The organism is Streptomyces sp. NPDC054813, assembly GCF_053611365.1.
Window position 1 is genome coordinate 211,882 of sequence record NZ_JBSHAF010000014.1, and the last position, 48,396, is coordinate 260,277.

The following is a 48,396-nucleotide window of genomic DNA, read 5'->3' on the forward strand; positions in this document are numbered from 1 at the left end:
GCAGCCGCCCCCCACCAAGCCGGCGCCGCGTGGGTGGCGCCGGCCGCACCACTCCGCGCGGCTCGCTGCCCACCCCGCGCCGCGCTCACCGGGTCACCACCCCGCCCCCCGCGGGGCCCGCCGCGCCCCCGGAGGCGCGCCACCAGTCGGCCGGTCCGCTGGCGCACGGTCAGTCGCCCACCAGCCCTGGGGTCAAGGGCTACGAGGACAAGACCGACCGCGCCCGCGAGAACTTCCTCAACGCCTCCGAGGAAATCGACACCGCGAGCAAGAACGGTCAGCTCCAGGGCGTCCGGGACAGCCTCGTCGGTCTGGCCGGCCAGCTGGACGACCTGGCGAAGATCCGCAAGGACGCCTATCAGCAGAAGGAGAACTCGACCCAGACGGTCGAGGCCTACCACCGGCTGATCACCCAGCTGATCGACCTCTCGCAGGACATGGCGCAGGCCTCCAGCAACCCGGAGATGATCCAGCGCACCCGCGCCTTGGCGGCGTTCTCCACCGCCAAGGAGTACGCGTCGGTGCAGCGAGCGGTCATCGCCGCGGCCCTGCCCGCCAACAACCAGAACTTCGGCAACCTCTCCGAGAACGACCGCCTGTACGGCGAGTCGGCCCAGGAGAGCGAGACCTCCGAACTGACGATCTTCCGGAAGATCTACGCGGGCAACGCGGCCGAGCTGCTCAAGCCGGTCGACGAGAACAACCCGACGATCGAGTCCGCCAACACCTACGCCAAGCGCGCGCTGGGCGCCCAGAACGGTCTGAACGAGCTGTCCAAGCGCTCGTACCTCGACTGGGTGGACGACAGCTCGACCAAGATCGACCAGATGAAGAAGATCGAGCACACGCTGCTCGAGGACATGGAGCAGAAGGCCCGCGAGCTGCGGTCCTCCTCCGAGCAGGAAGCGATCATCTCCGGTGCGCTGATCCTGCTCGTCCTCGGCGTGTCGCTGGTCGGCGCCTTCATCGTGGCCCGCTCCATGATCCGCTCGCTGCGCCGCCTCCAGGAGACCGCCACCAAGGTCGCCCAGGACCGGCTGCCCGAGCTGGTCAAGCAGCTGTCCGAGTCCGACCCGCAGGACGTCGACACGTCCGTGGAGTCGGTCGGTGTGCACTCCCGGGACGAGATCGGCCAGGTGGCCGCGGCCTTCGACGACGTGCACCGCGAGGCGGTCCGCCTCGCCGCCGAGCAGGCCCTGCTGCGGGGCAACGTCAACGCGATGTTCACCAACCTCTCGCGCCGCTCCCAGGGCCTCATCCAGCGCCAGCTCTCGCTCATCTCCGAACTGGAGTCCCGCGAGGCCGACCCGGACCAGCTGTCCTCCCTCTTCAAGCTCGACCACCTCGCGACGCGTATGCGCCGTAACGGTGAGAACCTCCTCGTCCTCGCCGGTGAAGAGCCCGGCCGCCGCTGGACCCGCCCGGTCCCGCTGGTCGACGTGCTCCGCGCCGCCGCGTCCGAGGTGGAGCAGTACGAGCGCATCGAGCTGGCCGCCGTACCCACCACCGAAGTGGCCGGCCGTGTCGTCAACGACCTCGTGCACCTGCTCGCCGAGCTCCTCGAGAACGCCACCTCGTTCTCCTCGCCGCAGACCAAGGTCAAGGTCACCGGTCACGCGCTGCCCGACGGCCGCGTCCTGATCGAGATCCACGACACCGGTATCGGCCTCTCCCCCGAGGACCTCGCCGCGATCAACGAGCGGCTCGCCTCGCCGCCCACCGTGGACGTCTCGGTCTCCCGCCGCATGGGTCTGTTCGTGGTCGGTCGGCTGTCCCAGCGCCACGGCATCCGCATCCAGCTGCGTCCCTCCGACTCCGGTGGTACGACCGCGCTGGTCATGCTTCCCGTCGACGTCGCCCAGGGCGGCAAGAAGCCCGCTCCCGGCAAGCCCGGCGTCCCGGCGTCGTCCGGCGGTCCGGCCGCCGCGCAGGCAGCGGCCGGTGCGGCCGCTGCCCGGCGTGGCGGCGGCCAGGGCGGTGCCGGTGGTTCGCTCGGTGCGGGTGCCCCCGCCCCGGCCCTCGGCGGCGGCGGTGCCGGTGCCGGTGCCCGCGGTGGTGCCCTCGGTTCCGGCGGCCCCTCCGGCGGCGGACTGCTCGGCGCCGGTGCGGCTCCGCGCGGCCAGGTCGGCGCGGGCCAGGGTCCCCGGGCCGCGCTGCCCGGCGCGGGCCCGAACGGCGGCCGGCCCGGCGCGCCGGGCGGTGCCCGCGGCCAGCAGGGTCCGGCGGCTCCCCCGCAGGGCCGGCCCAACGGCGGCGGCGCCTTCGGCGACCAGGACGCCTTCGGCAACCGGGGCCCGGTCCCTCCGCAGCGCTCCGCCTCCCCCTCCGACCAGGGCCGTCAGCCCCAGCTGCCGCCACGCGGTGGCCCGCGGGCCGAGCTGCCCGGCGGCAACCCGCAGCAGGGCAGGCCCAGCTGGAGCGACGACAACGCCCAGCCGCCGCTCTCCCGGGCCGCGATGGACACCCCGCGCGGCCACGACGAGCAGGACCCGGCCCACACCGCGCCGATGCCCCGCATCGACGACCGGCAGGACCTGGGCGCCACCTCGCAGATGCCGGCGATCCCGCAGGGGCCGTCGTCCACCGGCTCGTACCCCCGCCCGGGCATGAACGGACCGCAGGACACGGGATCCTTCCCCCGCCCGAACGTGAACGGCCAGCAGGACACCGGCTCCTACCCCCGCCCCGGCGCGAACGGACCGCAGGACACGGGATCCTTCCCCCGTCCCAACGTGAACGGCCAGCAGGACACCGGCTCCTACCCCCGCCCCGGCGCGAACGGACCGCAGGACACGGGATCCTTCCCCCGCCCCAACGTGAACGGCCAGCAGGACTCGGGGCAGTTCGTCCGCTCCGACGTCTTCGGCAGGCAGGCCGGGCCGCAGGGCGGCTCCCAGAACACCGGCCAGTTCGCCGCCCCGCAGGGCTACGACAACGGCTCCACCGGCCAGTTCGCCGCCCCGTCCTACGACAACGGCTCGACCGGCCAGCACTCCCTGCCGGGCCACCAGAACGGCTACGCGGGCAACGGCCAGAACGGCAACGGTCAGCACGGCACGGGCCAGTTCGAGCGTCCGGGGACCAACGGCCGCGGTATGGACTTCGGCGCGGTACAGCGTCCACCGGTCCCGCCGGCCCGTCAGGAGCCCGAGGCGCTGCCGCCGGCCAGCGGTCCCGGTGACGGTCGTACCCCGCTGTACGACACGCTGGAGACCAACTGGTTCCACGGCGGTCAGCAGGAACAGCAGCACCAGCAGAGCAACGGCCACGGAAACGGCTCGGCGCCGATCCCGCCCGTTCCTGCCCAGCCGCCGGCCCCGGCCGCCGCGGCCCCCCAGCGTCCCGCGCAGGCAGCCTGGCGCACCTCCCCGAACGACGACCTCGTCCGGCAGGCGGAGCGTGTACGGCAGCCGGCGGCGGGCGGTGTCACCACCTCCGGTCTGCCGCGCCGGGTGCCCAGGGCGAACCTCGTCCCGGGCACGGCTCAGCAGCAACAGCACCACACCGGTCCGCAGGTCTCGCGTGCGCCTGATGACGTCCGCGGCCGGCTGACCAATCTCCGTCGGGGTATCGCGCAGGGACGGCAGGCCGGCACCGGCCCGCAGACCGGCAGCTTCCCGAGCCCCACTCACCAGCAGGAGCGTTAGTTGAGTCCGATGAGCCAGGCGGCACAGAACCTGAACTGGTTGATCACCAACTTCGTGGACAACACCCCCGGGGTGTCCCACACCGTCGTCGTGTCCGCCGACGGTCTCCTTCTGGCGATGTCCGAAGGCTTCCCCCGTGACCGTGCCGACCAGCTGGCGGCCGTCGCGTCCGGACTCACCTCGCTGACGGCCGGGGCGTCCCGGATCTTCGAGGGCGGCGACGTCGCACAGACGGTCGTCGAGATGGAGCGCGGCTTTCTTTTCCTGATGTCCGTCTCGGACGGGTCGTCCCTCGCGGTCCTGGCCCACCCCGAGTGCGACATCGGCCTCGTCGGCTACGAGATGGCGCTCCTGGTCGACCGCGCGGGCGCGGTGCTCACGCCCGACCTGCGCGCCGAACTGCAAGGCAGTCTGCTCCACTGACAGCCCGGATCCAACCCAGCTCACCAAATCACCGTCCGGCCGCCACAATCCCCCCACCGGCCACGTCCGACGGCACGACTGACCGACTTGCTGTCCCGCCCGGAGGAACGATGACCCCGCCCACCGCCTCTCATGATCCGTACGCGGAGCCGTACGGGGACGAGGGCGACCAGCCGCTGGTACGTCCTTACGCGATGACCGGCGGCCGGACCCGGCCGCGCTATCAGCTCGCCATCGAGGCGCTGATCAGCACGACGGCCGACCCGGCAGCGCTCATGGGGCTGCTCCCGGAGCACCAGCGCATCTGCCACCTGTGCCGTGAGGTGAAGTCGGTCGCCGAGGTCTCGGCGCTGCTCGCCATGCCGCTCGGTGTGGCCCGGATCCTGGTGGCCGACCTCGCCGAGGCCGGCCTGGTCGCCATCCACCAGCCGGGCGGCGACGAGAACAACGGTGGCGCACCTGACGTGACGCTGCTCGAAAGGGTGCTCAGTGGACTTCGCAAGCTCTGACGGAGGTCGGGCCACCACCTCCGCGAAGATCGTGGTGGCGGGCGGCTTCGGCGTCGGCAAGACCACGTTCGTGGGAGCGGTCTCCGAGATCAACCCGCTGCGCACGGAGGCCGTGATGACGTCCGCCTCGGCGGGCATCGACGACCTGACCCACACCGGGGACAAGACCACCACCACGGTGGCCATGGACTTCGGACGTATCACGCTCGACCAGGACCTGATCCTGTACCTGTTCGGCACGCCGGGCCAGGACCGTTTCTGGTTCATGTGGGACGACCTGGTACGCGGCGCCATCGGGGCCGTCGTACTGGTGGACACCCGCCGCCTCGCCGACTGCTTCCCGGCGGTGGACTATTTCGAGAACAGCGGTCTGCCGTTCGTCATAGCGCTCAACGGCTTCGACGGACACCAGCCCTACACGCCCGAAGAGGTCCGCGAGGCGCTGCAGATCGGCCCTGACGCGCCGATCATCACCACGGACGCCCGGCACCGTGCGGATGCCAAGAGCGCGCTGATCACACTGGTGGAGCACGCTCTCATGGCACGGCTGCGGTAACACCCAAGTCGTTCGTCGTGTACGCCAGTTGTCGTACGGAAACCGGAGCCGACTGTGGCCTTTGACACGGTCGGCTCCGGTGTTCATAACGTTTCGGCAGAGGAATCCAGTGGTATCGCCACGCGTCGCGGTCGCGCGGTACCGCTGCGCTCACAACAGCCCCGCCTTTTGGCGGGGCTCGCTCTTTATGACCGTTTTATCTGGGCCCTACAAGACCGCACTCCACCGCTTTCCGCTGTTTGGAAGTGCGCAGGCCCCCATGCTGGAATGCCTGAACTGCCCAATAGTCAAAGACGTACTGAGTAGTGGTCTGAGACACACCGGGCTCTGAGAGACTGCGGCACGACGATAGGTGCCCGCCGCCGAGAGGTTGTTGGTCGAGTGAGGCGAAGCAAGAACGGTCCCGAGCCGTCGGCACGGGGCAACTTCACCCCGCCGCCGCGCGCTGCGGCGCCCACCCCTGTGCCAGCCGCGGAACCACCGGCCGCGCCCGCGAAGAGCGGCGGCCGTTTCTCCCCGCGGAACTGGCGAGTGCCGACCAGGCTGAACGCGATTCTGCTCATACCCGTGGTCGTCGGTCTGGTCATGGGCGGCTTCCAGGTGAAGAGCTCCATCGACACCTGGAACGAGGCCCGGGACGCGGAGAACACCGCGCGCCTGGTCCGCGCCTCCCTCAGCTACGCCGACGCCCTCTACAACGAGCGTGACACCACCGCGGCGCCGCTGCTCCTGGACAAGGACAAGGCCACCGTCACGGCGGCGCGCGCGGCGACCGACAAGGCCGCCGACGCCTTCGACGCGGCCGCGCAGAACATGCCGCAGAAGGCCGGCCTGGAGCGCCGCCTGAAGCTGTTCCGCGAGGCCGAGCCCAAACTCACAAACCTGCGTGCCGCGGCGTACACCACCAGGCTCACCGGTGTGCAGACCGAAGAGGGTTACACCCTGGTCGCCCACCCGCTGATGGAGTTCGCCAACGAGCTCGGTCTGGGCACCGGAAACATCACCTCCTACGGCCGTACCGTCTACGCCATCTCGCTCACCAAGGCGGCCCTGTCGCTGGAGCGCTCGATCGGCATGCACCTGCTGATCAAGCCCGGCCCGGACGCCGGCAACCTGGCCAGCCAGCGGGTCGCCCTCTCGTCGTACGCCTATCTCGAGGGCATCGCCGTCGAGGAGTACATCGGCGGTGGCACCGAGGCGGACGCGCAGAAGCTGAACGACCTCCAGAAGAAGATCAAGTCCGACGGCGCGGCACTGGTCCAGCAGGCCAAGGCCAAGGACCCGAACTACGTGGCCCCGCCGTCCAAGGACAACGCGATGGTCTCGGCGCTGGCGACGCTGCAGGACACCGATACCAGCACCCGCCAGGCACTGGCCTCCCAGGGCGTCACCGCCGAGAACTGGTGGACGGTCAACACCCTCAAGTACCAGGCCTACCGCACGATCGAGTCGGACATGGCCGACAAGGCGGTGAGCGAGGCCTCCGGCATCGCCGACGACGCGAAGACCTCCGCGTTCATCACCGGTGCCGCGGTCGTGGTCGCCCTGCTCGCGGCGTTCATCCTGGCCGGCATGGTGGCCCGCCAGATGTCCCGCTCGATGCGCCAGCTGCGCAACGCCGCCTTCGGCATCGCCGAGCAGCGCCTGCCGATGCTGGTCGACCAGCTCTCCCGCACCGACCCCGGCCGGGTCGACACCCGGGTGGCGCCGATCCCGATCACCACGACCGACGAGATCGGCGAAGTCGCCCGCGCCTTCGACCAGGTCCACCGCGAGGCCGTCCGGCTCGCCGCCGAGCAGGCCCTGCTGCGGGGCAACATCAACGCGATCTTCACCAACCTGTCGCGCCGCAACCAGTCGCTGATCGAGGGCCAGCTGACCCTGATCACCGACCTGGAGAACAACGAGGCCGACCCGGACCAGCTGGAGAACCTCTTCCGCCTGGACCACCTCGCGACGCGTATGCGCCGCAACGGCGAGAACCTCCTGGTCCTCGCCGGCGAGGAGCCCGGCCGCCGCTGGGACCAGCCGGTCCCGCTGGTCGACGTGCTGCGCGCCGCCTCCTCCGAGGTGGAGCAGTACGAGCGCGTCGAGCTCTCCGGCGTCCCGGAGGCCGAGATCCACGGCCGCGCGGTCACCGACCTCGTGCACCTGCTGGCCGAGCTGCTGGAGAACGCGACGACGTTCTCCTCCCCGCAGACCAAGGTCCGCGTCACCGCGACCCGTCTCCCCGACGGCCGCATCATGATCGAGATCCACGACAAGGGCATCGGCCTCACCGCCGAGGACTTCGCGGACATCAACCACAAGCTGGCCAACCCGCCGACCGTGGACGCCGCGATCTCCCAGCGCATGGGCCTCTTCGTGGTCGGCCGGCTCTCCGACCGGCACGGCATCCGGGTCCAGCTGCGGCCCTCCGGCGAGCAGGCCGGCACCACCTCGCTGGTCATGCTGCCGGACGCGATCACGCACGGCGGTGGCGGCGAACAGCCGCTGGACCACGACGAGTTCACGGTCTCGCAGATCATCCCGGAGCAGCAGTTCCAGGCTGAGAACTTCAGCCAGCAGCCGCAGCTCCAGCCGATGCGTACGGCGGCCGAGCTGGGCTTCGACGACAGCCGCTACGTGGAGGTCCCCGACGACATCCGCGACCTGGACCCCGTCGGCCGCTCCCTGTTGCGTGAGGAGCGCCGTGCGGCCCTGGAGGCCCAGGCGCAGCCCGGGCAGGCGGCACAGCTCCCGCAGAACCCTCAGGAGACCGCGGAGATCCCGGCTTACGCCGACGAGTTCGACCGGGGCCGGCAGGGCTACGACAGCAACGGTACGGGCTTCCAGGAGCAGCCCACGGGCTTCGACGCCGGGCAGCAGTACCAGGAGCAGTCGCAGGGCGCGTACGACGAGCAGTACTACGCGCCGAACGGCGGCCTGCCGCGGAACGACACGTTCTCGGCCGACCCCTTCGCCACCAACGGCGGCTACCCGGAGCCCGCGTATCCGGAACCGGTCCAGGAGGAGCCCGCGGCCGCCCAGGCCGCCGCCTCCGAGTCGTTCCCGGCGTTCGGGGAGCAGCAGCCCTACCAGGACGACTGGCCGCAGCAGGGGCAGCAGCAGGACAGCTACCAGAACGGTTACCCGGCCCAGTACGCTCCGGAAGCGGAGTCGGCGCAGGCCGGTGACGTGGACGAGCGGAACCGCGTAGGCTTCGACCGTCCGGGAGCGGCCCCTTCCGGGGGTCACCGGCTGACCGAGGCCGGGCTGCCCCGCCGGGGATCCGGCGGTCCGGGCGGCCCGAACGGCGCGGCCCCCGTGCAGCAGGCTCCGGCCGCGGCTTCGGCTCCGACGGCTCCGCGAGCCTCGGCTCCGGAGTCCAACGGCGACAGCAGCTGGCGTTCGGCGAACGACGATCGCTGGCAGCAGGCGTCGCAGCTGCGCAAGCCCAAGGCGGGCGGGGTCACGTCCTCCGGCCTGCCGAGGCGGGTCCCCAAGGCCAACCTGGTCGAGGGAGCCGCCGAGAACACCCCTCAGGGAGGCCCACAGGTCTCCCGCGCCCCGGAGGACGTCCGGGGCAGGCTGAGCAACCTGCGCAGGGGCGTCCAGCGCGGACGCAACGCAGGCAGTGAAACGAACGGCCAGGGCTTCGGTCCTGACAGCACCTACAACCAGGAGCGTTAGTGTGAGCCCGATGAGCCAGGCGGCACAGAACCTGAACTGGTTGATCACCAACTTCGTGGACAACACCCCGGGGGTGTCCCACACGGTGGTGGTCTCCGCCGACGGACTCCTTCTGGCGATGTCCGAAGGCTTCCCCCGCGACCGCGCCGACCAGCTCGCGGCCGTCGCCTCCGGTCTGACGTCTCTGACGGCAGGCGCCTCCCGGATTTTCGAGGGCGGCAGCGTGAATCAGACGGTTGTGGAGATGGAGCGGGGATTCCTGTTCATCATGTCCGTTTCCGATGGGTCGTCCTTGGCCGTTCTGGCCCACCCGGAGGCCGACATCGGCCTGATTGGTTACGAGATGGCCCTTTTGGTGGACCGTGCGGGCACGGTTCTTACCCCGGATCTGCGCCAGGAACTCCAAGGAAGCCTTCTCAACTAACAGTCAGACGGTGCGTTTTGGCGTCCCGGGGCCGTAAGGTTTCGGGACGCGGCTCCATAGGGAACGGTGCCCGGCACGGTCGGAGGAGGAGAGAAAGTGGCAACACCCCCAGGCGGTTCGAATAACGGCAACTGGTCGTACGGTCCTGCGCAGGGCCAGGGCGACGGTTCCGCGAACCGGTACAACTTCCCCTCCGCCCCGAGCCACCGGCAGCCGTACGCACCGCAGGGCCCCGGCCCGTCGCCGTACGACCAGCCGCCGGCGCCGCGCATCCAGCCGGTACAGCCGCAGCGCCGTCCCGAGCCGGCGCCCGCCGGGGCGTCGAACAACCCCTTGGTGCGTCCGTACGCCATGACCGGCGGGCGGACCCGCCCGCGGTACCAGCTCGCCATCGAGGCACTGGTGCACACCACCGCGCAGCCGCACCAGATGCAGGGCCAGCTGCCCGAGCATCAGCGGATCTGCAACCTCTGCCGGGAGATCAAGTCGGTGGCCGAAGTCTCGGCCCTCCTGTCGATCCCTCTCGGCGTGGCCAGGATCCTCGTCGCCGACTTGGCGGAGGCGGGCCTGGTCGCCATCCATCAGCCCGGCGGCGACGAGAGCGCCGGCGGCCAGCCAGACGTGACACTGCTCGAAAGGGTGCTCAGTGGACTTCGCAAGCTCTAGCGGCGGTCCTTCCCGCTCCACCACTTCCGCGAAGATCGTGGTGGCGGGCGGCTTCGGCGTGGGCAAGACCACGTTCGTCGGTGCCGTCTCGGAGATCAACCCGCTGCGCACAGAGGCCGTGATGACGTCCGCGTCGGCCGGCATCGACGACCTCACCCACACCGGGGACAAGACGACCACCACGGTCGCCATGGACTTCGGCCGCATCACGCTCGACCAGGACCTGATCCTGTACCTGTTCGGCACGCCGGGCCAGGACCGTTTCTGGTTCATGTGGGACGACCTGGTACGCGGCGCCATCGGCGCCATCGTCCTCGTGGACACCCGCCGCCTCGCCGACTGCTTCCCCGCGGTGGACTACTTCGAGAACAGCGGTCTGCCGTTCGTCGTCGCCCTCAACGGCTTCGACGGCAGCCAGCCGTACAACCCCGAAGAGGTTCGCGAGGCGCTCCAGATCGGCCCCGACACCCCGATCATCACGACGGACGCCCGCCACCGCGCGGACGCCAAGTCGGCCCTGATCACCCTGGTCGAACACGCCCTGATGGCCCGCCTGCGCTAGCGGTTGTCTCTCCGAGGGGCCCCTTCCGTCCGGAACGGGCCCCTTTGTCATGCCCGGTCGTGTGCCGCTTCGTCAGACCCCGCTCTTCGGGTCCCTCTTCGTCGTACTGCGCCCGTCGTACCCCGCCGGCGCGCCGGCGTGCGCCGGACCCGCGCCCGCAGCGCCGTGGGGCCGCTCCTGCGGCCCGACAGAGCCTCCGGGAGAGGGAGCCGGGCCCGGCGGCCGCAGGCGGCCCACGGGTCGCTCAGGGGCGAGCCGGCCGCCCGGCAGGTCCGGCAAGGTTCGGCAAGGTTCGGCAAGGTTCGGCACCGTAGTCGGTGACGCCACGGGAGCACGACCACGGCCCCGCCCTCCCGAAGGAGGAGCGGGGCCGTGGTCGACGCTGTGCCGAGAGCTCAGTGCCAGCTGTGCGGGGCGCGGAAGCCGTTCTCGCGTTCCAGGCGGCGCCAGCCGGCCTTCGCGCGGCCTCGGTGGGTCTGCTCGGTGTCGGCGGTCGGCCGGGCGGCCGCGCGGGCCAGGAGGACCGCCGTTATGGCGGCGACTTCCTCCGGGTCGGCGTTGCCCTTCTCCACGCGAATGTCAGGGACGTTCATGGATTCAGTCTCCGTGAGAGAGGTTTCCGCAGGATTACTGCGGGGGGTTGCCGTGCTTACGTGACGGCAGGTCGGCGTGCTTGGTGTGCAGCATCGCCAGCGACTTGGCGAGCACCTCGCGGGTCTCGGCCGGGTCGATGACGTCGTCGACCAGGCCGCGCTCGGCCGCGTAGTAGGGGTGCATGAGCTCGGCCTTGTACTCCTTGACCATCTTCTGCCGCATGGCCTCGGGGTCCTCGGCGGAGGCGATCTGCCGACGGAAGATCACGTTGGCCGCACCCTCGGCGCCCATGACCGCGATCTCGTTGGTCGGCCAGGCGTACGTCAGGTCGGCACCGATCGACTGGGAGTCCATGACGATGTAGGCACCTCCGTACGCCTTACGCAGGATCAGGGAGATCCGGGGCACGGTCGCGTTGCAGTAGGCGTAGAGGAGCTTCGCGCCGTGGCGGATGATCCCGCCGTGTTCCTGGTCGACACCGGGGAGGAAGCCCGGTACGTCCAGGAAAGTGACGATCGGAACATTGAAAGCGTCACACATCTGGACAAAGCGCGCAGCTTTTTCACTCGCCTCGATGTCCAGGACGCCTGCCAGCACCTGCGGTTGGTTGGCGATGATGCCCACGACCTGGCCGTCGATCCGGGCCAGCGCGCAGATGATGTTCCGCGCCCAGCGCTCGTGGACCTCCAGGTAGTCGCCGTCGTCGACGATCTCCTCGATCACCTTGGTCATGTCGTACGGCCGGTTGCCGTCGGCCGGGACCAGGTCCAGGAGGACGTCGCTGCGGCGGTCCACCGGGTCCGTGGAGTCGACCCGGGGCGGGTTCTCGCGGTTGTTCTGCGGGAGCAGGGAGAGGAGGTAGCGGACCTCCGCGATGCAGGTCTCCTCGTCGTCGTACGCGAAGTGGCAGACGCCGGAGGTCTCGGCGTGCACGTCGGCACCGCCGAGGCCGTTCTGGGTGATCTCCTCGCCGGTGACCGCCTTGACGACGTCCGGGCCGGTGATGAACATCTGCGAGGTCTCGCGGACCATGAAGACGAAGTCGGTGAGGGCGGGACTGTAGGCCGCGCCGCCCGCGCACGGGCCGAGCATCACGGAGATCTGCGGGATGACACCGGACGCCTTGGTGTTGCGCTGGAAGATGCCGCCGTAGCCGGCGAGCGCGGAGACGCCTTCCTGGATACGGGCGCCGGCGCCGTCGTTCAGGGAGACCAGCGGGGCGCCGGCCGCGATGGCCATGTCCATGATCTTGTGGATCTTGGTGGCGTGGGCCTCGCCCAGCGCGCCGCCGAAGATCCGGAAGTCATGGGCGTAGACGAAGATCGTACGGCCCTCGACCGTGCCCCAGCCGGTGATGACGCCGTCGGTGTAGGGCTTCTTGGCCTCCAGGCCGAAGCCGACCGCGCGGTGCCGGCGCAGCTGCTCGACCTCCTGGAAGGAGTCCGGGTCCAGGAGCAGCTCGATGCGCTCCCGGGCCGTGAGCTTGCCCTTGGCGTGCTGCGCCTCGGTCGCCTTCTCGCTGGGCCCCGCCACGGCCGCCGCACGGATCTCGTGCAGCTCGGCGACCCGCCCGCGCGCGTCCGTCGGCTCGCCGGTGGGCTCACCCGTCGTCTCTTCCAAAACGGTCATGTAGCGACCTTACGAAGGACACCAAGGATTACGAGACGTCGACTCCGTACAGTCTCCGACCCGTTTTCCTGGAACCACTGAACAGAACCAGAACAACATGCAGCCGTTCCGACTGCTCAGAGGGCTATGGCGTTGTAGGGGTGCCACAAAGGCGGGGCCTGAGACGCGCCTCACATTCATGGCCGGCCCATACCACCCCCGGAGTGACGGGGCCCCCGGACGGCGGTCCCCCGCCCCCTCCGACTCCACTTCCTCCGAGCCTAACCGCACCCTCGCCACACCCTCCCGCCGTGTCGCGAATCGGCAGATACAGCATTACGGTGCGTAATGAGCGCGACACACGAACGGATGATGTTGAAGGTTGTACGGAATAGGGCAACGGTAGGCGCCGTTGAGTTCGTTGAACGTTAAACATCAACGGTCCGCGCCTTCGGCATCCACCGCTCCTAGGCCGCGACCCGTCCCCCTCAAGGAGCACGTCATGGGTATCTTCGGCCGCAAGAACGACGACACCGCCACCGCCCCCGGCGCCGGCACGGCCGCGCTGACCGGCGACTACACGATCGACCCGGCGCACACCACGCTCGGCTTCGTAGCCCGCCACGCGATGGTCACCAACGTCAAGGGCAGCTTCCAGCAGTTCGAGGGCTCGCTGCACCTGGACGGCTCGGACCCGGCGAAGTCCACCGCCTCCCTCGACATCACGATGGAGAGCATCACCACGGGCAGCCCGGACCGTGACGGTCACCTGAAGTCGGCGGACTTCTTCAAGACGGACGAGTTCCCGACGATGACCTTCCGCTCCACCAAGGCGGAGGCCCTCGGCGGCGACGACTACCGCATCACCGGCGACCTCACGATCCTCGGTGTCACCCGGCCGGTCACCATCGACCTGGAGTTCAACGGCGCCGCCAAGGACCCGTTCGGCAACGAGCGCGTCGGCTTCGAGGGCAAGGCCGAGATCAAGCGCTCCGACTGGGGCGTGACCTGGAACGCGGCGCTGGAGACCGGCGGCGTCCTGGTCTCCGACAAGATCAAGCTGAACTTCGACATCTCCGCGATCAAGAACGCGTGAGCCCGCGGCGACGGACCGCCGACCCCGATCACGCCCGCCGAGCGCCCGCCCTCCACTCCCCTGAGGGCGGGCGCTCGTCCGTGCCCGCATGTCCTGCGGGTGTCCTAGTAGCCGATGGTCGGGTACCAGCCGCCTCGCCCTCGCGGGGTCAGATCGAGCAGGTGCCAGACGGGTGTCAGCAGGTCGATGCCGCGCTCCTGGATGTCGGCGGCCATGCGCGGATGCGCGGAGTAGGTGTGCCGGACCGTGCCGTCGCCGTCGCGGGTGAAGACGGAGACCGTGGAGTCCTGCGCGCCCTCCTCGTCCTCGCTGCCCAGGTCGTACTTGAACGTGCTGTCACCACAGCTGAGCAGCCGCAGCCGGTGCCAGCCGCGGTCGCGGGCGTACCGGCGGAGGGCGGGCGGATCGGCGGCCGCGGCGACGGCGAAGTCCGCGTTCCGGGCCACGTGGTGGGCGATGCCGTTGTAGCCGTCGATCCACATCGTGCACATCGGGCAGGGGCTGCTCTGCAGCTTGCCGTACATGAAGTGGTAGACGATCAGCGGTCGTTCGGGCCCGGAGAACAGCTCGCTCAACGCGACCTCGCGCACCGGGGTGTCACCGGCGCCGAGATCGCCGGGCCCTTCGACGAAGACGTAGTCGTCGACGGCCGGTCCCTGCGGCAGCGCCCGCCGCAGCGCCGCGACCTCCTCCCGGCGCCGCATCAGCTCGACCTCGGCCAGCCGCAGCTCCTCGCGGGCACCGAGATACGCCCCTGACTCACCGGCCAGCCTGGTCTGCCGCACCATCGCGTCCTCCTGGGGTGGGGTCCCCCGTGGCCGTGCTTCGAGTCTAGGACGGCGTCCTCGATCGCTCCCCTTGTGGGGCCGCAACGACTTTCGGTGGGCCACGATCCACGGGAATGTGACGGGGGGGGCGCCCGCCGCCTCAGCTCGCGCGCCGGGCTTGGCGCACCTCGGGGTGTGCGTCGCCGGCGATGGCGATGAAGCGTTCGAGTTCGCCGGGGATGTCGGGGCCGGTGGGCTGGTAGACGATTTCGGTGATGCCGTCCTGGGCGTAGGTGCTGAGCTGGTCACGGATGCGGTCGGGGGTTCCGGTGACGGTGGTGGAGGTGACTGCCTGCCAGCTTCCGGCGTTCCAGGCGGCGTTGTCGGCCGCGTTGAGGTCGGTGAGGTGCTGATCGTGTACGGCGAGGTGGCGCTCGCCGTGGGGGTGTGCGGTGATGATGTCGAGCCAGGCTTGTCCGCCGGGCAGGGAAGTGGGGTCGCCGCCGAATTCGTAGGCGGCGTGGTAGGCCAGAGCGTTGCCGGGGCCGGCGGCGGCACGGACGCGGGAGGAGTCGAGTGGTTCGTCCTCGCTCAGGACGGTGCCGTGGATGCCCAGGGCGGACCAGGTGAATTCGTGGGCGTGGGCGGTTTCGCCATTGACGGTGAAGAGGCCGTCGGCGATCTCGTGGGTGACGGCGAGACCTTTGGGGCCGAGAGCGGACACCAGCACCGGGATGTCGACGGGGCGCCGCGGTGCGTTCGTACCGGGATGCATCATGCGGATGGGGGCGCCGTCCCATTGCACGGTGTCACCGCGCAGCAGGCCTCGTACTGTTCGGACGTATCTGCTGAGGTAGGACCAGGTGGCCGGGGGTGCTCCGAGGGCGCGCGTGCCGTTGAACCCGGTGCCGAAGGCGAGGGCCACCCGGCCGGGTGCGACGGCGGCGAGTGTGGCGGCACCGGAGGCGTTGACCATCGGATGGCGCAGTGTCGGGACGAGGACGCCGGGCGCGAGACCGATGCGGTGGGTGCGTTCGGCGGCCAGCGCCAGCATCGCCCAGACGTCGGGGCTTTGGGCGGGAGTGTTGTGGAGCCAGGCGCGGTGGTAGCCCAACTGCTCGGCGACGGCGACGTGTTCGGGCGAGTGCAGGGATGTGGCGAACTGGCAGGAGATGTCCATGGGGCGGGCTCCTAGGGCAGAAGGAGGACGGATACGCCGTCACGGCATCAGATCTGCGCTCTGCCGCCGTCAACGAACAGTTCGATCCCCGTGACGAAGCTGGAGTCGTCCGAGGCCAGGAAAAGTGCCGCCTTGGCGACTTCGTCGGGCTCGCCCAGGCGGCCCATGGGAATGGTGGACGTAATCTGCGCGAAGGCGTCGTGAGCTCGTGTCGCCGCGAGCAGCAGTGTGATGGAGGCACCGTCATTCAATAGCGGCAGGGCCTTTTGTACCGTAAAGAGCGCCCCCTTCACGTTTACGTTGAAAATTTTGTCGAAAATTTCTTCCGTGACGTCTTCCAGTGAAACGAGTTCGCCCAGGCCGGCATTGGCGAAAACGATATCGATTCGCCCCTTCGCCTCGACGCTCGCGTAGAGGCGGTCAAGGTCGGTCAGCTCTGTGACGTCTCCCTGCACACCGGACACGTTGCCCCCGATCGCCTTCACGGCTTCATCGAGTTCTTTCTGACGGCGTCCCGTGATGAAGACATAGGCACCTTCTTTGGCGAAGAGCCTTGCGGTGGCCAGCCCGATCCCCGTCGTGCCGCCGGTGACGACCGCTACTTTTCCCTGCAACTTACCCGTGGTCACTGCTCCCGATATTGGAAAATATGACTACCCCAACGGCAGGGGTCCGCTCCGGATTTCGTGGACATCTCCGTTCACCAAGGGTGCCCGGGAAAACAGCCGAAGTGCCGGACGTCAGGCCGCCTGTATGCGGCGGCCCGGTCAACTGCCGGGCGGAAACCGGCCGTGGAGCACGACTTGCTCTGTTCGGATGTCGTCATGCCGGCCTCCACGAGGCAACCGATGAGCTCCACGGCCCGCATCACAATGTCGATCGCCATCGTTTTTACGCCCACCGCGCAGCGATGTCAATGTCGATCGACATTGAGATCTTCGGTCCGGCTCGCTACAGTCCTACGAAGAGCTGGGATTGGGAGGAGACAGTGGGCGTCTCGAAGCAGCAGGCGGCAGCGAACCGAGAGGCGATCATCGCCGCCGCGGACGGTCTGTTCCGTGAGCGCGGCGTCGATGCCGTCGGCCTCGTCGAGCTGATGGGCGCGGCCGGAATGACGCGCGGTGGCTTCTACAACCACTTCGCCTCGAAGGACGCGCTCGTCGACGCGGTCGTCACCAAGGCGATGGCGGACGGGTTCGGCAACCTCGACGAAGCCGTCACGGCATCCCAGGCCCGCGGCGGCGACCCGCTCGGGGAACGGATCGACTGGTACCTGTCGCCTGAACACCGTGCCGACGTCGAGCACGGCTGCCCCAACACGGGCTTCGCCGGCGACGCCCGCCGACTGGAGCCGGCCGCCCGCGCGCACTACGCGAAGGGCCTGGCGGCCAATCTCGACCGTTTCACACAGATCGTCCAAGCGCCCGGACTCGACGAAGGCGAGCGGCGGGCGCGCGCCATCGCAATGTTCAGCGAGATGGCCGGGGCCCTGCTTCTGTCACGCGCCGTCGCTGATGCCGACCCCGCCCTCGCCGACGAAATCCTCGACAGCGCGCGCACCGACCTGCGCGGCCGCACCAGTACTCCGTAAAGGCGACTACAGGGGTTTTCTCGCGGTGTTTCATCCGTGAATGTGCGATGGATGCGCGATGCGGACGTCAGGAATCCGTCGGCGTTTCCACCGCCGTCCACGTTTCGTGACTCAAGTGACCGCCCTCCTGCGGGGTACCGGCAGCAGCCACCACGCCGAGACCACCGAGAGGGTCGCGCCCACCGCGATGGCCGCCAGGCGGGTCGGCAGCAGGGATTCCGCGTTCTGGCCGAAGTAGCCGAGGAGCAGGGAGAGGGCTGTCGTCATGCCGGCTGCCCAGTACGGTGCGCTGGGTGGCGGCGAGGGTCAGGGTGAGGGCGACCCGCCGTGCTGGAGCGGCTGGGGGACGCGGAGTAGGTCAGAAACCGCCTCCGAAGTCGCCGCCGTCGCCGCCCCCGCCGCCGAAGTCCCCGCCGCCGCCACCGAAGTCGCCGAAGTCCCCGGGGTCGAAGTCCGCGCCCGACAGGTCGCCGCCCTGGTAGCCGCCGGTGCCGAAGTCGCCGTATCCGGTGCCGTAGTCGGCCGCGTAGGCGGGGGCGGACATCCAGCCGCCCAGGGCCGTACCGATGAGGAGGCCGGGGAGGAGGCCGCCGCCGAAGTAGCCGCCCGCCCAGGGGCCGTAGGCCGGGCCCGCGTCCCAGTAGGGGCGGCGGCCGTGGTCGGTGTCGACCTCGCGGATCGCCGGGTCACGGCCGTCGGCCAGCCGGGTGGCGTCGGCCGCGCAGACCGGGACCTCGCGGGGCGAGCCGCCGGCCGGGGTCCAGGTGGCGTCCGTGACCGAGGGGCCGTGCCGGGGGTCGAAGAAGCACGGCGGCCGGCGCTCCGGGAGCGGGCGGCCCTCGCGGCGGGCGGCGAGCTGCGCCAGCGAGAAACGGCCGTCCTCCAGGGCCTGGGTGACCGCCCGCACGCCCTCCGGTCTGCGGGCGTCGGCCATGTACTGCTTCGCCTGGTCGTAGGCGTTCAGCGCACGCTCGTAGTCCGCGCGCATGGCGTCGTCGGCGCCGGGCTCGGCCGGGTGGAATTCGAGCCGGTCCAGTTCCTCGCCGAAGGCGGTGATGTCCTCGTCCACGACCACCCGGAGCCGGTCCAGGGCGGCCCGCTGCTCCTCCTGGTGGCGCCGGCGGTTGCGGCGGACCAGGGTGTAGGCGCCCGCCCCGCCGGCCACGATCACCGCGCCGATCGCGATCAGCGCCGTACTGGAGACGCCGGAGCCGTCCGCGCTGCCGCCGCCCCAGGTCGAGGGCGCCTTGCCGCCGAGGTTGGTCAGGGCGCGGTTCGTGAAGTCGGTCAGCTGGGTGTTCACGGTCTCGCCCTGGACGCTGGTGACCAGGTTCTGCACGGCCGTCCGGGGCAGCACCGAGGAGTCGGCGCGGGCGTCGAAGCGGTCGCCGAGCCGGACGGCGTACAGGCCGGTGATGCCGGTGGCGGTGCGCAGGTTCGTGAAGAGGTCCTGGGTGGGGTAGCCGGCCGGCAGGACCGCGATGAACAGGGGTTTGTTCGCGTCCTTGATCTGCCGGGCCAGCGTGTCGGCCTCGGCCGTGGAGAGCTGGGCGGCGGCCGCCGGGTCGACGTACACCGGGCTCTTGCGCAGGGCGTCGGCGATCGTCGAGACACCGGTGGCCGCCGTGGCCTGCGGAGCGAACGCCGTGAGGGCGATCACCAGCAGGGCCAGCAGCAGGCCTGGGAGGCTTCGGGTCCGGGTCCGCAGCACGGACTTCATGTTCCGCAATTTACCCGAAACCCCCCATAACCTGTCATTTCTTATGCTGCTCTGTACGCCTCCGTCAGCTTCTCCACCGCCGCCGCGTACCTGCCGGTCAGCAGCAGGTGGTCGGCGTCGGCGAAGGGCTTCGAGACGGCTGCCGTGATCGACTGTCCGATCTCAGCCTGCACCAGCAGTCGCGCCTTGGTGACCAGTTTCCGGCCGGCCGAGGCGGCGCCCGCCCGCTCCGCGGCCTTCGCCGCGACGCCGAGCGCCCGCAGGGTGGCCTCGCCGCCCTTCGACGGCTTGGCCAGGGTAGTCAGACCCCAGCCGTACGGGTACTGCGGGTCGTACGAGGCGTCGCCCACGTTGATCGGCAGCTGGGCCTCGGACTTCGGCCAGGTGACCGGGAGCTGGCCGGTGAAGGCCTTCTTGCCGTAGAGCACGTCGGCCACGCCGTCGCCCTCGGTGCCCGGCAGCCAGGACGCCACCAGGGCGTCGATCTCGCCGAGCCGGTCGCCGATCAGCTGCGGACGCCCGGAGACCATCAGCACCGCGCACTTCATGGCCGCGCACACCTTGTCCACGGCTGCCTGGTCGGCCGGGGTCAGCGCCAGGTCGTTGCCGTTGCCGACGTCTCCGACGCCCTCGGCGTACGGGGTCTCGCCGACGACGACCACACCCACGTCGTAGCCGCTGGTCGGAGCCGAGGCGTCCTTCGAGTACGCGACGTCTCCCCCGGCGTTCTTCATGCCCTGGAGGATGGTGGTGCCCGTGGTGTGGGTACCGGAGGCGCCCTGCCAGGTGATGGTCCAGCCGCCGGTCTGGTTGCCGAGGTCGTCGGCGTTGGACCCGGCGACGTACACCTTCTGCGACTTCTTCAGGGGCAGGACCCCGCTGTCGTTCTTCAGCAGCACCTGCGACTCGGCGGCCGCCTGGCGGGCCACCGCCCGGTGCTTGGCGGAGCCGATCTTCGAGGCGCCGGAGGTGTCGGCGTACGGGTGCTCGAAGAGACCCAGCTTGAACTTCTGGGTGAGGATGCGGGAGACCGCGTCGTCGATCCGCTGCTCGCTGACCCGGCCGGCGTTCACCTCGTCGGTCAGGGTCTTGGTGAAGTCCTGGTAGCTGTAGGGGACCATCATCATGTCGACGCCGGCGTTGACCGCCGTGCTGACGTGGGCCGCGTAGTCGCCGGGGAGCTGGTCGATGGCGTTCCAGTCGCTGATCACGAAGCCGTCGAAGCCCATCCGGCCCTTGAGCACGCCGTTGATCATGTCGGCGCGGGCGTGCATCTTCACCGGGCCCTGGCCGTCGCCGAGGATGTCGAGCGAGGAGTACGACGGCATGACCGTGCCGATGCCCCGGTCGACCGCGGTCTGGTAGGGCGCCAGGTGGATGGCCTCCAGCTGCTGCCGGGTGACCTTGGTGACGCCCTGGTCGATGGTGTACGACCCGGTCGTGGAGGAGCCGTACTCGGTGCCGCCGTCGCCGACGAAGTGCTTGGCGGTGGCCAGGACCTTGTCGTCGTCCTTGAGGTCACGTCCGTCGGCCCGGCCCTGGAGGCCCTGGATCACGGTCTCCATGGACTTCACCAGCGCGGGGTCCTCGCCGAAGGACTCGTAGGAGCGGCCCCAGCGCTCGTCGCGGCTGACGCAGAGGCAGGGGGCGAAGTCCCAGGGAATGCCGGTCGCGCGGACCTCGGCGGCCGTCACCGCGCCGGCGTCCTCGGCGAGCCCGGGGTCGCGGGTCGCGCCGATGCCGATGTTGTGCGGCATGATCGTGGCGCCGGCCAGGTTGTTGTGGCCGTGCACCGCGTCCACGCCGTAGATCAGCGGGATCTGGAACCGCGTCGCCTGCGCGCGCAGCTGGAAGCCGTCGATCATCTTCGCCCAGGCCTCGGCGGTGTTGGGCGTGGGCGTCGAGCCGCCGCCGGAGAGCAGCGAGCCGAGATCGTAGGCGGCGACGTCACCGCCGTTGCCCACGGCACCGCGCTCGGCCTGGGTCATCTGCCCGGCCTTCTCCGCCAGGGACATCCGGGACAGGAGGTCGGCGACCCGCTTCTTCACGGACAACTTGCTGTCCAGGTACGGCAGTCCGTGCGCGTCGATGACGACCTGCGGGGTCTCGGCGGGGGCCTTGGCGCCGGTGACGGTGAGCTTCAGCGGGATGGTCTCGGCCGATTCGCCGGACCGGCCCTTCAACGTCCGTACCTTGATGGTCTGCGTCGCCCCGGAGACCGTCCCGGCCGGGAAGGTGAGGGTGCCGGAGACCGGGGTGTAGTCCTTGCCGGAGGCGGCGGTGCCGGTCGTGGCCGTCTCGTAGGCGACGGTCACCGGCTCGTCGAGCGGGACGGAGCCGGTGGCGCCGACGGAGACCTTCACCGCGGCCGTGCGGCCCTCCTGCACCGGGTAGACGGCGGCATCGGTGGTGACGGAGGCGCGCAGGGCCTGGTCGGCCTTGCCGTACAACTCCACGTCGTCCATGGCGAACTGGCCCTTGAGCCCGACGGGGAGGGTGAGCGCGTAGCCCCACATCTGGGTCAGGCCGAGGACGTGGTCGATACCGCCGACGGGCTGGTAGTCCGTGCGGTAGACGAAGTCGGCGAAGGGGATCTCGATCTGCTTCCAGCCGGAGAAGTCGTCGGTGAAGGACGTCGTCCACAGCTCGGAGGCCTCGCCGTTGGCGCCGCCGTCCTTGATCTCGAAGGCGATCTTCTTGCCGTTGTCCTGGCCGTCCCACCAGAAGCGGATGCCCTTGTGGGCGGACCAGTCGTGGGCGGGCTCGGTGGCGGCGAAGTCGTGGGTGAAGCCGCCGTAGCCGCTGATGTCGTACGTCCCGGAGAGCACCTTGGCGCCCTCGGGGGCGTCCGCCCGGTCGGCGAACTGGAGAGCGGGCGGGTCGTCGCTGTCCCCTCCCCAGGTGAAGATGCCCTCGGCGGGCTGGGCGGCGAAGGGGACCTCGCCCTCGAAGCGGTCGACGGGGGTCGGGGCGGGGTCGTCGGCGGCGCGGGCCGCGGACAGGGGCATCAGGGCTGCGAGTAGGGCGGTGGACACGAGCAGGGCGGCTCTTGGCATGGACCTTCCCTCGACTCTCTGGTTCACTCAGGGCTCTCACAGTTCACTCATGGCTTAGATCACGACGTGAGTTAACTAACGGCTCGCACCCCCGTCAAGACATCCGTCAGGAAGGGCGATGTGTCCATGAGAACCACCCCCCACACGGTCCGGCTGTTCTTGGCCGGGCTGCTCACCGTGGCCGGCCTCAGCGCGGTCGTACCGTCCGCGCACGCGGCCGGTGAGCAGGTCACCGCGTACCTCACCACCACCGACGACTCCGGCGGGCGCCATGTCACCCGCGGGCTCCAGGCACAGACGCCGTTCGCCTTCCAGTCCGGCAGCGGCGGCACCGGCGAGAACATCACCGTCGACGAGAACACCCGCTACCAGACCTTCACCGGAGGCGGCGCGTCCTTCACCGACACCGCGGCCTGGCTGATGAACAGCAGCGGCGCGCTGTCCCAGGCCACCCGGGACGCCACCATGAAGAAGCTGTTCTCCCCCACCGACGGCATCGGGCTGTCGTTCCTGCGCAATCCGATGGGCGCCTCCGACCTGGCCCGGTACGGGTACACGTACGACGACATACCCGCCGGCCAGACCGACCCGAACCTCAACAGCTTCTCCATCTCCCACGACCTCGCGGACGTCGTCCCGCTCACCAAGCAGGCGCTCCAGCTGAACCCCTCTCTGACTGTCATGGCCTCGCCATGGACGGCACCGGCCTGGATGAAGGACAGCGGCTCACTCAACGGGGGCTGGCTCAAGTCGGAGGACTACGCCGCCTACGCCGCGTACTTCGTGAAGTACCTCCAGGCCTACCAGGCACAGGGCGTCAAGGTCTCCTACGTCACCCCGCAGAACGAGCCCACCTGCTGTTCCGGCTACCCGTCGATGAGCTGGAACGCGTCCGGACTGCAGTACTTCCTCAAGAACGACCTGCTGCCGCAGCTCCAGTCGGCCGGCCTGTCCACCAAGGTCCTCGCGCACGACTGGAACTGGGACGTATACGACTCCTACGCGGCCGCGAGCGTCGACGACGCGGCGATCCGCAACCACCCCAACTTCGGCGGGATCGCCTGGCACGGCTACGGCGGTGACATCAACAAGCAGACCACCGTGCACAACCAGTACCCCACGCTGGACGCCTTCGGCACCGAGCACTCCGGCGGCACCTGGATCGCCAACCAGCAGCGCGAGGACATGAACAACATCATCGACTACACCCGCAACTGGGCGAAGTCGGTGACCAAGTGGTCGCTGGCCGTGGACCAGAACATGGGCCCGCACAACGGCGGTTGCGGCACCTGCACCGGGCTGATCACCGTGCACAACGGGGACGGCGCGAGCGGGACCGTCGACTACACGGTCGAGTACTACACGATGGGGCACCTGACGAAGTTCGTACGGCCCGGTGCGCAGCGGATCGCCTCCACCGCGTCCACCGCCGTGCCGAACGTGGCCTGGCGCAACCCGGACGGCTCCAAGGCGCTGATCGCCTACAACGACTCGTCCGCGGCCAAGACCGTCACCATCAACTGGGGCTCCCAGCACGCGACCTACTCACTGCCCGGCAAGACCTCGGCGACCTTCACCTGGTCCGGCACCCAGTCGGGCGGCGGCAGCCAGACCGGCGCCTTCGTCGGGCTCGCCGGCAAGTGCCTGGACGTGGCGGGCGGTTCGACGACGAACGGTACGGCCGTGCAGCTCTACGACTGCAACGGCTCCACCGCCCAGCAGTGGACCGTGCAGTCCGACGGCTCGGTCCGCGCGCTCGGCAAGTGCCTCGACGTGACCTCGGCCTCCACCGCGGACGGGGCGAAGGTCCAGTTGTACGACTGCAACGGCACCGGGGCACAGCAGTGGTCGTACAACTCCTCGACGGGTGACGTGGTGAACGCGGCGGCGAACAAGTGCCTGGACGTCACGGGCAACTCGTCGGCGAACGGGACCCGGGCCCAGATCTGGACGTGCACGGGCGCCGCGAACCAGAAGTGGCACCTGCAGTAAGGCGGTACGGCGGAACGAGCCGGGGGCTGTGAGCCCAGCCCCCGGCTTCGCCGCCGCTACTCCGCCGGCTCCACGCCCGCCCGCAGCAGGCCGTAGGTGTACGCGTCCTCCAGGGCCTGCCAGGAGGCGGCGATGACGTTCTCCGCGACGCCCACCGTCGACCACTCGCCGCTGCCGTCGGACGTGGAGATCAGGACGCGGGTGATGGACTCGGTGCCGTGCTTGCCCTCCAGGATGCGGACCTTGTAGTCGACCAGGTCGAGCTTGGCCAGCTGGGGGTAGATCTTTTCGAGGGCGACGCGCAGGGCACGGTCGAGGGCGTTGACCGGGCCGTTGCCCTCCGCCGTGGCGACGATCCGCTCGCTCTTGGCCCAGAGCTTGACGGTGGCCTCGTTGGCGTGGGTGCCGTCGGGGCGGTCCTCGACGATGGCCCGCCAGGACTCGACGCGGAAGTAGCTGCGCGGCTTGCCCTCGACCTCGGCGCGCAGGAGGAGTTCGAAGGAGGCGTCGGCGGCCTCGAAGGTGTAGCCCTTGAGTTCGTACTCCTTCACCCGCTCCACCACCCGGCCGACCAGTTCGCGGTCGCCGCCGAGGTCGATGCCGAGTTCCTTGCCCTTGAGCTCGACGGAGGCGCGGCCCGCCATGTCGGAGACGAGCATGCGCATGGTGTTGCCGACCAGCTCGGGGTCGATGTGCTGGTACAGGTCCGGGTCGACCTTGATCGCGGAGGCGTGCAGGCCGGCCTTGTGGGCGAAGGCCGAGACACCGACGTAGGGCTGGTGGGTGGAGGGGGTGAGGTTGACGACCTCGGCGATGGCGTGGGAGATCCTCGTCATCTCGCGGAGGTGGCCGTCCGGCAGCACCTTATTGCCGTACTTGAGCTCCAGGGCGGCCACCACCGGGAAGAGGTTGGCGTTGCCGACGCGCTCGCCGTAGCCGTTGGCAGTGCACTGGACGTGGGTGGCACCGGCGTCGACGGCGGCCAGGGTGTTGGCGACCGCGCAGCCGGTGTCGTCCTGGGCGTGGATGCCGAGCCGGGCGCCGGTGTCGGCGATGACGGTGGAGACCACGGCGTTGACCTGGGCGGGGAGCATGCCGCCGTTGGTGTCGCAGAGGATGACCACGTCGGCGCCGGCCTCCGAGGCGGCCCGGACGACCGCCTTCGCGTACTCAGGGTTGGCGCGGTAGCCGTCGAAGAAGTGCTCGCAGTCGACGAAGACCCGGCGGCCCTGGTCCTTCAGGAAGGACACCGTGTCGCGGACCATCTCCAGGTTCTCGTCGAGGGTGGTGCGCAGCGCCAGTTCGACATGGCGGTCGTGGGACTTGGCGACCAGCGTGATCACCGGGGCGCCTGACTCCAGCAGCGCCTTGACCTGCGGGTCCTCCGCCGCCTTGGCCCCGGCCCGGCGGGTGGCGCCGAAGGCGACCAGCTGGGCGTGCTTGAAGTCGATCTCCTGCCGGGCGCGGGCGAAGAACTCGGTGTCCCGGGGGTTGGCGCCCGGCCAGCCGCCCTCGATGAAGCCCACGCCGAAGTCGTCCAGGTGCCGTGCGATGGCCAGCTTGTCCGCGACGGTGAGGTTGATGCCCTCGCGCTGCGCACCGTCGCGCAGCGTGGTGTCGAAGACGTGGAACGAGTCGTCCAGCTCGTTGGTTGCCGTCTCGGTCATGGTCACTAGGCTCCTGATGTCGAATCTCGGTCGTACCGGAATGACCGGCTCCACCGTCCCTCCATGGTCCCTCGCGCTGGCCTTCCGGCTGAAGGTGGGCCGGAAAACGAAAAAACCCCTCGCGGGTGCGAGAGGTCTGCGCGCGGGTCGAGGACGACGATGGCCACCCGTACCTGGTCGTACGTGGTGGTCACTGCGGACCGGCGCGCCTGCTGCCAATAATCATGGCGAACGAGAGCACGGGGGAAGTCTTGCACAACCCGCCCCCGGCTCACCGACCGTCTCAGGATGCGGTCGTCACGGTGGACGGGTCCTGAGACCTCATCCGTGCCAGATCCAGGTCCTTCGTCTCCCGCATGGTGACGTACACCACAAGCGATACGGCGGCGCAGCCCGCCACGTACCAGTAGAAGCCGGACTCGAGCCCGGCGTTCTTGAACCACAGCGCGATGTACTCCGCCGTCCCGCCGAACAGGGCGTTGGCGAGGGCGTAGGGCAGGGCCACACCCAGGGCGCGGACGCCGGTCGGGAAGAGCTCGGCCTTCACGCAGGCGTTGATCGAGGTGTAGCCGGTGACCACGACGAGGGCGAGGAGGGAGAGGCCGAGGGCGGGCCAGTAACCGTTCGCGTGTTTGAGGAGGGTCAGGACCGGCACGGTGAGGACGGTCGAGCCGACCGCGAAGGTGATCAGCAGCGGCCGGCGGCCGATGCGGTCGGAGAGAGCGCCGGCGAGCGGCTGGAGGCAGGCGAAGACGGTGAGCGCGGTGAAGGAGACCAGGGTCGCGGTCTCCTTGGACAGGCCGGCGGAGTTGGAGAGGTACTTCGTGAGGTACGTCGTATACGTGTAGTAGGCGACCGTGCCGCCCATGGTCAGCGCGATGACCAGGAACGCCTCCCGGCGGTGCTGCCACAGGGCACGCAGGGTGCCGCGCTCGGCGGTGTCCGAGGTGTCCTCGGCGTAGACCTCGGTCTCCAGCATGGTCCGGCGCAGATAGAAGACCACGGCGGCACCGAGGGCGCCGACGACGAACGGGATGCGCCAGCCGTAGTCGTGCAGTGCGGTGTCGGAGAGGGTGTGCTGGAGGACGATCAGCAGGCCGAGGCCGGCGATCTGGCCGGCGGTCATCGACACGTACTGGAAGCTGGAGGCGAAGCCGCGCCGGCGCGGGTCGGAGGCCTCGGTGAGGTAGGTGGCGCTGGCCGCGTACTCGCCGCCCACCGACAGGCCCTGCAGCAGGCGGGCGACGAGCAGTACGAAGGCTCCGCCGTAGCCGGCCACGTCGTAGGTCGGGGCGACGGCGATGAGGAGCGCGGACACCGACATGAGGGTGACGGTGAGGGTCAGGGCGGCCTTGCGGCCTTTTCGGTCACCGACCCGGCCGAGCAGCCAGCCGCCCACCGGGCGCATGAAGAACCCGACGGCGAAGATGCCGGCGGTGTTCATCAGCTGCGCGGTGGGGTCTCCGCTCGGGAAGAACGCCCCGGCGAAGTAGGTGGCGAAGCTCGCGTACACGAACCAGTCGAACCACTCGACCATGTTGCCCGCCGAACCGACCCAGATCTTCTTCCAGTGTTGTCGTCCCATGGGCCGTTCCTGCCCGGCGGGGGAACACGAGATTCCTTTACTGCAAATGCCGTACGAAGACGTCCTGAAATGCCGTACGAAGACGTCCTGTTCGTTACCGGTGTGCCCGTGCGGGTCAGGCGTCCGCGAGGAGGTCCGCTTCCAGGAACTCGCGCACATGGCCGAGCACCTGGGCCCGGTCCGTGCCGCGCAGGCCGATCGCCACGTGGATGGAGAAGCCGTCGAGCAGGGACCGCAGGCGCGCGGCGAAGCGGTCGGGGTCGACGGGCCGGAACTCGCCCTGCGAGATGCCCTCCGCGAGCAGCGCCACCAGGTCGCGGTGCCAGGCGCCCTCGATGGCGGCCTGGCGGTCGCGGGCGGCCTCGTCGGCGTTCTGCGAGCGGTTCCAGACCTCCAGCCAGAGCGTCCAGTGCGGGTCGCGGTGGCCGACGGGGACGTACAGGTCGACATAGGCGTCGAGGCGCTCGCGGGCGGTGCCGCGGCGGGTGAGCAGCCGGCCGCGCTCGGCGCCCAGCCGGCCCTCGCTCCACTCCAGGGTCTGGAGGAGCAGTTCGTCCTTGGAGCGGAAGTAGTAGAGGAGATGGCCGCTGCTCATGCCGACCTCGTGGCCGAGCGCGGCCATGGTGAGTTTCTCCAGGCCGCGGTCGGCGATCATGTCCATGGCGGCAGCGAGCACGTCCTCGCGGGGCGGGGCCTGTCTGCGCCCACCGGCCATGTGCTGCTCCTCGTACTACTAGATCTTCGGCTGCTGTTGCGTGATGCAGTGGATGCCGCCACCGCCGGAGAAGATCGTACGGGCGTCCACCAGTGTCACCGTCCGCTCGGGGAAGAGACGGCGGAAGATCCCGGCGGCCGTCTCGTCGCGAGGGTCGTCGAAACCGCAGAGCACTACCCCGCCGTTGCAGAGGTAGTGGTTGATGTAGGAGTAGTCGGCCCAGTGGCCGTCGGCCTCCAGGACGGTCGGGGCCGGGACCTCGACGACCTCCAGCGTGCGACCGCGCGCATCCGTCTGGGACCTGAGCAGGCCGATGACCTCGTTGGTCACCTCGTGGTCGGGGTGCGCCGGGTCCGGCTGGTGGTGGGCGACGACCACGCCCGGGCGGGCGAAGGCGGCGACGATGTCGACGTGCCCGAGGGTGCCGAAGCCGTAGGGCGGGTAGTCGCCGGTGAGGCCGCGGGGCAGCCAGATGGCCTTGCGGGTGCCGAGCATCCCGTGGATCTCCGCCTCGACCTCCGCGCGGCTCCAGCCGGGGTTGCGCTCGGGCCCGAGCTGCACGGTCTCGGTCAGCAGGACGGTCCCCTCGCCGTCGACGTGGATCGCACCGCCCTCGTTGACCAGCTTCGAGGCGTAGGTCTTCGCACCCGCGAGGTCCGAGACATGCCCGGCGATCTTCGCGTCGTGCTCCCAGCGGGCCCAGTGCTGGGCGCCCCAGCCGTTGAACGTCCAGTCCACGGCGGCCAGTTCACGCCCGTCGGTGAGGAAGGTGGGCCCGATGTCCCGCATCCAGGCGTCGTCCAGCTCGCGCTCGACGGTGTCGACGCCCGGGCCGAGCAGCGTCTGGGCGGCCGCCGACTGACCGGGGCCGCAGACCACCGTCACCGGCTCGAAGCGCAGGACCGCGCGGGCCACCGAGGCCCAGGCCGTCCGGGAGGCGCGGAGGTCGTCCGGGTCGTCGAAGGTGGGGTTGGGGCCCGGCCACGCCATCCAGGTGCGCTCGTGCGGGGTCCACTCCGCGGGCATCCGGAAGCCGTCGGAGGCGGGAGTGCTCAGGTGGGGGTCCATACGGGGCTCCATGCGGGGGTCCTTCACAGGCTGTGGCATTCAGAGGAAGTAGAGGCGGTTGAGGGAGACGGAGTCGGCGGGCTCCGAGCGCAGCGGCTCGCCGTCGAGGGTGACCAGGCCGGTGCGCTGGTCCACGTCGACCGCTCCGGTACGGGAGTTGAGCCGCAGGTCGGCGGGGCCGATGGAGCGGGTACCGCGGACCGCGACCCGGCGGCGCCGGGTGGGCATCGTGTCGTCGCCCTGATCGAGCGCGGCCTGGGCGACGAAGGCCACCGAGATGTCGGCGGGGGTCGCCCCGTGGGCCCCGAACTGCGGTCCGAGGACCAGGGGTTCGCAGGTGTCGGTGGCCGCGTTCGGGTCACCGGTCACGCCGTACGCCGGGAAGCCGGACTTGAGGACGAGCTGGGGCTTGGCCCCGAAGTACTCGGGCGACCACAGCACGATGTCGGCCAGCTTGCCGACCTCGATGGAGCCGACCTCGTGCGCGAGTCCGTGGGCGATCGCCGGGTTGATGGTCAGCTTGGCCATGTACCGCAGCACACGCTCGTTGTCGTGGCCGTCGTCCGGGGCGCCGAGCTCGGCCTTCATCTTGCCGGCCATGGCGAAGGTACGGCGGACGGTCTCCCCGGCCCGGCCCATGCCCTGCGCGTCGGACGAGGTGATGCCGATCGCGCCCAGGTCGTGCAGCACGTCCTCGGCACCCATCGTCCCGGCGCGGATGCGGTCCCGGGCCATGGCCGCGTCGCCCGGCAGGTCGGTCTTCAGGTCGTGGACGGAGACGATCATCCCGTAGTGCTCGGCGACCGCGTCCCGGCCGAAGGGCAGGGTGGGGTTGGTGGAGGAGCCGATGACGTTGGGGACGCCGGCCATCTTCAGGACGTTCGGTACGTGTCCGCCGCCGCAGCCCTCGATGTGGAAGGCGTGGATGGTGCGGCCCTCCAGCACCCTGAGGGTGTCCTCGACGGACAGGCACTCGTTCAGCCCGTCGCTGTGCAGGGCGACCTGGACGTCGTGCTCCTCGGCGACCCGCAGGGCCGTGTCCAGCGCCCGGGTGTGGGCGCCCATGTCCTCGTGCACCTTGAAGCCGCAGGCGCCGCCCTCGGCGAGGGCCTCGATCAGGGGCGCCCGGTGCGAGGACGAACCCCGCCCGAGGAAGCCGATGTTGACCGGCCAGGCGTCGAAGGCGTTGAACGCGTGCTGCAGCGCCCAGGGCGAGTTCACGCCGACGCCCCACACCGGCCCGAACTCCTGCCCGATGATCGTGGTGACGCCGGACGCCAGCGAGGCCTCCATGATGCGCGGCGACAGCAGATGGACGTGGGTGTCGACGGCCCCGGCGGTGGCGATCAGCCCCTCGCCGGAGACGATCGAGGTGCCGGTGCCGACCACGACGTCGACGCCGTCCAGGGTGTCGGGGTTCCCGGCCCGTCCGATCGCGCAGATCCGCCCCTCGCGGATGCCGATGGACACCTTCCGGATGCCCTGCACGGCGTCGATCACGACGACGTTGCTGATGACGACGTCACAGGTGTCGCGGACGGCGGCGGCCTTCAGGTGCAGTCCGTCGCGGGCGGTCTTGCCGAAGCCGGCCAGGAACTCGTCGCCGTAGCGCTGGGAGTCGTCCTCGACGCGGATCACCAGCCCCGAGTCCCCGAGGCGGACCCGGTCACCGGCCCGGGGGCCGTGGGTGGCCGCGTACTCGTACGGGGTGAGGCGACGGGCCTCGGCCGGGTGGCCTCCGGGACGGCTCATCGGCCTGCCTCCTCGTCGTGGATGCCCAGGTAGCCGCAGGCGGCCGCGCGGCGCAGCGCCTCCTCACGGGCGCCGGGCGCGTCCAGCGGCCCGTCGACCAGCCCGGCGAAGCCGATGGCGACCCGGGCGCCGCCGATCGGCACCAGGCCGACCTCCAGCGACTCCCCCGGTCCGAAGCGCACCGAGGACCCGGCGGGCACGGCGAGCCGCAGGCCGTAGGCGGCGGCGCGGTCGAAGTCGAGGCGCGGGTTGGCCTCGAAGAAGTGGAAGTGGGAGGTGACGGAGACGGGGACGGTCGCGGTGTTGGTCACGGACAGCCGCACGACCGCCGCCGGGTCGGTGTGCTCGGGCCCCGGCAGCAGCGCGCCCGGCCCCTCCTCGCCCAGCCCGCCGCCCCCGATCGGGTCGGTGACGACCGCGAGCCGTGAGCCGTCGTCGAAGACGGCCTCGACGTGCACCTCGGTGACGACGTCGGCGACGCCGGGCAGCACGTCGGCCGGGCCGAGGACCGCGCGGGCCGCCTCGATGGCCTCGGCGAGCCGCCTGCCGTCCCGGGCCGCCTCGCAGACGGTGTCCGCGATCAGTGCGGTGGCCTCCGGCACGTTGAGCCTGAGGCCCCGGGCGCGGCGGGCGCGGGCCAGCTCGGCGACTCCGAAGAGCAGCAGCCGGTCACGTTCCGTGGGGGTCAGTCGCACGTCCCGGTACCTCCTTCACTTCGCACGCTTAGAGCACCACTCTAAATGTCGCATTACGAGAAGGGAACCATTGACATCAACAGCCTGGTCACTCACATTGAACGTCGCTCTAACTTGCAGGCGGCCGTCGAAGGAGACCAGCCATGCCGATAGAACAGCGCGGAGTCGACACCATCCCGGACGAGGAACGCACCAGCGGGCCCAAGGACCTGGTTTCGATCCTGCTCGGCTCCAACCTCTGCCTCGGCGTGATCATCTTCGGCTGGCTGCCGCCGTCCTTCGGGCTGGGCTGGTGGGCGTCGGTGAGCGCGATCGTGGCGGGCACGGTGGTCGGCACGGTGTTCACGGCCCCACTGGCCCTGGTCTCGCTGCGCACCGGCACCAACCTCTCCACCTCCTCCGGCGCGCAGTTCGGGGTGCGCGGGCGGCTGGTCGGCTCGGTGGTGGGCCTGCTGCTGGCCCTCGGCTACACCGCGCTGACCGTGTGGATCGGCGGTGACGTGATGGTGGGCGTGCTGAACCGGCTGTTCGGGCTGCCCGCGGACGGGGTGTCGTACGCCGTGGTCTACGGGGTCCTCGCGGCGGCCACGGTGGCGGGCGCGGTCTATGGCTATCGCGTCCTGCTCGCCATGTCCCGGGTGCTCGCCGTCGGCATGACCACCCTGCTGCTCCTCGGGATCCTCGCGTACGCCCCGCACTTCACCACCTCCCCGCTGCCGGACGCGGGCGGCTATCTGCTGGGCGGCTTCTGGCCGACCTGGTGTCTGGCGGCGGTCGCGGCGGGGCTGTCCGGGCCGGTCGCCTTCATCACCCTCCTCGGTGACTACACGCGCTACATCTCCCCCGCCCGCCACACCTCCCGCCGGGTCCTGCACGCGACCTGGCTGGGCCTGATCCTGGGCCTGCTGGTGCCGCAGCTGTTCGGCACGTTCACCGCGTACGCGGCGCGGTCGGCGACGGACTACGCCGGCCCGCTGGTGTCGGCCTCCCCCGCCTGGTACCTGGTCCCGCTCCTGCTCTCCGCCTCCGCGGGCTCGGTCGGCAACGCGGGCCTGATGCTGTACTCGATGGGCCTGGACCTGGACGCGATCCTGCCCCGCGCGTCCCGCGCCCGCGCCACCTACACGGTCGCGATCGTCGCCACGGCCTGCGTCTTCGTCGGCCACTACGCCTGGAACGCGCAGTCCGCGATGACGTCCTTCGTGCTCCTGCTGACGGCGATCGGCACCCCTTGGGCGGTCATCACGCTCATCGGCTTCGTCCGCTGCCGGGGCGTGTACGACGCGGACGCCCTCCAGGTCTTCAACCGCCGCTCGCACGGCGGGATCTACTGGTACCGGGCCGGCTGGAACCTCCGGGCCACGGTCTCCTGGACCCTGGGCGCCGGAGTCGGCCTGCTGGCGGTCTCGCTCCCGTCGTACGAGGGCCCGCTGCTGTCACTGACGGGCGGGGTGGACTGCAGCTTCCTGCTGTCGGGGCTGGTGGGCGGCGTGATGTATCTACTGCTGCAGCCCCGGAGCGATGGCGGCCCCGTCCAGGTTCACTCGGCACGTCCGGCCTTTGAGGAGGAGGCCGTTTAGACCGAAGCGGAGGCTGGGGGCGCAGCCCCCAGCAGGGCGGCCACCCCCACGACGCCACACCGGTCAGCCAACGTCCACTTGGGCCTACTTGCCGTGTGGACTGAGGAGATACCGTTCCTATGGGAGTTGGCCGACGTAGGCCGACTCGCCACAAACCTGGCCGGTGAGGGCCTGGTGGCCTCGCGAACGGTCGTCGAGGTCCGGGAACAGCACGAGTTGGTCACCTGGGCGCAGTCGGGTCTTGCCGCCCCGGTGGGGCGTGCCCGCTGTCCTCGGTGGGCCCGTGGCCCCGCGCGACCTGGGCAGGGACACGGCCTGGCCGGTAGCTCTCCGCCGCCCGATCCTCTGGTCGGGTACGGTCACACCTGGCCGACGCCGGATCCTGTGTCCCAGGCCACGCCGTCCGATCGCCACAGCGGCACCGTGGTGCCGGGTGACGGTGGTCTTGGTCTGCAGCTGGAGCGGGCTCGTCCAGTACCTCGCGCCCCAGACCGAGGTATAGGCGGGATCAACTGCAATGACGGCCAGACCCTGGTGGTAGGCCATCCCGCGCAGCCGTTCCCGGAAACGCGCCGTGGGGATGCCAGCCACGGCGCGGCGGAAGGACTTACCGCGCCGCCCACGGCCCATGGTCTCCCGGCCGGTCCATCGCGCGTCGGCAAAGTCCAGGTTCTCCACCACGATGCCGTACAGCCGTGCTCGTGCGCGATATGGATGAGATGACTGATGGCCGCTCGCAGACGCCCGTCCCGGTTGGTGGTGGAGCCGGTCAGCTCCAGGGGGACCGTGTGCGGACTGTCGATGGGGTTACCGTGCGGGTCCAGCACGACGGCGGCGAGGTGATCGGCGTTGAGGTCGACGGCGAGCAGCTTTGCGCCGGACGCGCGGATCTCCTGGGGCGTCGGAGAGAAGGTGGTGCCGGTGGACCAGGACGCGTCGAGGTACCAGCGGTCACGGGCAGGGTCGTGGACGATGTCGTAGCGCACGGCCTGGTGGGCATCCACCCGGTCAAGCCACTCTGCACGGCGGTGCGAGAAAGTGACGGTGCTGGTGAGCTGATAGCGGCCGCGCGGGGCGTTTGCCAGATGCCGCAAAGGCTCCGGCAGCACCAGCGTGACCGAACCGTTCCCGGGGTCGACGGTGATGGTGTAGTTGCCGTGCGGGGCACACCGGACTCCCCGTCCGCGGTCAGAAATAGCCGGGCAGCCTCCCACCGCTCCCGCCAGCGGGCCTCGGCCGGACCGGCCTCCACGAGGCGGTGACGGGCCCCGGCGAGCTGGCGTCCGCCCACGACGATGGAGGGACGGCCCAGTTGAATCTGCCGCTCCACCACCACCAACCGGGCTTGAAGCTTCCTCAGGTGCCGCTGCTTCTGCCAGCGCTCGGCCTGGTCCGCATATCCTCGCTCCCGACCGCGTTTCTGCCCGCACGTCACCGTCAGCCGTTGCTCGATCTTTTGGATCCGGCGGCGCAGACCGGTCCGCTCATCCATCAGACAGCGCATCGACAACCGGTACTGGTCCTCCGACACCCGGGTCATCGCCCCCGCCCACCGCGACGAGGAAACAGCCGTCAGCCGCTTCTTCCGCCCGGCACGCCCGGTCTGCCGCGCCGGGACATTCCCGACTTGCACACGTGCGGCGAGATCAGCCCGCTGATGGCTGCCCAAATGCTCACCGACCAGCCCGAGGACCTTTGCATCCGCTGCGGTCAGTCCCTTCAGCCGGTCCCTGATCCTCGCCCCCGACGGAGCGGCCACCGTGAACGGGGCAGCCGGCACGCGCAATTCACGCTTCTTCCCCCGCTTGCGCGCCACCGGCCACCCCTCCCTCGGTTACGTCGAACGAATTCACCACCGCCGATCATGTGGTCCACTCGCGCGCAACACCCCGAGAGGCGGCCCCGTTCACCCCATCGAGCGACACCCCGTGCCAGGCAGAGCCAACAACCGCATCAGTATGGGCAACCCGCCTGGGAGGGCGCCAGGCGTCGCACCGACGGAGGGGACCGGTCAGCCGAGCTCGTGCATCCAGCCGTGCTTGTCCGCCACCTTGCCGCGCTGGATGTCGAGAAGCGCCTCGCGGAGCTTCATGGTCACCTCGCCCGGCTCGCCGTCCGACTGCCGCCACTCGGCGCCGCTGCGCTTGACCGTGCCGACCGGGGTGATCACGGCCGCCGTGCCGCAGGCGAAGACCTCGGTGAGGGTGCCGTTCTCCGAGTCGCGCTGCCACTGCTCGATGGAGACCCGGGCCTCCTCGGACTCGTAGCCGAGGTCACGGGCGACGGTGAGGAGGGAGTCGCGGGTGACGCCTTCGAGGATCGAGCCGCTGAGGGTCGGCGTGACGATCTTGTCTCCGTAGACGAAGTACAGGTTCATGCCGCCGAGTTCCTCGACCCACTTGTGCTCGACCGCGTCGAGGTAGCAGACCTGGTCGCAGCCCTGGGCGGCGGCCTCGGCCTGGGCGAGCAGGGAGGCCGCGTAGTTGCCGCCGGTCTTGGCGTCGCCCATGCCGCCGGGGACGGCGCGGACCCGGTCCTCGGAGGCCCAGATGGAGACCGGCTTGACCCCGCCGGGGAAGTAGGCGCCGGCCGGGGAGGCGATGACCAGGAAGAGGTACTCGTTGGCCGGCTTGACGCCCAGGCCGACCTCGGTGGCGATCATGAAGGGGCGCAGGTAGAGGGACTGCTCGCCGCCGTGGGCCGGGACCCAGTCCTTGTCCTGCTGGACGAGCAGGTCACAGGCCTCGATGAAGGTCTCCACCGGCAGCTCGGGCATGGCGAGCCGGCGGGCGGAGCGCTGGAAGCGCTTGGCGTTCTGGTCGGGGCGGAAGGTGGCCACCGAGCCGTCGGGCTGCCGGTAGGCCTTCAGGCCCTCGAAGATCTCCTGGGCGTAGTGCAGGACGTTGGTCGCCGGGTCGAGGGGGATCGGCGCGTACGGAACGAGCTGGCCGTCGTGCCAGCCACGGCCTTCGGTCCACTTGATCATCACCATGTGGTCGGTGAAGTGGCGGCCGAATCCGGGGCTGGCCAGGATCGCCTCTCGCTCGGCGGCGGCGAGCGGGTGCGCGGACGGCTTGAGCTCGATCGTGGGCGTCGTCATCAGTGGTAGTCCTTCACCGGTTGTAGTGATGGGCCGCGCTCACACCCGTACGGCCGGTGTCCGGTCGTGGGACCAGCCGTCCTGCCGTAGGACGGCTGTCCCGTCGTAGGACGTCCGAGCATTCCCTCATAGCGCGGCTCCGCGTTCGATTATCGCGCGGGGGCCGGGATGAACGGAATCGGGGTGAATGCGGACCCGGGGTTGATGGTGGCACCCGGCGGCAGGCATGGGGAAGCCGCCGGGCGCGTGTGCGACCCGGCGGCTTCGAAGTCGATCGGCAGCGCGGCGGGTCAGCCGGCTACTCGTACCGCGAGCGCGTCGCCGATCTCCGAGGTGGAGCGGGCGGGCTTGCCCTGGCGCTCGGTGAGGTTGGCGGTGACGGCCTCCTCGATCCGGGCGGCCTCCGCGTCGTAGCCGAGGTGGCGCAGCAGCAGGGCGACGGACAGGACCGTGGCGGTGGGGTCGGCCTTGCCCTGGCCGGCGATGTCGGGCGCGGAGCCGTGGACCGGCTCGAACATCGAGGGGAACTCGCCGGACGGGTTGATGTTCCCGCTGGCGGCGACGCCGATGCCGCCGGAGACGGCCGCGGCGAGGTCGGTGATGATGTCGCCGAAGAGGTTGTCGGTGACGATGACATCGAACCGGCCCGGGTCGGTCACCAGGAAGATGGTGGCCGCGTCCACGTGGATGTAGTCCGTGGCGACCTCGGGGAACTCCTCGGCCACCTTGTTGAAGATGTTCGTCCACAGATGCCCGGCGAAGGTCAGCACGTTGTTCTTGTGGACCAGCGTGAGCTTCTTGCGCGGGCGGGCCTGGGCGCGGGCGAAGGCGTCCCGGACGACCCGCTCGACACCGAACGCCGTGTTGACGGACACCTCGGTGGCGACCTCGTGCTCGGTGCCCTTGCGGATGGTGCCGCCGTTGCCGGTGTACGGGCCCTCGGTGCCCTCGCGGACCACGACGAAGTCGATCTGCGGCTCGCCTGCCAGCGGGGTGGCGACACCCGGGAGCAGCTTCGACGGACGCAGGTTGACGTGGTGGTCGAAGGCGAAGCGGAGCTTCAGCAGGAAGCCGCGCTCCAGGACACCGGAGGGGACGCTCGGGTCGCCGATGGCGCCCAGCAGGATGACGTCGTGCTGCTTCAGCGCGTCGAGGTCGGCGTCGGTGAGGGTCTCACCGGTGGCGTGGTAACGCTGGGCACCGAAGTCGTACTCCTTGGTCTCCAGCTTCACGTCCCCGGGGAGGACGGCGGAGAGGACCTTGAGGCCTTCGGCCACGACTTCCTGCCCGATGCCGTCACCGGGGATCACTGCGAGATCGATGCTGCGAGACATGTCGGCACCCTACTCCTCGTCCCATGAGATGACACGATCTGTCCGCCATACGGACGCCGCGCGTCGTTCCGTCGCCCGGCGTTCACCCGTACGTGTGGCCGGTGTTGGCCTGCGCTGGGCAGGTTTCCCCCTATGACTGCGCCTTCCAGGGGGGTACCCCCCGGACCCCCCGTCCCCGACTTCGGCATTCCGCCACGGCTCGCCGCCCGGATGAGCATGGCCGAGCAGTACGAGTACCTGCGCAGCCGGCTGGTGAGCCGCCGCACGCTGGTGACGGCGGGCGCGGTGGCGGGCGGCGGCCTGCTGGCCGGCTGTGCGAAGAAGACGGCGGTCCCGGCACCGGCCACCTCGGCGATCCGCGGCGCGGCCGTCGTGCCGTTCGGCCGCCATCTCGCCTTCGGCGCCGACCCGAGGACGCGGATGCGGATCTCCTGGCAGGTGCCGTTCGCGGTGAAGAAGCCGTTCGTGCGGATCGGGACGCGCCCGGACGACCTGGGCCGGCGCGTCGCCGCGGAGATCCGGCACCTGCACACGCCCGGGGTACAGGGGGTGCGTCCGGTGGTCGAGCAGTACTACGTCCACGCGGCCCTGGACGGCCTCACCCCCGGTACGACGTACTACTACGGCGTCGGCCACGAGGGCTGGGACCCGGCCGCCCCCGACCACCGCGCCACCGTCACCCCCTTCCGTACCGCGCCCGCGAGTCCGGAGAAGTTCGTGTTCACGGCCTTCGGTGACCAGGGCGTCAGCCAGGCCGGAAAGGCGGCCGACAACGCGCTGCTGAAGCAGAACCCGGCCTTCCACCTGCACGCGGGCGACATCTGCTACGCGGACGGCAACGGCTCCGGCCGCACCTCGGACGGCTACGACGCCCGCGAGTGGGACCGGTTCCTGCGGCAGAACGACCCGGTGGCGCGGTCGGTCCCCTGGATGGTGACGACCGGCAACCACGACATGGAGGCCTGGTACTCCCCCGACGGCTACGGCGGCCAGTACGCCCGCTTCGCTCTCCCCGACAACGGCTTCGACCCGCACGGGGCGCCGGGCGTGTACTCCTTCACCTACGGCAACGTCGGCTTCGTGGCGCTGGACGCCAACGACGTGTCGTACGAGATCCCCGCCAACCTCGGCTACAGCGGCGGCCGGCAGACGAAGTGGCTGGAGAAGAAGCTGACGGAGCTGCGGGCCGCGCCGGGCGTGGACTTCGTGGTCGTCTTCTTCCACCACTGCGCGTACTCGACGTCCACGCACGCCTCCGACGGCGGGATCCGGGCAGCCTGGCTGCCGCTGTTCACCAAGTACCAGGTGGACCTGGTCATCAACGGGCACAACCACGTCTACGAGCGCACGGACGCGGTGAAGGGCGGCGAGGTCGGCCGCGCGGTCCCGGTCGGCGGCTCGACCGACCCGACGCGGGACGGGATCGTGTACGTCACGGCGGGCGGCGGCGGGCGGGACCTGTACTCGTTCCCGTCCGGGGTCAAGGACAGCTACGAGGGGCACGTCACCCGGCACGGCACGGTGCCCAGCTTCCACTGGACCGAGGGGCAGCACAACGTGGCGGAGACGGTGGAGTGGTCGCGGGTGCGGTACACCGGCTTCTCCTTCCTCAAGGTCGAGGCGGAGGCGGGTACCACTCCGAGGCTGAGCGTGTCGGCGCTGGCGCAGAGCGGGGCGCGGATCGACCACTTCGAGATCAGGCGGGGCGGCTGACACCGGAGTACGTGCCGCAGCACACCCCGGAGTACGGCGCGGCTGTCCCGGCCGCGCCGTACTCCGTGCGGGTGCGGCTCCCGGTCAAGGGGTGTTACACGTGTTACCGGCGTTCCCAGGTGGGCTCAGTGGCCGGTCTCGCCGCCGTTGTCACGGCGGTCGAGGGCGCGCTGGAGGGCGGCGGCGGCGTTCTTGCGCTCGGACTCGCTGGTGCGGGACACGTGGCGGACGCGGCGGCGGACGGTCGTCTCGGCCATGGGAATCGACTCCTTCGACATACATGGAGTACGGCAATGGGGGGTTGCGAGACGCCGGAAGGGGCGGGGAGCGGTGCCGCAGGGGTTGCCTGCACGGGGCCCGGCTCACGACCGCCATTCGCTTGATCGAGCGAGACGTTCGGCTCCTACAAACGTAAGGGAACGGCTCGCTTCTGTCTGCACAATTACTCGGACTTCCTACTATCTGAGACGGCGGACCGCGTCACACCGCCCTGAGCTGCCCCTTCGTGCGTTCGGGGGTCCCCCGGCCGAGCGAGCGCAGAATCCGGATCAGGGCCCGTACGGCGGGCGCGGCGGCCAGTTCCGGAGTCGTCGCGTAACCGACGCGGCGGTACGGCCGCCGCGGACCGAGGTCGGTGATCGCCACCGCGGGCGGGGCGGCGGTGAGGGAGAGCGCGGGCATGATCGCCATGCCGAGACCGCCGGCCACCATCGAGAGCACCGCCCCGTCGTCCTCGGCGGTGACGGTCGCCGCCGGGATCCAGTCCTGGGCGGCCCACCAGTCGCGGGTGTAGGAGCCGCAGTTCTCCTTCCAGTCGACGAGCGGGAGGGAGCGCGGCGCCGGATGCCCGGCCGGGTGCACCAGGGAGTACGGCTCCTCCAGCAGCACCCCGCCGACCAGCCCGGCGGGCAGCTCCGAGGTGTCGCCGAAGGTCGCGATCCCGAGGTCGGCCCGGCCCGCGGCCACCTCGCCCGCGGTGCCGGGCCCCAACTCCCGTACGACGGCCACGGTCACCTGGACGGCCGGGTGCAGGGCGGCCAGCCGCTCCAGGGCGGGCGGCAGCAGATGCAGGGCCGCGCCGCGGAACGCGGCGACCCGCAGGGGGCCCGCGGCCTCGCCGCCGGCCGCGCCCCGCACGTCGGCCGCCATCACCTCCAGCATCCGCAGCACCCGGCGCGCATGGGCCGCCGCCCGCTCTCCGGCAGGGGTCGGCCGGGCACCGAACCGGCCGCGCTCGAACAGCACGGCGCCCAGCTTCCGTTCGATACCGCGGACGGCGTGGGAGACCGCGGACTGGGTGGCGCCGAGCCGGACGGCTGCGCTGGAGAAGCCGCCCTCGTCGGCCACGGCGACGAGGATGCGAAGCTCCTGCGGGGCCAGATCGGCTGCGGTCACTCGGGGTCTCCCGCCTGCGGGTATGAGGCCGTCTCATGGATCGGCGTGTTCCATGAGCCCAACCCGCTGCCCGGGCCCGGCATTCCTGCCTACGGTCCCCTGCCATGACCGAGAACGCGCTCACCGTGCACCAGACCGCCCGCCCCACGGGCTTCCCGACGGCCGCCCACTTCCGTTTCGCCGAGTCCCCGGTCCCCGAACCGGCACCCGGTACGGCCCTGGTGGCCGGCCTCTACTGGTCGGTGGATCCGTACCACCGCGAGATGATGGACGGCGACTTCGAGCTGGACGCCCCGCTGGAGGGCCGCACGCTCGGCCGGGTCGTCGCCTCCCGCACCCCGTCCCTGCCGGAGGGGCAGCTCGTCGTGCACCGGCAGGGCTGGCGCACCCACGCGGTGGTCCGCCCCGAGGAGGTCCGGCGCATCCCCGACCACCCGGGCGTCCCGCTGTCGGCGTATCTGAGCGTGCTGGGCGGCACGGGGCTCACGGCCTACGTCGCGCTCACCCGGATCGCACGGCTGCGCGAGGGCGAGGACCTGTTCGTCTCCGGCGCGGCCGGCGGGGTCGGCACGGCGACCGGCCGCTTCGCCCGGCTGCTCGGCGCCGGCCGGCTGACCGGCAGCGCGGGAAGCCCGGAGAAGGTCGGGTACCTGACCGAACAGGTCGGTTACGACGCGGCCTTCGACTACCGCACCGCCCCGGTCGCCGCCCTCCTCGCCGGGGCCGCCCCCCACGGCATCGACCTCTTCGTCGACAACGTCGGCGGCGACCACCTGGGTGCGGCGATCGGCGCGCTGCGCGAGCGGGGCCGGGTGGTACGGGTCGGCACGATCAGCCAGTACAACACCCCGGACGCTCCTCCGGTGGTGTTCGACCACGCCGGCGTGGTGGAGAGGAGCCTGCGCATCGAGGGCTTCCTGGTGCGGAACCACCAGGACGCGCAGGAGGAGCTGTACGACTTCGCCGTGCCGCATCTGCGCAGCGGTGCCCTGGTGGCGGACGAGACGGTGGTCGACGGTTTCGAGCGGATCGTGGAGGCGTTCCTGCTGATGCTGCGCGGCGGCAACACCGGCAAGATCCTGGTCCGCGCCGTCTGATGCGCCGTCGGGCGGGGTATGGGAACGGGCCGGGAAGCCTGCTCGTGGGGGACGGAATCCCCCCCCCGCGCCGGTGGGCTGTGGGTGAGGCCCTCTTGGGGGTGGGGTATTAGGTGCGGGGGCCCCCGGCCCCCTCCTGCGCGGGCGCCGCGCGGGTGGCGGCGGGGGGGGGGGGGGTGGGGGGGGGGGGGGGCGCCGCCGGGGGGGGGCCCCCCCCCCCCCCCCCGGGCTCGGGTGGGCTGTGGGTCAGCCCATGTGCGGGTAGGAGTAGTCGGTCGGGGCGACCAGGGTCTCCTTGATCGCGCGGGTCAGCGTCCAGCGCAGCAGGTTCTGCGGGGCGCCGGCCTTGTCGTTGGTGCCGGAGGCACGGCCGCCGCCGAAGGGCTGCTGGCCGACGACGGCGCCGGTCGACTTGTCGTTGATGTAGAAGTTGCCGGCCGCGTAGCGCAGCTTCTCCATCGTGTACGCCGCCGCCGCGCGGTCGCCGGCGATGACCGAGCCGGTGAGCGCGTACTCGGACACCGACTCCATCTGGGTCAGCATCTCGTCGTACTGGTCGTCCTCGTAGACGTGCACGGCGAGGAACGGGCCGAAGTACTCGGTGCGGAAGACCTCGTTCTCCGGGTCGGAGCACTCGACGACGGTCGGGCGGACGAAGTACCCGACCGAGTCGTCGTAGGAGCCGCCCGCGACGATCGTGCAGGTCGGGTCCTCCTTGGCGCGGTCGATCGCGGCCTTGTTCTTGGCGAAGGCACGGTCGTCGATCACGGCGCCGATGAAGTTCGACAGGTCGGTGACGTCACCCATGGTGAGGTACTCGATCTCGGCGGCGAACTCCTCCTTGAAGCCGGAGTTCCAGATGGACGCCGGGATGTAGGCGCGGGAGGTCGCCGAGCACTTCTGGCCCTGGTACTCGAAGGCGCCGCGAGTCAGCGCGGTCTTGAGCACCGCCCGGTCGGCCGACGGGTGGGCGACCACGAAGTCCTTGCCGCCGGTCTCGCCGACCAGACGCGGGTAGGTGCGGTACTTCTCGATGTTGTTGCCGACCGTCTTCCACAGGTGCTGGAAGGTCTTGGTGGAGCCGGTGAAGTGGATGCCGGCGAGGTCGCGGTGCTCGAGGGCGACCTTGGAGACCTCGATGCCGTCACCGGTGACCAGGTTGATGACGCCCTTGGGCAGCCCGGCCTCCTCCAGCAGCTGCATCAGCAGGACGGCCGCGTGGGTCTGGGTCGGGGACGGCTTCCAGACCACCACGTTGCCCATGAGTGCGGGGGCGGTGGGCAGGTTGGCCGCGATCGCGCTGAAGTTGAACGGCGTGATCGCGTAGACGAAGCCCTCCAGCGGGCGGTGGTCCATCCGGTTCCAGACGCCCGGGGAGTTGGCCGGGGGCTGCTCGGCGAGGATCTGCCGGGCGTAGTGGACGTTGAACCGCCAGAAGTCGACCAGTTCGCAGGGGCTGTCGATCTCGGCCTGCTGGGCGGTCTTGGACTGGCCGAGCATGGTGGAGGCGGCGATGGTCTCGCGCCAGGGGCCGGAGAGCAGTTCGGCGGCGCGCAGGATGATGGCCGCGCGGTCGTCGAAGGACATCGCGCGCCAGGCGGGCGCGGCGGCGAGGGCCGCCTCGACGGCGTCCCGGGCGTCCTGCTGGGTGGCGTGCCGGCCGGTGCCGATGACGGCCTTGTGGTTGTGCGGCTGCACGACCTGGAACTGCTCGCCGCCGCCGAGCCGCTTCTCGCCGCCGATGGTCATCGGCAGCTCGATCGGGTTCTCGGCCAGCTCCTTGAGCTTGGCCTCCAGGCGGGCGCGCTCGGGCGAGCCGGGGGCGTAGCCGTGCACCGGCTCGTTGACGGGGGTGGGGACCTGGGTCACAGCGTCCATGAGATCCGTAACTCCTTGTACGTGAGCGGGTGTTGCCAGGGGGCGGGCGGGAGAAGGGCGTGCGGCGGGCGGGAGGGGTACGCCTCAGCCCTTGCTGAGCATGGAGCGGACGAAGAAGCGCAGGTTCGCCGGCTTCTCCGCGAGCCTCCGCATGAAGTAGCCGTACCAGTCGGTGCCGTAGGCGGTGTAGACGCGCATCCGATGGCCCTCGGCGGCAAGGCGCACGTGCTCATCACTCCGGATGCCGTACAGCATCTGGAACTCGTACTCGTCGGACTTGCGCCCGGCGCGCCGGGCGAGTTCCTGGGCTATGGAGATGAGGCGTGGGTCGTGCGAGCCGACCATCGGGTACCCCTCGCCCTCCATCAGAGTCCCGAGGGTCCGCACGTACGCCTTGTCGATCTCGTGCTTCTGCTGGTACGCGACCTCGGCGGGCTCCTTGTAGGCGCCCTTGACCAGGCGGACCCGGCTGCCGGCCGCGGCGAGGCGGCGGGCGTCGGCCTCGGTGCGGAAGAGGTAGGCCTGGATGACGCAGCCGGTCTGCGGGAAGTCCTTCCGCAGCTCCTCGTGGATGGCGAACATCGAGTCGAGGGTGGTGTGGTCCTCGGCGTCGAGGGTGACGGTCGTACCGATGGCGGCGGCGGCCTCGACGACCGGCCGGACGTTCGCGAGGGCCAGCTCGTGGCCGCCGTCCAGCGCCTGGCCGAACATCGACAGTTTCACCGACATCTCGACGCGCTCGCCGAGGCCCAGCTCGCGCAGCCGGTCGACGAGCGCCAGGTAGGCGTCCCGGGCGGCGCCGGCCTGCTCCGGGGTGGTGATGTCCTCGCCGACGACGTCCATGGTCAGCTCCAGGCCGCGGCCGGTGAGCTCCTCGATGATCGGGACGATGTCGTCGACCGACTCACCGGGGATGAAGCGGTCGACGACCTGCTTCGTCACCGGGGCCGCCGAGATGAGACGACGCATCCGGTCGCTGCGCGACGCGGCGAGAATCACGGGACCCAGCACGGGGCACCTCCACAACACATGCCAGAACGGCCGCGATCCGACGGTATGGATACGGCACGGAGAACCACCGTGAAAGTTAGGGATCTCTCCGATCGTGAGCCATCGACAGCTGTCACGCATCCGTGCCGCAGATCTCAGACAGATGTATGAAGGCGTCCGTGAATTGCGGGAGAATGCCCGGGTGACGTCCGAATTCAAGGGTGACTACCAGGAGCTGGTCGACGAGATCTCCGAGCTGCTGGGCGTCCCGGCGACCCTGGAGAACCGCGACTTCGAGCTGATCGCCTTCGGGGCGTACGACAGCGAGGGCGACCTCGATCCGTCGGAGCTGGACCCGGTCCGGACCCGCTCGATCCTGACCCGGCGCTCCACGGCGGCGGTCCGCACCTGGTTCGAGGGCTTCGGCATCACCCGGGCGACCGGACCGGTCCGTATCCCGCCGACGCCGGAGGCGGGGGTGTACCGGGGCAGGATCTGTCTGCCGGTACGCCATCGGGGTGTCGTCCTCGGCTATGTCTGGCTCCTGGACGACGATCCGGGTCCGACGGACGCCCAGCTGGCCGCCGCCATGGGGGTGGCGGGGCGGATCGGCGCGCTGCTCGCGGACGAGGCGCAGGCGGGGGCGGGTCTTGGCCGGGAGCTGCGGGCGGTGCTGGTGGCGGAGCGCGGCTGGCAACGGGACATGGCGGTGGCCGAGTTCCGTACCGCCCTCGGCGCCCGTGCGGACGGCCCGCACACGATGGTCTGTGTCGCCCCCTGGCCGTCCGCCGACCCGGACGACGCCCCGTCCCCGCGCACGGTCCCGCACGCCACCGCGCTGTGCACGCTGCCGTGGGGGGCGACGGGCCACAGCCTGGCCGTCCTGGTCCGGCTGCGCAGCACGGACGCGGTCACCCCCGCCCTGACGGCCGCCGCGCGGCTGCTCAAGGAGGCGGACGAGGCCCGGTCGGCGCGCGGGGCCGGGGCGCGCACGGCCGCCGCCGTCGCCGCCGGGTTCACGGGCGTGGCGGCCCAGGGCTGCGCCGCGGGGGTGGGCGAGGCCCGGGCCGGCCTGGCCGAGCTGGGCACGGTCTGGCAGGAGGCCGCCGCGGCCACCCGCGCCGCGCTGGCCGAGCCCCGGTTCGGGCCGGTCGCCGAGTGGGCGCAGATCGGCCCGTACCGGTTGCTGACCACGCTGCCGCCGGAGGCCTCGCACGACCCGGCGGTGGCCGTCCTGCTGACCCCGGCCCACCGGGAACTGGCCCGAACCGCCGAGGCGTACCTGGACTGCGCGGGCCAGGCGGGCCGCACGGCCGCGGCCCTCGGCATCCACCGGCAGACCCTGTACTACCGTCTGTCCCGCGTGGAGCAGCTCACCGGCCTCGACCTGGACGACGGGGAGGACCGGCTGCTGCTGCACATGGCGCTCAAGAGGGCACGGCTGTAGTCACCGCCCGCTCGCGGTCGTTGCCCTTCCCCGCCGCGGGTCAGGTCCGGGTGGCGGCCTCGACGATCTGACGGAGGCCCTCGGTAAGGGCCTCCCCGTCGGGCGCGGTCTTCGGGTCGAAGGTCCACTGCGAGATGAGGCCCGACATCAGGGTCATGTAGAAGCGGCCGAGGGTGTCGGCGGTCTCGTCGGAGACCTCCTCCTCCGGCACGCCCATCATGAGCGAGGTCAGCCCCCGCCCGCCCTCGCGCTGGGCGCGGGCCAACTGGTCGCGCACTTCCGGCATCTGGTCGCCCATCGTCACGATCTCCACGCTGAGCCGCCACATCGAGCCCGGCCCGCGCATGCTGTCGACGATGTTCGACCACACCTCGCGGAACCGCTCGAGCGAGCCGGGCGCGCCGGTGAGCCCGCCGTCGCCGCCCTCGAAGGACATCTCCTCCACCAGCGCGATGTAGGCCTGTGCGAGCAGCGCGTCCTTGGAGCCGTAGTGGTAGCCGATCGAGGCGAGGTTGGTCCCCGACTCCTTGACGATGTCGCGCGCCGTCGTCCGCGCGAACCCCTTCTCCAGCAGGCAGCGCTTGGCGCCGTCCAGCAGATCCTCACGGTGTCCCATGCCGGCCAGCCTACCCGGGATCCATACAACCGTCCTAGACGGATGACTTATACAAGCGTTCTAGACATGCGTTTAAGACGCCCGTACATTCCTTGGCATGACGAACCCGACGAGTACGACCACGAGCACACCTGAGACCAACTCCCCTGCCGGGCGCCGCGAATGGACCGCACTCGGCGTGCTGATGCTGCCGCTGCTCCTTGTCTCGATGGACGTCTCGGTCCTCTACTTCGCCCTCCCTGCGATCGGCGCCGACCTCCGCCCGAGCGGCACCCAGCAGCTGTGGATCCTGGACATCTACGGCTTCGTCCTGGCCGGTCTGCTGATGACGATGGGCGCGCTGGGCGACCGCATCGGCCGCCGGCGGCTGCTGCTGATCGGCGCCGCGGCCTTCGGCGGCGCCTCGCTGCTCGCCGCGTACGCCGACAGCGCCGGGACCCTGATCGCGGCCCGTGCGATCCTCGGCATCGGCGGCGCGACCCTGATGCCGTCCACGATGGCCCTGCTGCGCACGATGTTCACCGACCCCGGCCAGCGCGCGAAGGCGATCGGCCTGTGGTCCGGCGTGATGACCGGCGGGATCGCACTCGGCTCGGTGATGAGCGGGATCCTCGTGGAGCACTTCTGGTGGGGCTCGGTCTTCCTGGTCAACCTGCCCGCGATGGTGATGCTGCTGGTGCTCGGCCCGGTCCTGCTCCCCGAGTCCAGGAACCCCTCCCCCGGCCGCTTCGACTGGCCGAGCGTCCCGCTGTCGATGGCCGCCGTGCTCCCGGTGATCTACGGCGTGAAGGAGATCCCCTCCGAGGGCTGGCACCCGCTGTACGTCGTCTCGGTCACCGTCGGTCTGCTCTTCGCCGCGCTCTTCGTCCACCGCCAGCGCACCGGCACCTCCCCGCTGGTCCCCCCGGCCCTGCTGAAGCGCCGTGGCTTCACCCCGGCGCTGGTCCTGAACCTCGTCGCCTCGCTCGCCATGATGGGCTCGGCGATCTTCACCACGCAGTACCTGCAGGCGGTGCTCGGCAAGAGCCCCCTGGAGGCCGCGCTGTGGAGTCTGCTGCCCTCGGTCTTCATCGGCGTCGCCGGTCCGGTCACGGCGCAGCTGGTCCAGCGGGGCGTCGACCGGGGCTATGTGGTCGCCGGCGGCTTCACGGCCATGGCGGGCGGGTTCGTCCTGCTCGCCCTCGTCGGCACCGACTCGCTGTGGCTGGTGCTGACCGGAGCCGGAGTACTGGCCTGCGGGATGGTCGCGATCATGTCCCAGCTGACCGACCTCGCGATGACCGGCGCGCCGGTGGAACGGGCGGGCACGGCCTCCTCGCTGCTGGAGACCAGCACCGAGTTCGGTGGGGCGCTCGGCATGGCGGTGCTGGGGTCGATCGGTACGGCCGTCTACCGCCACGAGATGCCGGCCACGGCCCCGGCGGAGGCCCGCGAGACGCTGGGCGGCGCGCTGGCCACGGCGGGCCGGCTGCCGGGGCACACGGGAGAGGCCCTGCTGCACACCGCACGGGAGGCGTTCACCAGCGGGATGCAGGGCGCGGCGATCGCGGGTGCGGTGCTGCTGGTGGTGGCGGCGGTGGGCGCGGCGGTGACGCTGCGGAGGAAGTGACCACGCAAAACGCCGGACGGGCTGGTTTCCCAGCCCCGCCCGGGGTTGTTGTCGAAACACAACGACCCACCCCCCCACCCCGCCCGGGGGAC

The 48,396-nt window shown here is 70.6% G+C and carries 37 protein-coding genes; 16 read left to right on the forward strand and 21 right to left on the reverse strand.

The features are described from left to right. Nucleotides 1–29: 29 nt before the first annotated feature. From ACWGJB_RS28030 to ACWGJB_RS28065, 8 genes are all read left to right on the forward strand, one after another. Nucleotides 30–3,647: a nitrate- and nitrite sensing domain-containing protein gene (locus ACWGJB_RS28030; protein ID WP_453382836.1), complete on the forward strand. Its 3,618-nt coding sequence runs from the start codon at nucleotides 30–32 to the stop codon at nucleotides 3,645–3,647. A 9-nt stretch (nucleotides 3,648–3,656) separates the two neighbouring features. Next, nucleotides 3,657–4,070 (forward strand): roadblock/LC7 domain-containing protein, encoded by a 414-nt coding sequence (locus tag ACWGJB_RS28035; RefSeq protein ID WP_005479910.1) that lies wholly within the window; start codon nucleotides 3,657–3,659, stop codon nucleotides 4,068–4,070. Beyond that, the gene (locus tag ACWGJB_RS28040; RefSeq protein WP_453382837.1) at nucleotides 3,962–4,579 is read left to right on the forward strand and encodes a DUF742 domain-containing protein; all 618 of its coding nucleotides are present in this window, start codon (nucleotides 3,962–3,964) and stop codon (nucleotides 4,577–4,579) included. Before ACWGJB_RS28035 ends, ACWGJB_RS28040 begins: the two co-directional genes overlap by 109 nt. Further along, nucleotides 4,560–5,135 carry a GTP-binding protein gene (locus tag ACWGJB_RS28045; protein ID WP_046729249.1) on the forward strand — a complete coding sequence of 192 codons (576 nt, stop codon included), beginning with the start codon at nucleotides 4,560–4,562 and terminating at the stop codon, nucleotides 5,133–5,135. The genes ACWGJB_RS28040 and ACWGJB_RS28045 overlap by 20 nt, the downstream gene beginning before the upstream one ends. Before the next feature lie 381 nt (nucleotides 5,136–5,516). Continuing rightward, nucleotides 5,517–8,807, forward strand: coding sequence for a nitrate- and nitrite sensing domain-containing protein (locus ACWGJB_RS28050; RefSeq protein ID WP_453382838.1), 3,291 nt, complete (start codon nucleotides 5,517–5,519; stop codon nucleotides 8,805–8,807). A gap of 10 nt (nucleotides 8,808–8,817) precedes the next feature. Then, the gene (locus ACWGJB_RS28055) at nucleotides 8,818–9,231 is read left to right on the forward strand and encodes a roadblock/LC7 domain-containing protein (protein ID WP_093825739.1); all 414 of its coding nucleotides are present in this window, start codon (nucleotides 8,818–8,820) and stop codon (nucleotides 9,229–9,231) included. A gap of 96 nt (nucleotides 9,232–9,327) precedes the next feature. Beyond that, nucleotides 9,328–9,897 carry a DUF742 domain-containing protein gene (locus ACWGJB_RS28060; protein WP_360484727.1) on the forward strand — a complete coding sequence of 190 codons (570 nt, stop codon included), beginning with the start codon at nucleotides 9,328–9,330 and terminating at the stop codon, nucleotides 9,895–9,897. Further along, nucleotides 9,878–10,459: a GTP-binding protein gene (locus ACWGJB_RS28065; RefSeq protein ID WP_123973912.1), complete on the forward strand. Its 582-nt coding sequence runs from the start codon at nucleotides 9,878–9,880 to the stop codon at nucleotides 10,457–10,459. Before ACWGJB_RS28060 ends, ACWGJB_RS28065 begins: the two co-directional genes overlap by 20 nt. Before the next feature lie 395 nt (nucleotides 10,460–10,854). On the opposite strand, the gene ACWGJB_RS28070 is transcribed toward ACWGJB_RS28065, so the two are convergent. Both ACWGJB_RS28070 and ACWGJB_RS28075 read right to left on the reverse strand, forming a co-directional pair. Next, entirely contained in the window at nucleotides 10,855–11,052 is a 198-nt protein-coding gene (locus ACWGJB_RS28070; protein ID WP_089098553.1) for an acyl-CoA carboxylase subunit epsilon, read from the reverse strand. Nucleotides 11,053–11,086: 34 nt separating this feature from the next. Further along, nucleotides 11,087–12,682 (reverse strand): acyl-CoA carboxylase subunit beta, encoded by a 1,596-nt coding sequence (locus ACWGJB_RS28075; protein WP_453382839.1) that lies wholly within the window; start codon nucleotides 12,680–12,682, stop codon nucleotides 11,087–11,089. Nucleotides 12,683–13,163: 481 nt separating this feature from the next. Between ACWGJB_RS28075 and ACWGJB_RS28080 the strand changes: the two genes are divergently transcribed. Then, nucleotides 13,164–13,757 (forward strand): YceI family protein, encoded by a 594-nt coding sequence (locus ACWGJB_RS28080; protein ID WP_453382840.1) that lies wholly within the window; start codon nucleotides 13,164–13,166, stop codon nucleotides 13,755–13,757. A gap of 104 nt (nucleotides 13,758–13,861) precedes the next feature. Here the strand turns inward: ACWGJB_RS28080 and ACWGJB_RS28085 are convergent, their stop codons facing one another. From ACWGJB_RS28085 to ACWGJB_RS28095, 3 genes are all read right to left on the reverse strand, one after another. Beyond that, the gene (locus ACWGJB_RS28085) at nucleotides 13,862–14,545 is read right to left on the reverse strand and encodes a DUF899 family protein (protein WP_453382841.1); all 684 of its coding nucleotides are present in this window, start codon (nucleotides 14,543–14,545) and stop codon (nucleotides 13,862–13,864) included. Nucleotides 14,546–14,684: 139 nt separating this feature from the next. Next, a complete protein-coding gene (locus ACWGJB_RS28090) occupies nucleotides 14,685–15,704 on the reverse strand; it encodes an LLM class flavin-dependent oxidoreductase (protein ID WP_453382842.1) in 1,020 nt (339 codons plus the stop codon). Between the two features lie 47 nt (nucleotides 15,705–15,751). Then, entirely contained in the window at nucleotides 15,752–16,333 is a 582-nt protein-coding gene (locus tag ACWGJB_RS28095) for an SDR family oxidoreductase (protein WP_453382843.1), read from the reverse strand. Between the two features lie 287 nt (nucleotides 16,334–16,620). On the opposite strand from ACWGJB_RS28095, the gene ACWGJB_RS28100 reads away from it, so the two are divergent. Further along, nucleotides 16,621–17,295, forward strand: coding sequence for a TetR/AcrR family transcriptional regulator (locus ACWGJB_RS28100; RefSeq protein ID WP_453382844.1), 675 nt, complete (start codon nucleotides 16,621–16,623; stop codon nucleotides 17,293–17,295). Between the two features lie 111 nt (nucleotides 17,296–17,406). On the opposite strand, the gene ACWGJB_RS28105 is transcribed toward ACWGJB_RS28100, so the two are convergent. From ACWGJB_RS28105 to ACWGJB_RS28115, 3 genes are all read right to left on the reverse strand, one after another. Beyond that, complete coding sequence (locus ACWGJB_RS28105; protein ID WP_453382845.1) at nucleotides 17,407–17,562, reverse strand: hypothetical protein; 156 nt, start codon at nucleotides 17,560–17,562, stop codon at nucleotides 17,407–17,409. A 91-nt stretch (nucleotides 17,563–17,653) separates the two neighbouring features. Beyond that, nucleotides 17,654–19,015: a hypothetical protein gene (locus ACWGJB_RS28110; protein ID WP_453382846.1), complete on the reverse strand. Its 1,362-nt coding sequence runs from the start codon at nucleotides 19,013–19,015 to the stop codon at nucleotides 17,654–17,656. A 41-nt stretch (nucleotides 19,016–19,056) separates the two neighbouring features. Continuing rightward, nucleotides 19,057–22,071 (reverse strand): glycoside hydrolase family 3 protein, encoded by a 3,015-nt coding sequence (locus ACWGJB_RS28115; RefSeq protein WP_453382847.1) that lies wholly within the window; start codon nucleotides 22,069–22,071, stop codon nucleotides 19,057–19,059. Nucleotides 22,072–22,197: 126 nt separating this feature from the next. On the opposite strand from ACWGJB_RS28115, the gene ACWGJB_RS28120 reads away from it, so the two are divergent. Continuing rightward, a complete protein-coding gene (locus ACWGJB_RS28120) occupies nucleotides 22,198–24,063 on the forward strand; it encodes an RICIN domain-containing protein (RefSeq protein WP_453382848.1) in 1,866 nt (621 codons plus the stop codon). Nucleotides 24,064–24,119: 56 nt separating this feature from the next. Here the strand turns inward: ACWGJB_RS28120 and cimA are convergent, their stop codons facing one another. The 6 genes from cimA to ureA all read right to left on the reverse strand — a co-directional run bounded on the left by cimA (nucleotide 24,120) and on the right by ureA (nucleotide 31,545). After that, complete coding sequence (cimA, locus tag ACWGJB_RS28125) at nucleotides 24,120–25,730, reverse strand: citramalate synthase (RefSeq protein WP_453382849.1); 1,611 nt, start codon at nucleotides 25,728–25,730, stop codon at nucleotides 24,120–24,122. A gap of 283 nt (nucleotides 25,731–26,013) precedes the next feature. After that, complete coding sequence (locus ACWGJB_RS28130; RefSeq protein ID WP_453382850.1) at nucleotides 26,014–27,315, reverse strand: MFS transporter; 1,302 nt, start codon at nucleotides 27,313–27,315, stop codon at nucleotides 26,014–26,016. A 115-nt stretch (nucleotides 27,316–27,430) separates the two neighbouring features. Then, nucleotides 27,431–28,030 (reverse strand): TetR/AcrR family transcriptional regulator, encoded by a 600-nt coding sequence (locus ACWGJB_RS28135; RefSeq protein WP_453382851.1) that lies wholly within the window; start codon nucleotides 28,028–28,030, stop codon nucleotides 27,431–27,433. 18 nt (nucleotides 28,031–28,048) lie between these two features. Then, nucleotides 28,049–29,086, reverse strand: coding sequence for an agmatine deiminase family protein (locus ACWGJB_RS28140; RefSeq protein ID WP_453382873.1), 1,038 nt, complete (start codon nucleotides 29,084–29,086; stop codon nucleotides 28,049–28,051). Nucleotides 29,087–29,137: 51 nt separating this feature from the next. After that, entirely contained in the window at nucleotides 29,138–30,850 is a 1,713-nt protein-coding gene (locus tag ACWGJB_RS28145; RefSeq protein ID WP_453382852.1) for an urease subunit alpha, read from the reverse strand. Next, nucleotides 30,847–31,545 carry an urease subunit gamma gene (gene ureA / locus ACWGJB_RS28150; RefSeq protein WP_453382853.1) on the reverse strand — a complete coding sequence of 233 codons (699 nt, stop codon included), beginning with the start codon at nucleotides 31,543–31,545 and terminating at the stop codon, nucleotides 30,847–30,849. The genes ACWGJB_RS28145 and ureA overlap by 4 nt, the downstream gene beginning before the upstream one ends. A gap of 143 nt (nucleotides 31,546–31,688) precedes the next feature. Between ureA and ACWGJB_RS28155 the strand changes: the two genes are divergently transcribed. Further along, nucleotides 31,689–33,125, forward strand: a complete 1,437-nt coding sequence (locus ACWGJB_RS28155) for a cytosine permease (protein ID WP_453382854.1) — start codon at nucleotides 31,689–31,691, stop codon at nucleotides 33,123–33,125. A gap of 2,011 nt (nucleotides 33,126–35,136) precedes the next feature. Here the strand turns inward: ACWGJB_RS28155 and ACWGJB_RS28160 are convergent. Continuing rightward, complete coding sequence (locus tag ACWGJB_RS28160) at nucleotides 35,137–36,225, reverse strand: branched-chain amino acid aminotransferase (protein ID WP_453382855.1); 1,089 nt, start codon at nucleotides 36,223–36,225, stop codon at nucleotides 35,137–35,139. A 290-nt stretch (nucleotides 36,226–36,515) separates the two neighbouring features. Then, complete coding sequence (locus ACWGJB_RS28165; RefSeq protein ID WP_453382856.1) at nucleotides 36,516–37,559, reverse strand: 3-isopropylmalate dehydrogenase; 1,044 nt, start codon at nucleotides 37,557–37,559, stop codon at nucleotides 36,516–36,518. Nucleotides 37,560–37,691: 132 nt separating this feature from the next. Here ACWGJB_RS28165 and ACWGJB_RS28170 point away from each other — a divergent pair, with 132 nt between their 5' ends. Continuing rightward, nucleotides 37,692–39,272, forward strand: coding sequence for a purple acid phosphatase family protein (locus tag ACWGJB_RS28170; protein WP_453382857.1), 1,581 nt, complete (start codon nucleotides 37,692–37,694; stop codon nucleotides 39,270–39,272). Nucleotides 39,273–39,397: 125 nt separating this feature from the next. Here ACWGJB_RS28170 and ACWGJB_RS28175 read toward each other — a convergent pair whose 3' ends face one another. Further along, entirely contained in the window at nucleotides 39,398–39,529 is a 132-nt protein-coding gene (locus ACWGJB_RS28175; protein WP_089098576.1) for a hypothetical protein, read from the reverse strand. Nucleotides 39,530–39,752: 223 nt separating this feature from the next. After that, the gene (locus ACWGJB_RS28180; protein ID WP_453382858.1) at nucleotides 39,753–40,667 is read right to left on the reverse strand and encodes a LysR family transcriptional regulator; all 915 of its coding nucleotides are present in this window, start codon (nucleotides 40,665–40,667) and stop codon (nucleotides 39,753–39,755) included. Between the two features lie 104 nt (nucleotides 40,668–40,771). On the opposite strand from ACWGJB_RS28180, the gene ACWGJB_RS28185 reads away from it, so the two are divergent. Beyond that, a complete protein-coding gene (locus ACWGJB_RS28185; RefSeq protein ID WP_453382859.1) occupies nucleotides 40,772–41,764 on the forward strand; it encodes an NADP-dependent oxidoreductase in 993 nt (330 codons plus the stop codon). A 246-nt stretch (nucleotides 41,765–42,010) separates the two neighbouring features. Here the strand turns inward: ACWGJB_RS28185 and pruA are convergent, their stop codons facing one another. Further along, nucleotides 42,011–43,642, reverse strand: coding sequence for an L-glutamate gamma-semialdehyde dehydrogenase (gene pruA / locus ACWGJB_RS28190; RefSeq protein ID WP_453382860.1), 1,632 nt, complete (start codon nucleotides 43,640–43,642; stop codon nucleotides 42,011–42,013). An 84-nt stretch (nucleotides 43,643–43,726) separates the two neighbouring features. After that, a complete protein-coding gene (locus ACWGJB_RS28195; RefSeq protein ID WP_453382861.1) occupies nucleotides 43,727–44,653 on the reverse strand; it encodes a proline dehydrogenase family protein in 927 nt (308 codons plus the stop codon). 181 nt (nucleotides 44,654–44,834) lie between these two features. Between ACWGJB_RS28195 and ACWGJB_RS28200 the strand changes: the two genes are divergently transcribed. Further along, complete coding sequence (locus ACWGJB_RS28200; RefSeq protein ID WP_453382862.1) at nucleotides 44,835–46,079, forward strand: PucR family transcriptional regulator; 1,245 nt, start codon at nucleotides 44,835–44,837, stop codon at nucleotides 46,077–46,079. A 40-nt stretch (nucleotides 46,080–46,119) separates the two neighbouring features. On the opposite strand, the gene ACWGJB_RS28205 is transcribed toward ACWGJB_RS28200, so the two are convergent. Then, the gene (locus ACWGJB_RS28205) at nucleotides 46,120–46,695 is read right to left on the reverse strand and encodes a TetR/AcrR family transcriptional regulator (protein ID WP_453382863.1); all 576 of its coding nucleotides are present in this window, start codon (nucleotides 46,693–46,695) and stop codon (nucleotides 46,120–46,122) included. A gap of 97 nt (nucleotides 46,696–46,792) precedes the next feature. Here ACWGJB_RS28205 and ACWGJB_RS28210 point away from each other — a divergent pair, with 97 nt between their 5' ends. Beyond that, a complete protein-coding gene (locus tag ACWGJB_RS28210; protein ID WP_453382864.1) occupies nucleotides 46,793–48,304 on the forward strand; it encodes an MFS transporter in 1,512 nt (503 codons plus the stop codon). Nucleotides 48,305–48,396 lie beyond the last annotated feature (92 nt).

Bases quoted from the DNA above. Each gene is read 5' to 3' on its own strand.
- ACWGJB_RS28035 (WP_005479910.1), top strand. From the start codon at position 3,657: ATGAGCCAGGCGGCACAGAACCTGAACTGGTTGATCACCAACTTCGTG.
- ACWGJB_RS28055 (WP_093825739.1), top strand. From the start codon at position 8,818: ATGAGCCAGGCGGCACAGAACCTGAACTGGTTGATCACCAACTTCGTG.
- ACWGJB_RS28070 (WP_089098553.1), bottom strand. From the start codon at position 11,052: ATGAACGTCCCTGACATTCGCGTGGAGAAGGGCAACGCCGACCCGGAG.
- ACWGJB_RS28075 (WP_453382839.1), bottom strand. From the start codon at position 12,682: ATGACCGTTTTGGAAGAGACGACGGGTGAGCCCACCGGCGAGCCGACG.
- ACWGJB_RS28080 (WP_453382840.1), top strand. From the start codon at position 13,164: ATGGGTATCTTCGGCCGCAAGAACGACGACACCGCCACCGCCCCCGGC.
- ACWGJB_RS28085 (WP_453382841.1), bottom strand. From the start codon at position 14,545: ATGGTGCGGCAGACCAGGCTGGCCGGTGAGTCAGGGGCGTATCTCGGT.
- ACWGJB_RS28090 (WP_453382842.1), bottom strand. From the start codon at position 15,704: ATGGACATCTCCTGCCAGTTCGCCACATCCCTGCACTCGCCCGAACAC.
- ACWGJB_RS28100 (WP_453382844.1), top strand. From the start codon at position 16,621: ATGTCGATCGACATTGAGATCTTCGGTCCGGCTCGCTACAGTCCTACG.
- ACWGJB_RS28105 (WP_453382845.1), bottom strand. From the start codon at position 17,562: ATGACGACAGCCCTCTCCCTGCTCCTCGGCTACTTCGGCCAGAACGCG.
- ACWGJB_RS28110 (WP_453382846.1), bottom strand. From the start codon at position 19,015: ATGAAGTCCGTGCTGCGGACCCGGACCCGAAGCCTCCCAGGCCTGCTG.
- ACWGJB_RS28115 (WP_453382847.1), bottom strand. From the start codon at position 22,071: ATGCCAAGAGCCGCCCTGCTCGTGTCCACCGCCCTACTCGCAGCCCTG.
- ACWGJB_RS28120 (WP_453382848.1), top strand. From the start codon at position 22,198: ATGAGAACCACCCCCCACACGGTCCGGCTGTTCTTGGCCGGGCTGCTC.
- cimA (WP_453382849.1), bottom strand. From the start codon at position 25,730: ATGACCGAGACGGCAACCAACGAGCTGGACGACTCGTTCCACGTCTTC.
- ACWGJB_RS28130 (WP_453382850.1), bottom strand. From the start codon at position 27,315: ATGGGACGACAACACTGGAAGAAGATCTGGGTCGGTTCGGCGGGCAAC.
- ACWGJB_RS28135 (WP_453382851.1), bottom strand. From the start codon at position 28,030: ATGGCCGGTGGGCGCAGACAGGCCCCGCCCCGCGAGGACGTGCTCGCT.
- ACWGJB_RS28145 (WP_453382852.1), bottom strand. From the start codon at position 30,850: ATGAGCCGTCCCGGAGGCCACCCGGCCGAGGCCCGTCGCCTCACCCCG.
- ACWGJB_RS28155 (WP_453382854.1), top strand. From the start codon at position 31,689: ATGCCGATAGAACAGCGCGGAGTCGACACCATCCCGGACGAGGAACGC.
- ACWGJB_RS28160 (WP_453382855.1), bottom strand. From the start codon at position 36,225: ATGACGACGCCCACGATCGAGCTCAAGCCGTCCGCGCACCCGCTCGCC.
- ACWGJB_RS28165 (WP_453382856.1), bottom strand. From the start codon at position 37,559: ATGTCTCGCAGCATCGATCTCGCAGTGATCCCCGGTGACGGCATCGGG.
- ACWGJB_RS28170 (WP_453382857.1), top strand. From the start codon at position 37,692: ATGACTGCGCCTTCCAGGGGGGTACCCCCCGGACCCCCCGTCCCCGAC.
- ACWGJB_RS28175 (WP_089098576.1), bottom strand. From the start codon at position 39,529: ATGGCCGAGACGACCGTCCGCCGCCGCGTCCGCCACGTGTCCCGCACC.
- ACWGJB_RS28185 (WP_453382859.1), top strand. From the start codon at position 40,772: ATGACCGAGAACGCGCTCACCGTGCACCAGACCGCCCGCCCCACGGGC.
- pruA (WP_453382860.1), bottom strand. From the start codon at position 43,642: ATGGACGCTGTGACCCAGGTCCCCACCCCCGTCAACGAGCCGGTGCAC.
- ACWGJB_RS28205 (WP_453382863.1), bottom strand. From the start codon at position 46,695: ATGGGACACCGTGAGGATCTGCTGGACGGCGCCAAGCGCTGCCTGCTG.
- ACWGJB_RS28210 (WP_453382864.1), top strand. From the start codon at position 46,793: ATGACGAACCCGACGAGTACGACCACGAGCACACCTGAGACCAACTCC.